Source organism: Promicromonospora sp. NPDC019610 (assembly GCF_044389365.1).
Classification (GTDB): domain Bacteria; phylum Actinomycetota; class Actinomycetes; order Actinomycetales; family Cellulomonadaceae; genus Promicromonospora.
The window spans coordinates 1,136,803-1,193,924 of sequence record NZ_JBIRXX010000002.1 but is presented as its reverse complement, the minus strand read 5'-3'; the positions used below and the strand labels follow the sequence as shown (position 1 = coordinate 1,193,924).

The 57,122-nt window shown below is 71.5% G+C and carries 50 protein-coding genes, 1 tRNA gene and 1 pseudogene (1 of these 52 running past the window's edge); 30 read left to right on the top strand and 22 right to left on the bottom strand.

Going from position 1 to position 57,122, the window contains the following annotated elements; all coding sequences use genetic code 11:
• Positions 1-136 precede the first annotated feature (136 nt).
• From ACH45N_RS16980 to ACH45N_RS16965, 4 genes are read left to right on the top strand one after another with little or no spacing between them, the layout of a single operon-like run.
• Complete coding sequence (locus tag ACH45N_RS16980; RefSeq protein ID WP_397395905.1) at positions 137-1,267, top strand: hypothetical protein; 1,131 nt, start codon at positions 137-139, stop codon at positions 1,265-1,267.
• The gene (locus tag ACH45N_RS16975) at positions 1,264-2,268 is read left to right on the top strand and encodes a hypothetical protein (protein ID WP_397395903.1); all 1,005 of its coding nucleotides are present in this window, start codon (positions 1,264-1,266) and stop codon (positions 2,266-2,268) included. Before ACH45N_RS16980 ends, ACH45N_RS16975 begins: the two co-directional genes overlap by 4 nt.
• Positions 2,265-2,714, top strand: coding sequence for a hypothetical protein (locus ACH45N_RS16970; RefSeq protein WP_397395901.1), 450 nt, complete (start codon positions 2,265-2,267; stop codon positions 2,712-2,714). Before ACH45N_RS16975 ends, ACH45N_RS16970 begins: the two co-directional genes overlap by 4 nt.
• On the top strand, positions 2,711-3,985 hold the full coding sequence (locus ACH45N_RS16965; protein WP_397395899.1) for a hypothetical protein: 1,275 nt from the start codon (positions 2,711-2,713) through the stop codon (positions 3,983-3,985). Before ACH45N_RS16970 ends, ACH45N_RS16965 begins: the two co-directional genes overlap by 4 nt.
• Before the next feature lie 113 nt (positions 3,986-4,098).
• Here ACH45N_RS16965 and ACH45N_RS16960 read toward each other — a convergent pair whose 3' ends face one another.
• Positions 4,099-4,491, bottom strand: coding sequence for a winged helix-turn-helix transcriptional regulator (locus ACH45N_RS16960; RefSeq protein ID WP_397395897.1), 393 nt, complete (start codon positions 4,489-4,491; stop codon positions 4,099-4,101).
• Between the two features lie 118 nt (positions 4,492-4,609).
• Between ACH45N_RS16960 and ACH45N_RS16955 the strand changes: the two genes are divergently transcribed.
• Both ACH45N_RS16955 and ACH45N_RS16950 read left to right on the top strand, forming a co-directional pair.
• On the top strand, positions 4,610-5,422 hold the full coding sequence (locus ACH45N_RS16955; protein WP_397395895.1) for an LLM class flavin-dependent oxidoreductase: 813 nt from the start codon (positions 4,610-4,612) through the stop codon (positions 5,420-5,422).
• A 53-nt stretch (positions 5,423-5,475) separates the two neighbouring features.
• Positions 5,476-6,390, top strand: a complete 915-nt coding sequence (locus tag ACH45N_RS16950; RefSeq protein ID WP_397395893.1) for a TIGR03619 family F420-dependent LLM class oxidoreductase — start codon at positions 5,476-5,478, stop codon at positions 6,388-6,390.
• Between the two features lie 253 nt (positions 6,391-6,643).
• Here the strand turns inward: ACH45N_RS16950 and ACH45N_RS16945 are convergent, their stop codons facing one another.
• The 5 genes from ACH45N_RS16945 to ACH45N_RS16925 form a co-directional block, all read right to left on the bottom strand.
• Positions 6,644-7,588 (bottom strand): SDR family oxidoreductase, encoded by a 945-nt coding sequence (locus ACH45N_RS16945; RefSeq protein WP_397395891.1) that lies wholly within the window; start codon positions 7,586-7,588, stop codon positions 6,644-6,646.
• Positions 7,589-7,771: 183 nt separating this feature from the next.
• Positions 7,772-10,033: a xanthine dehydrogenase family protein molybdopterin-binding subunit gene (locus ACH45N_RS16940; protein ID WP_397395889.1), complete on the bottom strand. Its 2,262-nt coding sequence runs from the start codon at positions 10,031-10,033 to the stop codon at positions 7,772-7,774.
• 10 nt (positions 10,034-10,043) lie between these two features.
• Positions 10,044-11,213: an XdhC family protein gene (locus ACH45N_RS16935; RefSeq protein ID WP_397395887.1), complete on the bottom strand. Its 1,170-nt coding sequence runs from the start codon at positions 11,211-11,213 to the stop codon at positions 10,044-10,046.
• A gap of 66 nt (positions 11,214-11,279) precedes the next feature.
• On the bottom strand, positions 11,280-12,257 hold the full coding sequence (locus ACH45N_RS16930; protein WP_397395885.1) for an FAD binding domain-containing protein: 978 nt from the start codon (positions 12,255-12,257) through the stop codon (positions 11,280-11,282).
• Positions 12,257-12,889, bottom strand: coding sequence for a (2Fe-2S)-binding protein (locus tag ACH45N_RS16925; RefSeq protein ID WP_397395883.1), 633 nt, complete (start codon positions 12,887-12,889; stop codon positions 12,257-12,259). Before ACH45N_RS16925 ends, ACH45N_RS16930 begins: the two co-directional genes overlap by 1 nt.
• 229 nt (positions 12,890-13,118) lie before the next feature.
• Between ACH45N_RS16925 and ACH45N_RS16920 the strand changes: the two genes are divergently transcribed.
• Entirely contained in the window at positions 13,119-14,300 is a 1,182-nt protein-coding gene (locus tag ACH45N_RS16920) for an oxygenase MpaB family protein (RefSeq protein WP_397395881.1), read from the top strand.
• Positions 14,301-14,314: 14 nt separating this feature from the next.
• On the opposite strand, the gene ACH45N_RS16915 is transcribed toward ACH45N_RS16920, so the two are convergent.
• On the bottom strand, positions 14,315-14,911 hold the full coding sequence (locus tag ACH45N_RS16915; protein ID WP_397395879.1) for a TetR/AcrR family transcriptional regulator: 597 nt from the start codon (positions 14,909-14,911) through the stop codon (positions 14,315-14,317).
• A gap of 63 nt (positions 14,912-14,974) precedes the next feature.
• Between ACH45N_RS16915 and ACH45N_RS16910 the strand changes: the two genes are divergently transcribed.
• From ACH45N_RS16910 to ACH45N_RS16890, 5 genes are all read left to right on the top strand, one after another.
• Positions 14,975-15,832 carry an SDR family NAD(P)-dependent oxidoreductase gene (locus ACH45N_RS16910; RefSeq protein ID WP_397395877.1) on the top strand — a complete coding sequence of 286 codons (858 nt, stop codon included), beginning with the start codon at positions 14,975-14,977 and terminating at the stop codon, positions 15,830-15,832.
• 93 nt (positions 15,833-15,925) lie between these two features.
• On the top strand, positions 15,926-16,462 hold the full coding sequence (locus ACH45N_RS16905) for a hypothetical protein (protein WP_397395875.1): 537 nt from the start codon (positions 15,926-15,928) through the stop codon (positions 16,460-16,462).
• Between the two features lie 3 nt (positions 16,463-16,465).
• Positions 16,466-17,578, top strand: a complete 1,113-nt coding sequence (locus ACH45N_RS16900) for an amidoligase family protein (RefSeq protein ID WP_397395873.1) — start codon at positions 16,466-16,468, stop codon at positions 17,576-17,578.
• Positions 17,575-18,171 (top strand): RNA polymerase sigma factor, encoded by a 597-nt coding sequence (locus tag ACH45N_RS16895; protein ID WP_397395871.1) that lies wholly within the window; start codon positions 17,575-17,577, stop codon positions 18,169-18,171. Before ACH45N_RS16900 ends, ACH45N_RS16895 begins: the two co-directional genes overlap by 4 nt.
• Positions 18,168-18,869: a hypothetical protein gene (locus tag ACH45N_RS16890; protein ID WP_397395869.1), complete on the top strand. Its 702-nt coding sequence runs from the start codon at positions 18,168-18,170 to the stop codon at positions 18,867-18,869. The genes ACH45N_RS16895 and ACH45N_RS16890 overlap by 4 nt, the downstream gene beginning before the upstream one ends.
• A 1-nt stretch (position 18,870) precedes the next feature.
• On the opposite strand, the gene ACH45N_RS16885 is transcribed toward ACH45N_RS16890, so the two are convergent.
• Positions 18,871-19,728 carry a helix-turn-helix transcriptional regulator gene (locus tag ACH45N_RS16885; RefSeq protein ID WP_397395867.1) on the bottom strand — a complete coding sequence of 286 codons (858 nt, stop codon included), beginning with the start codon at positions 19,726-19,728 and terminating at the stop codon, positions 18,871-18,873.
• 111 nt (positions 19,729-19,839) lie between these two features.
• On the opposite strand from ACH45N_RS16885, the gene ACH45N_RS16880 reads away from it, so the two are divergent.
• The 4 genes from ACH45N_RS16880 (at position 19,840) to ACH45N_RS16865 (ending at position 29,083) form a co-directional block, all read left to right on the top strand.
• Positions 19,840-20,913 carry a Kelch repeat-containing protein gene (locus ACH45N_RS16880; RefSeq protein WP_397395865.1) on the top strand — a complete coding sequence of 358 codons (1,074 nt, stop codon included), beginning with the start codon at positions 19,840-19,842 and terminating at the stop codon, positions 20,911-20,913.
• Between the two features lie 162 nt (positions 20,914-21,075).
• Positions 21,076-21,462, top strand: a complete 387-nt coding sequence (locus ACH45N_RS16875; RefSeq protein WP_397395863.1) for a hypothetical protein — start codon at positions 21,076-21,078, stop codon at positions 21,460-21,462.
• A gap of 509 nt (positions 21,463-21,971) precedes the next feature.
• Entirely contained in the window at positions 21,972-25,244 is a 3,273-nt protein-coding gene (locus ACH45N_RS16870) for a S1 family peptidase (RefSeq protein WP_397395861.1), read from the top strand.
• Positions 25,245-25,258: 14 nt separating this feature from the next.
• Positions 25,259-29,083, top strand: coding sequence for a hypothetical protein (locus ACH45N_RS16865; protein WP_397395859.1), 3,825 nt, complete (start codon positions 25,259-25,261; stop codon positions 29,081-29,083).
• Between the two features lie 216 nt (positions 29,084-29,299).
• Here ACH45N_RS16865 and ACH45N_RS16860 read toward each other — a convergent pair whose 3' ends face one another.
• The 3 genes from ACH45N_RS16860 to ACH45N_RS16850 form a co-directional block, all read right to left on the bottom strand.
• On the bottom strand, positions 29,300-29,728 hold the full coding sequence (locus ACH45N_RS16860; RefSeq protein ID WP_397395857.1) for a pyridoxamine 5'-phosphate oxidase family protein: 429 nt from the start codon (positions 29,726-29,728) through the stop codon (positions 29,300-29,302).
• The gene (locus ACH45N_RS16855; protein WP_397395855.1) at positions 29,725-30,141 is read right to left on the bottom strand and encodes a CoA-binding protein; all 417 of its coding nucleotides are present in this window, start codon (positions 30,139-30,141) and stop codon (positions 29,725-29,727) included. Before ACH45N_RS16855 ends, ACH45N_RS16860 begins: the two co-directional genes overlap by 4 nt.
• Positions 30,142-30,561: 420 nt before the next feature.
• Positions 30,562-32,085, bottom strand: a complete 1,524-nt coding sequence (locus ACH45N_RS16850) for a GMC family oxidoreductase (protein WP_397395853.1) — start codon at positions 32,083-32,085, stop codon at positions 30,562-30,564.
• 161 nt (positions 32,086-32,246) lie between these two features.
• Here ACH45N_RS16850 and ACH45N_RS16845 point away from each other — a divergent pair, with 161 nt between their 5' ends.
• A complete protein-coding gene (locus ACH45N_RS16845) occupies positions 32,247-33,143 on the top strand; it encodes a helix-turn-helix domain-containing protein (RefSeq protein ID WP_397395851.1) in 897 nt (298 codons plus the stop codon).
• A gap of 597 nt (positions 33,144-33,740) precedes the next feature.
• On the opposite strand, the gene ACH45N_RS16840 is transcribed toward ACH45N_RS16845, so the two are convergent.
• Positions 33,741-33,814: transfer RNA gene (locus ACH45N_RS16840), tRNA-Pro, on the bottom strand.
• Between the two features lie 103 nt (positions 33,815-33,917).
• A complete protein-coding gene (locus ACH45N_RS16835) occupies positions 33,918-34,790 on the bottom strand; it encodes a hypothetical protein (protein WP_397395849.1) in 873 nt (290 codons plus the stop codon).
• A gap of 124 nt (positions 34,791-34,914) precedes the next feature.
• On the opposite strand from ACH45N_RS16835, the gene ACH45N_RS16830 reads away from it, so the two are divergent.
• Positions 34,915-35,154 (top strand): hypothetical protein, encoded by a 240-nt coding sequence (locus ACH45N_RS16830; RefSeq protein WP_397395847.1) that lies wholly within the window; start codon positions 34,915-34,917, stop codon positions 35,152-35,154.
• Positions 35,155-35,186: 32 nt separating this feature from the next.
• Here the strand turns inward: ACH45N_RS16830 and ACH45N_RS16825 are convergent, their stop codons facing one another.
• Positions 35,187-36,092, bottom strand: coding sequence for an alpha/beta fold hydrolase (locus ACH45N_RS16825; protein WP_397395845.1), 906 nt, complete (start codon positions 36,090-36,092; stop codon positions 35,187-35,189).
• A gap of 39 nt (positions 36,093-36,131) precedes the next feature.
• Complete coding sequence (locus tag ACH45N_RS16820) at positions 36,132-37,145, bottom strand: LacI family DNA-binding transcriptional regulator (protein ID WP_397395843.1); 1,014 nt, start codon at positions 37,143-37,145, stop codon at positions 36,132-36,134.
• Positions 37,146-37,278: 133 nt separating this feature from the next.
• Between ACH45N_RS16820 and ACH45N_RS16815 the strand changes: the two genes are divergently transcribed.
• Both ACH45N_RS16815 and ACH45N_RS16810 read left to right on the top strand, forming a co-directional pair.
• Positions 37,279-37,989 carry a ThuA domain-containing protein gene (locus tag ACH45N_RS16815; protein WP_397395841.1) on the top strand — a complete coding sequence of 237 codons (711 nt, stop codon included), beginning with the start codon at positions 37,279-37,281 and terminating at the stop codon, positions 37,987-37,989.
• A complete protein-coding gene (locus ACH45N_RS16810) occupies positions 37,974-39,059 on the top strand; it encodes a Gfo/Idh/MocA family protein (protein WP_397395839.1) in 1,086 nt (361 codons plus the stop codon). Before ACH45N_RS16815 ends, ACH45N_RS16810 begins: the two co-directional genes overlap by 16 nt.
• Positions 39,060-39,068: 9 nt before the next feature.
• On the opposite strand, the gene ACH45N_RS16805 is transcribed toward ACH45N_RS16810, so the two are convergent.
• A complete protein-coding gene (locus tag ACH45N_RS16805) occupies positions 39,069-40,109 on the bottom strand; it encodes a LacI family DNA-binding transcriptional regulator (RefSeq protein WP_397395837.1) in 1,041 nt (346 codons plus the stop codon).
• A gap of 194 nt (positions 40,110-40,303) precedes the next feature.
• On the opposite strand from ACH45N_RS16805, the gene ACH45N_RS16800 reads away from it, so the two are divergent.
• From ACH45N_RS16800 to ACH45N_RS16785, 4 genes are read left to right on the top strand one after another with little or no spacing between them, the layout of a single operon-like run.
• A complete protein-coding gene (locus ACH45N_RS16800) occupies positions 40,304-41,836 on the top strand; it encodes a sulfatase-like hydrolase/transferase (RefSeq protein ID WP_397395835.1) in 1,533 nt (510 codons plus the stop codon).
• A complete protein-coding gene (locus ACH45N_RS16795; protein WP_397395833.1) occupies positions 41,833-43,128 on the top strand; it encodes an ABC transporter substrate-binding protein in 1,296 nt (431 codons plus the stop codon). The genes ACH45N_RS16800 and ACH45N_RS16795 overlap by 4 nt, the downstream gene beginning before the upstream one ends.
• Entirely contained in the window at positions 43,125-44,066 is a 942-nt protein-coding gene (locus ACH45N_RS16790; RefSeq protein WP_397395831.1) for a carbohydrate ABC transporter permease, read from the top strand. The genes ACH45N_RS16795 and ACH45N_RS16790 overlap by 4 nt, the downstream gene beginning before the upstream one ends.
• Entirely contained in the window at positions 44,056-44,889 is an 834-nt protein-coding gene (locus ACH45N_RS16785) for a carbohydrate ABC transporter permease (RefSeq protein ID WP_397395829.1), read from the top strand. The genes ACH45N_RS16790 and ACH45N_RS16785 overlap by 11 nt, the downstream gene beginning before the upstream one ends.
• A 108-nt stretch (positions 44,890-44,997) precedes the next feature.
• Here the strand turns inward: ACH45N_RS16785 and ACH45N_RS16780 are convergent, their stop codons facing one another.
• Positions 44,998-47,922, bottom strand: a complete 2,925-nt coding sequence (locus ACH45N_RS16780) for a CBM35 domain-containing protein (RefSeq protein ID WP_397395827.1) — start codon at positions 47,920-47,922, stop codon at positions 44,998-45,000.
• Positions 47,923-48,076: 154 nt separating this feature from the next.
• Between ACH45N_RS16780 and ACH45N_RS16775 the strand changes: the two genes are divergently transcribed.
• From ACH45N_RS16775 to ACH45N_RS16765, 3 genes are all read left to right on the top strand, one after another.
• Positions 48,077-49,132, top strand: coding sequence for a LacI family DNA-binding transcriptional regulator (locus tag ACH45N_RS16775; protein ID WP_397395825.1), 1,056 nt, complete (start codon positions 48,077-48,079; stop codon positions 49,130-49,132).
• A 496-nt stretch (positions 49,133-49,628) separates the two neighbouring features.
• Positions 49,629-50,141, top strand: coding sequence for an SRPBCC family protein (locus ACH45N_RS16770; RefSeq protein ID WP_397395823.1), 513 nt, complete (start codon positions 49,629-49,631; stop codon positions 50,139-50,141).
• Positions 50,128-51,207: a protein kinase family protein gene (locus ACH45N_RS16765; RefSeq protein ID WP_397395821.1), complete on the top strand. Its 1,080-nt coding sequence runs from the start codon at positions 50,128-50,130 to the stop codon at positions 51,205-51,207. Before ACH45N_RS16770 ends, ACH45N_RS16765 begins: the two co-directional genes overlap by 14 nt.
• A 7-nt stretch (positions 51,208-51,214) precedes the next feature.
• On the opposite strand, the gene ACH45N_RS16760 is transcribed toward ACH45N_RS16765, so the two are convergent.
• Entirely contained in the window at positions 51,215-51,664 is a 450-nt protein-coding gene (locus tag ACH45N_RS16760) for an SRPBCC domain-containing protein (protein WP_397395819.1), read from the bottom strand.
• A gap of 119 nt (positions 51,665-51,783) precedes the next feature.
• A complete protein-coding gene (locus ACH45N_RS16755) occupies positions 51,784-52,410 on the bottom strand; it encodes a hypothetical protein (protein ID WP_397395817.1) in 627 nt (208 codons plus the stop codon).
• Between the two features lie 59 nt (positions 52,411-52,469).
• Here ACH45N_RS16755 and ACH45N_RS16750 point away from each other — a divergent pair, with 59 nt between their 5' ends.
• Positions 52,470-53,093: a hypothetical protein gene (locus tag ACH45N_RS16750; RefSeq protein ID WP_397395815.1), complete on the top strand. Its 624-nt coding sequence runs from the start codon at positions 52,470-52,472 to the stop codon at positions 53,091-53,093.
• 66 nt (positions 53,094-53,159) lie between these two features.
• Here the strand turns inward: ACH45N_RS16750 and ACH45N_RS16745 are convergent, their stop codons facing one another.
• On the bottom strand, positions 53,160-54,257 hold the full coding sequence (locus tag ACH45N_RS16745) for a hypothetical protein (RefSeq protein WP_397395813.1): 1,098 nt from the start codon (positions 54,255-54,257) through the stop codon (positions 53,160-53,162).
• A gap of 164 nt (positions 54,258-54,421) precedes the next feature.
• Between ACH45N_RS16745 and ACH45N_RS16740 the strand changes: the two genes are divergently transcribed.
• Positions 54,422-54,934 (top strand): histidine phosphatase family protein, encoded by a 513-nt coding sequence (locus tag ACH45N_RS16740; RefSeq protein WP_397395811.1) that lies wholly within the window; start codon positions 54,422-54,424, stop codon positions 54,932-54,934.
• A gap of 25 nt (positions 54,935-54,959) precedes the next feature.
• On the opposite strand, the gene ACH45N_RS16735 is transcribed toward ACH45N_RS16740, so the two are convergent.
• Both ACH45N_RS16735 and ACH45N_RS16730 read right to left on the bottom strand, forming a co-directional pair.
• The gene (locus ACH45N_RS16735; RefSeq protein ID WP_397395809.1) at positions 54,960-55,187 is read right to left on the bottom strand and encodes a TIGR02452 family protein; all 228 of its coding nucleotides are present in this window, start codon (positions 55,185-55,187) and stop codon (positions 54,960-54,962) included.
• Between the two features lie 103 nt (positions 55,188-55,290).
• Positions 55,291-55,737: pseudogene (locus tag ACH45N_RS16730) on the bottom strand (TIGR02452 family protein); the annotation flags it as partial.
• A gap of 478 nt (positions 55,738-56,215) precedes the next feature.
• Here ACH45N_RS16730 and ACH45N_RS16725 point away from each other — a divergent pair.
• Positions 56,216-57,122, top strand: partial view of an ABC transporter substrate-binding protein gene (locus ACH45N_RS16725; RefSeq protein ID WP_397395807.1) — the 5' portion only. 755 nt of this gene lie beyond the right edge of the window; 907 of the gene's 1,662 nt are visible here — the first part of the coding sequence; it begins with the start codon at positions 56,216-56,218; its stop codon lies off the right edge, out of view.

Below are 57,122 nucleotides of genomic sequence, written 5' to 3'. Positions count from 1 at the left end.
CGAACCCTGAGCTCAAGATGGTCCTCAGGTAGGGGCCTGATCGCTCCGGCGGGTGATGCCCGTGCAGCACCCCCTTTCCTACGTTTCTGGTGATCACCCACCGACCACCAGAACACCCGGAGACGGAGCCACCTCGATGTCCACCACCCGCGACGCCGCACCACAGCCGAGCCCCGACGCCACGGCGACCGACAGCCCTGAGACGTCACGATTCACCGCCCGCGAACGCCGGACTCTCCTGGCCGCGAGCCTCTGGCTCGTCGTCGGGCTGCAGCTCGACGCCTTCGCCCACGCCACCATCCCCGACCTGGAGACGTTCTGGACCCCGTGGCACGCCGTCATGTACTCCGGCATCGCCGCCTGCGGCCTCACACTGCTCTGGCTGCTCCGTTCGCGGCTGCCCGCGGTCGTGACCTACCGCAGCCTGCTACGCGAGACTCCGAGCGCCCTGCGGTTGCCAGGCATCGGGATGGGCCTGCTGTTGGTCGGTGGCGGCATCGACACGTTGTGGCACAACCTGTTCGGCATCGAGCGGGGTCTGGAGATCTTCTTCAGCCCCAGTCACTACTTCATCATCGCCGGGATGGTGCTGGTGGCCGCAGGCCCGGCGCTGATGCTCGCCGCCTCCATGCCGTCCTCGGCCCGGAGCGTGCGTGGAGGCGACGCGGCCACCGTGGTCGCCTCGGCAGTACTGGCCTCGATCCCCGTGCACATCTACACCCTGCACGCCTCCGCCCTGCCGACCCCGCACCTCGGTACCGGCGAGATCGAACCGAGCACGTTCTCCATGGATGCCCAGATGTTCCACGGCTACGTGGGCAGCACCGTGGTCCTGCTGATCCCGCTGCTCGTGCTCGCGCGGCGGTGGCAGCTCCCGATCGGCGCACCCACGGTACTGGTGGCAGTCCCGGCCTTCGTCATGAACCTCGTCTTCGGTGACGGCGTCGGTCTCTGGCTGCCGATCACCCTCACCGTCGCCACCGCCATCACCGAACTCGCCGCTCGCGCGCTGGCGCCGAGGCTCCGGCCGCTCACACCCGACACACGGTGGATCGTGCTCGGGCTCCTCGCGCCGATCGTGGTGTGGTCAGCCGTGCTCGCCATCAGCCCCGTCGTGGGCGACGGCGTCTCGTGGAACCTCCACATGATCAGCGGCCTGGTAGCCCTGGTGGGCTTCACCGGCGCCGGAACCGCGTACGTCGTGCGCCGCATCGGACCGCGGTCGACTGAACCGTCCGTCCCGGACACGGTCGTGACCGCCCCGTGAGCCTGCTCCGCCGGGGCACCACCGTTCTGGTCCTGACTGTGGCCATCGTCCTGGGCACCATCTCCCCGGCCTCTGCGCACGCCGGAGGCCTGAGCCCGACAGCCGCACGCGGCGAGGTCGTGTCCGTGTCTCCGGCGGTCCCCGGGCTGGTGGTCACCACCATCGAGGACGGCGCACGGCTGCTGGTACACAACGACACCGGGTCAACCGTCAACGTCCCGGCGGGCGCAGGACAGGCCGCCGCCGTATCCGTGCCAGACGGTCGGTCGTTCAGCTGGATCGACGCCCGGGCCACCACCCTGGAACGAGACCTGGACCAGACCCGAACCGTGCGGTGGACCGTCCCCATGACGGTCGGCGCCACGGCGGTCACCGTCACCGGCAGGTTCGTCGCCGGGCCACCACCCGCCGCCCTGGCCTGGTGGGTGGTCGCGGCCGGCGTCGCGACGGCACTGACCGTCGTCGCACGGCGCGCCCGGCGACCCGACCTGATCCTCGCGGTCGCCGGGCTCGTCACGGTCGTCGCCTCGCTGGCACACGTCATCGGCGCGACCCTCGCGGTCCAGTCCGCCCCGCTGTGGGGAACGTTCATCGACGCGACGGGCATCGGCCTGCTCGTCTGGCCCATGGTCGCGGCGGCCGCGATCGCCGCGCTTCGTGGCAGCACCAGGGGAGTGCTCGGAGTGTGCGCCGGGGCGGGGCTCAGCGTCGTCTTCATCCTCCCCGACGTCACCGTCTTCCACTACGCCGTCCTCCCAGTCGCAGGCCCGGCGACCCTGGAACGACTCCTCGTCGCCGTGGTGCTCGGTGCGGGCACCGCGACAGCCGTAGCAGGAGCCGGAGCACTGCGCTCGCTCGCGAACCCAGGCCCCGAGCGAACCAGCACCCTGCCCGACACCGCAGGCCCCGACACCGCAGGCCCCGACCCTGTTCGACCCGACCGCACCCGACCGGACCGTGCCCGACGCGAACCCGTCCCACCTGAGAGCGAGAACCGATGACCCGCACCACCGCCCACATCGCGCTGGCCGCGGTACTGGCAGCGGCCCTCGCCGGCTGCACCACAGCCCAGCCGGCAACCCGACCCCCAGCCGTGCCGGACGACCCGACCACAGCGTCCAGCCCCCTCACCGAGCAACCGACCCCACCGGCCCAGGGCTGCCGCGGCGAGCTTCCCACCGACGTCCCACCCCTCACGGTCGACGTGCGACTCGAGGACGGCGTCGTCCAACCCTCCCCGGACCGGATCGAGGTGCCCGCGGGCACCACCGTCGTGCTCCGCGCCCAGACCGACACGCCCACCGAGATCCACGTGCACGGCTACGACCTCACCGCACAGGCCGAGCCCGACCGACCCGCCTGCCTCGAGGTCCTCACCGACGCCCCCGGCGTGTTCGACGTCGAAGCCCACCCCGAGACACTCCTCCTCCAGCTCGCCGTCCGGTGAACCCGCAGCACACCCCCCTCACGACCCACGGCGTCGGCACGTCCCAAGACCTCCCGCTGCCCTTCGACCTCGTCCTCCAGGCAGGCGCCCTCGCCGTCGTCCTGTCCTTCCTCGCCGTCTCCACACTCTGGCGAACGCCCCGCGGCGCCAGCACCCGACGCCTCCCCGCGACCTGGGACACCGCCCTGCGCTCCCACCTCTGGCGCACCCCGCTACGACTGATCGTCCTGGCGCTCGCGGTCTACGTGGTCGGCAACGCGCTGCTCGGCCCCCACGACGAGACCAACCCCGCGGCTCACGTGCTCTTCGTCTGGCTCTGGGTCGGACTCGTCCCGCTGAGCGTCCTGCTCGGGCTGGTGTGGCGCGCACTCAACCCGCTGCGCACCCTGCATGCCGGCCTGTGCCGGCTGCTCCGGATCCCGACCGGAGGTCTGCGACCGGCCGCAGGGGACGGGCGGACCGGATACTGGCCCGCCGCGGCGGCGTTGCTCGCCTTCGTCTGGCTGGAGCTGATCGCTCCCGACCGCACCGACCCGCGCCTTGTCGGCGGCTGGCTCCTGGCGTACACCGTGGTCCAGCTCGGCTTCGCCGTCGTGCGCGGAGAGCGTTGGTTCGCGCGTGGCGACGGGTTCGAGATGTACTCCGAGCTCGCCGGCAGGTTGAGTGTTCTGGGCAGGGACGACGCCGGCCGGTACGTGCTGCGTTCGCCCCTGGCCGGTCTGACCACGAAGGCACCCGGGCGCGGCACGGTGGCGTTCCTGGCTGTCTGGTGGGGTTCGACCATCTTCGACAGCGCCTCGGGCTCGCCTCTGTGGACCGGGTTCGTGCAGTCCACGCCGGTGCCGGAGCTGGTCTCCACCGCGGGCCTGGCCGCCGTCTGCCTGCTGATGGCCGGCAGCCTGCGGTGGGCAGCCCGGGGTGCGGACGTCGCGCTTCCCCTCGTCCCGATCGCCGCGGGCTACACCCTCGCGCACTACGCCTCGCTGCTCGTCGTGGAAGGTCCTCGCGGCCTGGAGCTCCTGGTGCGGCAGTGGGCACCGGACGGCAACTTCCCCGCGACGATGGACGCACCTGATCCTGGGGCAGTGGCCCTGTTCCAGGTCGCGTGCATCATCATGGGCCATCTCGCGGGCGTGCTTGCCGCGCACGGCCGAGCGCTGCGGGCCGCCCCGGGGCGACAACTCACCCTGGTGCTGGCCGACGAGCTGCCGAGCGTCCTGCTGATGGTCGGCTACACCTGGGCCGGGCTGTTCCTGCTCTTCGCCGCCTGATCGCCGGCCCCGAGCACCAGACGAACGTGTGATCGCCGTACTCAGACGATGGAGATCCTCGCGGCCGGCGTGCCCGGAGCCTGACTGCGCACCGAAGCGGTCGACTGAGCTGATCAGGCCGGAGGGAGGGCAGTGGCCCCGGTTTCGGGCTCGTCGACTTTCCACCGCTGCACGTAGCCGGCGACGGAGTGCAGCGCGTCCATCAGGTCCTGTCCCTGGGCTGTGAGCCGGTAGCGGATCGTGACCGGAGTGGTGGGGATCACGATGCGCTCGACCAGCTGTGCGGCCTCCAGCTGCTTGAGGCGCAGGGTGAGCATCCGCGCGGACAGGCCCGTGGTCATCGCGGTGATCTCCCCGAATCGTTCGACGCCGCGTCCCAGTGCAAGCAGGATGCTCGGCGACCAGCGCTGTCCGACGACCTCGAGGAGCTTGCTGGCGTGCCGGCACTCCGCTTCGTCAGTGTCGTGCCAGGCGGTGTGCGCGGGAGAAGCGGCAGGTGTAGTCACTTACGAATCGTAACTCGGTTACCCGAGCGTTGCGGATCGGGTGGGTTGTCACGAGGCTGAGTGCATGCCTGATTACGGACATCCGCTGCGGTTCGGCAGCTTCATCTCCCCGGTCGCCGTGCCCGCGCAGCGAGCGGTCGATCTGGCGGTGCTCAGCGAGGACATCGGTCTGGATCTGGTGACGTTCCAGGACCATCCCTATCAGGCGGTGTTCCACGACACGTGGACGCTGTTGTCGTGGGTCGCGGCGCGCACCGAGCGCATCCATGTCGCAGGGAACGTGCTGAATCTCCCGCTGCGGCAGCCCGCCGTCCTCGCGCGTGCCGCAGCGAGCCTGGACCTGCTCAGTGGTGGCCGGTTCGAGATGGGGATCGGGGCAGGCGGCTTCTACGATGCGATCGCCGGGATGGGCGGTCCGCTGCTCACCCCGCCCGAAGCCGTCTCGGGCGTGGACGAGGCGCTGGACATCGTCCGCGGCATCTGGGACGTCGATGATCCCTCGCCGTTGCAGGTCGGTGGTCACATGCACCACGTCGACAGCCCGCGCCGCGGCCCCCGGCCCGCGCACGACATCCCGATCTGGGTCGGCGCGGTCAAACCCCGCATGCAGCGGATCATCGGACGTAAGGCCGACGGCTGGCTGCCGAGCCTGCCGTGGCTCAAACCCGGTGACCTCGCCCGGGGCAACCGGACGATCGACGAGGCCGCCCGGCAGGCGGGACGCGCGCCCGAGCGGATCGTGCGGCTGCTCAACATCAGCGCACGAGACCGCGCCGACAAGCTCGCCCAGCTCGCGATCGAGGACGGTACGAGCGTGTTCATCATCGCCAGCGACGACCCCGACGAGCTGCGCCGATTCGCCGAGGTCACCGCGAAAGAGATCCGGGAACGGGTCGCCGGAGCCCGCGACGCCGCCGGCGCCCCGGCCTGAACCGCCCCTGACACGTTGCTCTCGAACGTGAGCAGCAGAAAGAGAGGAATCTCGTGAAGCTGGGAACCATGCTCCCCGTCTCGGGGCCGCACGCGACGCCGGCCAACATCACCACGATGGCGCAGGCCGCCGAGCGGCTCGACTACGACTCCTTGTGGACGTACGAACGCGTGCTACGGCCGATGGCGCCCGTCTGGCCCGGTCCGGACGGCACTCTCCAGCGAGCTCCCGAGCTGTACCACACTACCTACGAGCCGCTGCAGACCCTGAGCCATGTCGCTGCGCTCACCAGCCGCATCAGCCTCGGTACCAGCATCATCAGCGCGCTGCTTCACACGCCCGTCGTCCTGGCCCGCCGCCTGGCGACACTCGACCAGTTCAGCGGCGGTCGCGTCATCGCCGGCTTCGGGCAGGGCTCCATCCCTCAGGAGTTCGCCACGGCCAACGTGCCCTGGAACCGCCGTGGGGCAGGCCTGGACGACATGGTCGCGGCAGTGCGAGCCGTCTGGGGCCCGGACCCCGTCGAGTACGACGGCCGCTTTTACTCGGTCGAGGCATCGGAGATCAACCCGAAGCCGGTACGCGGCACGATCCCCATCATCATCGGTGCCTCCACCGACGCCGGGATCGACCGAGCGGCCCGGATCGCGGACGGCATCACGCCGGTCACCTTCTCGCTGGAAGCGGTGACAGCGCAGGCAGCCAGATTCCGGGAGGGGGCCGCGCGTCTGGACCGCGATCCTTCCGCTCTCATGGTGATCGCGCAGTCGAACACCCCCATGACAGCCGCGCCGATGGGCAGCGACCGCCCGTTCCTCGGTGGTGCGCCGAACCAGCTCGCCGAGGACATCGAGAAGCTCCAGGGCCGGGGGATCGACGGGGTCACGTTCGCGTACCCGTCGTCGGAGCCGGTGAACGTGCAGATCGAGATGCTGGACGAGCTCCGCGCGCTTGTGCCGAGGGCCTGACGAGGTCCTCCCGATCCCCGGTTCGGAGGTCAGGGCTCCGCCCCGTCAAGGGGATCGTCAACATGTCGGCGGACTACCACTCCCCGCCGGGAGCGGGAGCGCGGCCCGCAGCCGTCGCCGCAGATGCTGGCCTCGATCGCGCAGACGCTGCGCTGAGCCGGCGGGGCGCTCGGCGAGCCCGGGGCTCCGCCGGCCGGTGGGCAGGCCTCCGCACCCGCCTGCCCACCGCGCGGCGTGACGCCGGGCCCCTCGCTCAGACGGCGCTGATGGTGGTCCTCGTCAGCTGTTCGGAGACGTCCCAGACGCGTGCGGCCTCGTCCGTGCTGCGCAGTCGCGAGTAGAGCTTCTGCTCGGCGGGCGGCCCCCCGACGCGTCCGGGCCAGCTCGGGCCGTAGAAGCCCCCGGGCTTGGCGTCGGGGTCGGTGGCGGCCATGAGCGCGGGCAGCTTGGCCGTCTCGACCGTACCGAGCAGGATGCCCCTCTCGGACAGGAAACGGATCATCCTCCGGGACGGTACCTCCTCGCCACGGCCGAGCTCGGGACGCGCCGCGAGCAGGTTCGTCGGGGCGACCCCAGGATGCGAGAGGTTGCTGGTGATGCCCCAGCCGCCCGCCCGGCTGCGCCGGTCGAGCTCCAGGCCGAACAGGCCGACCGCGATCTTCGACTGGCTGTAGGCATGTGTCCCGTCGTAGCTGTTCTCCCAGTTCAGGTCGTCCCAGTTGATCGACCCGCGGTTGGCCGCGATGCTCACCTGCGACGTCACCCGCGCACGGCCGGCCCGCAGGAGGGGCATCAGGTGCGCGACCAGCGAGAAATGACCCAGATGGTTCGTGCCGAGCTGGAGCTCGAACCCGTCGGCCGTGGTCTGTCGGTCCGGTGGGGTCATGACGCCCGCGTTGTTGATCAGCAGGTGAATCGGACGGCCCTCCTCGCGCAAGGTGTCACCGAGTGCGGCGACGGACGTGAGCGAGGACAGATCGAGATCCCGCAGCGAGACGTTCGCCGTGGGCACCGACTCCCTGATCGTCGTGATCGCGGTCTCTCCCTTGCGCCGGTTGCGCACGGGCATGATCACCTCGGCGCCTGCCGCCGCGAGGCGCGCGGCCATACCCAGGCCCATTCCGTCGCTGGCACCGGTGACGACGGCAAGCTTTCCCGACAGGTCAGGGATAGTGATGTCGATTGGTCTGCGTGACATGTGGTCCACTCCTAGACGTCAAGTTGTCAGCTCTACTGTCGCGGAAGTCGACTGCCTTATTCAGGGCCTGACGATCCGCCTTTATGGGGTACCTGTCCCCACCTCAGCCGCCCAGCTGCTGCGTCCACCTGGGCGGTCAGCGCGGCGCGGACCTGGTCGCGGGTGACGACGTCACCGAAGTGGCTAGAGGTGCTCGATCAGCTTGTCGGGCGTGATGGGCGTGTTGCGGACGCGGACACCGGTGGCGTTGTAGACGGCGTTGGCGATCGCGGCCGCGGAGCCGACGGTGCCGATCTCCCCGAGGCCCCGGGCACCGAGGCTGCGGGTCCCGACGTCCTCGCCGCCGTCACCGAGTGGTCCGGTGAGGACGGGGTCGGGCCGGTCGAGCATGACCACGTCGATGTCGGGGACGTCCGCGTTGACGGGCACCAGGTAGTCGGCGAGCGTGCTGTTCGCCAGGCGTCCGGTGGCGAGCTCCAGGTGGTTCTCCTCCAGCAGGGCGTGGCCGATGCCGAAGATGACGCCGCCGACGAGCTGGCTCCGGGCGGCCTTGGCATTGATCACACGGCCGACGTCGGCGACCGTCGTGAACCGGGTGACCCGGGTCTCGCCGGTGAAGCGGTTGACGCGCACCTCGCTGAAGTGGGCACCGAAGCTGTGGTGCACGTACCCCGGGTCGGCGTCCCCGGGCGACTCGGCGAGCGTGGTGATGCCCGGCGAGCCCAGGACCCGGAGCAGGCGGCCGAAGGTCATCGAGCGGCCGAGGCCGTGCAGGATCCCGCGTTCGTAGCGCAGGTCGTCCGCGCTCGCGCCGTGCCACGGTGACCCCTCGTCCGTGACGGCGAGCCGCTTGAGCTCGTCGATCGCGTCGCGGGCGGCGTTCACGACCAGGGGTACGGTGGCGTGCGTGGCGCTGGAGCCGACGGCGGGTGCGCCCTGGGGCAGCAGGCTGTCGCCGATCTCGGGCGTCACCCGGTCCAGGGGCAACCCCAGGGCGTCGGCGCCGGAGACCGCGAGCATGGTCGCGCCGCCGGTGCCGAAGTCGGAGATCGCCGTCGAGACCACGGCCGTGTCGTCGTCGAGCAACCGGATCCGCACGCTCGCGGGGCGGCGGTGTGCCGGGTAGACGGCGGCGGCCATCCCGGTGCCGTACAGCCAGTGTCCGTCCGTGCGGGAGCGGGGCGTGGCGCTGCGGGCGGACCAACCGAACCGCCGCGCCCCGACGCGGTAGCACTCCTCGAGGTGCTTGCTCGACCAGGGCAGCCCGGAGACGGGGTGGACGGTGGCGTGGTTGCGTAGCCGCAGCTCGACCGGGTCGATACCGGTGGCGACGGCCAGCTCGTCCATGGCCGTCTCCAGGGCGAAGGATCCGGGGGCCTCGTTGGGGCCGCGCATGGCTCGGCTCCCGGGGATGTCCAGGACGGCCAGCTCCGCGTGGACGTGCAGGTTGCGCGTGCGGTAGAGCGCGTCCGTGGTGTTGTGGGCCGGCGTCATGGGGAAGGCGACGGTCGTCGGGCGCTCGGAGACGCTCCGATGGCTGACGGCGTTCAGGACGCCGTCCCGGGAGGCGCCCAGCCGGACGGTCTGGGTGATCTCGGGACGGTGGCCGGTGAGGGTGAACATCTGTTCGCGGGTGAGGACGAGCCGGACCGGGCGGCCGAGCTCCCGGGCAGCGGCGGCGGGCAGCGGGGTGTCGCTCCACAGGATGACGCGGGCCCCGAACGCGCCGCCCACGTACTTGGAGTTCAGCCGGACGTTCTGGGGCAGGACGCCGAGCCGCTGGGACATCCCGAGCGCGAAGGCGGCGGGGATCTGCGCGCCGGCGTGGATCGTGACCCGGTCGCCGTCCCAGACGGCGAGGATCGCATGGGGTTCCATGGCCACGTGGTGCTGCGGGTTCTGGTGGTACTCGGCCTCCACGACGACGTCGCTGGCGGCGAGCGCTTCGTCGATCGAGCCCACACCGGGGGCCAGGACCTCGAGGCTGCTGGGTGTCCCGCTGAGGGTGGGTCCGGCCGGGACGTGCGGCTCGTCCGCGAGGGACGTCCGCGGTGGCCGGGCGTCGTAGGTCGTGGTGACCAGTGCGGCGGCGTCGCGTGCTTGTTCGGGGGTCTCGGCGACGACCATCGCGATGGCCTGTCCGTGGAACCGGACCTCCGTGTCCTTCAGCGGGAGGTAGTTCTCGACGAAGCCGGCGAGCGGGCCGGTGATCGGGTACAGGTTGAGGCGAGGTTCCGGCGCGGCATACACGCGCAGGACACCGGGCGCCGCGAGCGCGGCGGCCGTGTCGATCCCGGTGATCGTGCCTCGTGCGATGGTGCTGGTCACGAGGTGGGCGTGGGCGAGGTCGGTGGCGCGATAGTCACCGGAGTACTCGGCAGCACCGGTGACCTTCAGTCTGCCGTCGACACGGTCGGTCTCGCGTCCGACTGGGGTACGGGGCATCGCTACTCCTTCAGCTACTGAGTGCGAGCGCGCCGGTCGACGGCGCACCGTGGTGGATGGGGACCCCCGTGCTCAGGGACACCCCGGAGCCGCCGTGCCGGTGGGCGACGATCTCCGCGGCGATCGACAGCGCGGTCTCCTGCGGGGTACGGGCCCCGAGGTCGAGGCCGATGGGCGAGTGGAGGCGGCTCAGCTCGGCACTGGTCAGGCCGGCGTCGCGGAGCCGGGCGAGACGTTCCTCGTGGGTGCGGCGCGAGCCCATGGCTCCGACGTACGCCAGGGGCATCCGGAGGGCGGCCGTCAGCAGCGGGAGGTCGAACCGGGGGTCGTGGGTGAGCACGCAGGCGACGGTGCGGCCGTCGAGAAGCCCGGCGTCGGCCTGCGCCCGGAGGTAGCGGTGCGGCCAGTCGACGACCACCTCCGCACCGGGGAACCGCTCGGGCGTCGCGAACGTGGCCCGGGCGTCGCACACGGTCGCCCGGTAGCCGAGGAACGAGCCCAGGCGGGCGAGCGCGGCGGCGTGGTCGATGGCCCCGAAGACGAGCAGCCGCGGGGCCGGGGTGCTGGACTCCACCAGGAGGGTCATGGGCTCGCGGCAGTAGCTGTCGGCGACCCCGAGCTCGACGGTGCCGCTCTGCCCGGCGTGCAGCAGGTCGGCCGTCCGGGCGCCGGCCACCCGGTCCAGGACGGCGTCCCCGAGACTTCCCGCGACGGGCACACCGGGCCGTACGACGACGGTCCGACCGAGGCGCCCGCTCGGCCCGCGCACGACCGTGGCCACGGCCACCGCCCTGCCGCTGGTCGGGGTCCCGGCCTGGTCGCCCGCGGCGGCGGCGAGCGCCGCTTCGAGCTCCGGCTCGGCGGCCGGGTCGTGGTGGCGCAGGAGCAGCTCGATCGTGCCGCCGCACGTCAGGCCGACGCCGATCGCGTCGGCGTCGGAGTAGCCGAACCGGAGCACCTGGGGCTCGTGGTCGCCGGCGAGCATCGTCTGGCAGGCCTCGTGCACGGCCGCGTCGACGCAACCGCCGGACACGTTGCCCAGCACCGCGCCGTCCGCATCGACGACCAGGGTGGCGCCGGGCTGCCGGGGAGCGCTTCCGGCCACGCCGGTGACGGTGGCGGTCACGAACGGGATCCCGCGCCGGACACGTTCGAGCAGCTCGTCGGCGAGCTCAAGCATGGCCGCCGTCCGATCCGGCGGTGCCCGGCTCGACGCTCCCTGGTCGGACCGGCTCGCGTGGGCCGCTCATCGGCTCTCCACGAGCTCGGTCAGCGCTCGCACGAGGGTCCGGCGCAGCAGGGCGGGCTTGAACGCGTTGTGCTCGCGCGGCTCCGCACCGTCCGCGGCCGGCCTGACGGCGGCTTCGAACGTGGCGGGGGTGGCGGGCCTGCCCTTCAGGGCACGCTCGACCGCCGGCAGCCGCCACGGCCGGGTGCCCACGCCGCCGGCGGCGATCCGTGCGTCGGCGATGGTGCGTCCGCGCAGCTCGAGGGCGACGGCGGCGGAGGTGAGCGCGAACTCGTACGACTGACGGTCGCGGACCTTCACGTAGCGGGAGTGCGCGGCCCAGGGGGAGCGGGGCACCGTGATCCCGGTGATCAGTTCGCCCGGTCGCAGCACGTTCTCGACCTCGGGTGTGCTGCCGGGCAGGGCGTAGAACTCGTCCAGCGGCACATTGCGTTCGCCGCGCGCCGAGCCCAGGTGCACCACGGTGCCCAACGCCACGAGCGGGACGGCGAGGTCGCTGGGGTGGGTCGCGATGCAGTGATCGCTGGTGCCGAGGACCGCGTGGCCGCGGTTGATGCCCTCCAGCGCGGAGCAGCCGGAGCCCGGTTCGCGCTTGTTGCACGGGGTGGTGACGTCGCGGAAGTAACCGCACCGGGTACGTTGCAGCAGGTTGCCCCCGATGCTCGCCATGTTCCGCAGCTGCGCGGAGGCGCTCAGCTCCAGCGCCTGCGCGATCATCGGGTAGTGCTCCCGGACGACGGGGTGGGCGGCGACGTCGCTCATACGTTCCAGGGCGCCGATGTGCAGGCCCTTGCGGTTCAGGGTGACCCCGCCCAGGGGGAGCCGGTTGATGTCCACCACGTGCTCGGGCGTCATCACCTCGAGCTTCATCAGGTCGACCAGGGTGGTGCCGCCCGCCAGGAACGCGGTGTCCGGCCCGGCGCCCCGCACGGCCTCGCGGACCGAGCGCGCCTGGGCGAAGGAGTAGGGCCGCATCAGCGCATCACCTGCTGCGCGTCCCGGATCGCGTCGACGATGCGCGGATAGGCGCTGCAGCGGCAGATGTTGCCCGACATGCGTTCCCGGATCTCGTCGTCAGAGCGCGCTCCGCCCTCGTCGTCGACCAGGGCGACGGCGGACATGATCTGGCCGGGGGTGCAGAAGCCGCACTGCAGGCCGTCGTGGTCGACGAAGGCCTGCTGCATGGGGTGGAGCCGGTCGCCGTCGGCCAGGCCCTCGATCGTCGTGATCTCGTGCCCGGCGGCGGTCGCGGCCAGGGTGAGGCAGGACAGCACACGCCGGCCGTCGACATGCACGGTGCACGCGCCGCACTGCCCGCGGTCGCAGCCCTTCTTGGTGCCCTTGAGGTCCAGCCGCTCGCGCAGCGTGTCCAGGAGGGTGGCCCGCGGGTCCACCCGGACCGTGACGGGGTTGCCGTTGACGGCGGCGCGCACCGTGACCTGGTGCGCGCCGCCCGCGGAGGCTGCCGCGGCGCCTTCCGTGGCCTCGGCGGCGTCCGCCTGGCCGGTCAGCAGCGGCGTCACGGCGGCGGCGACCAGGCCGCCGCCCAGAAAGTTCCGCCGGGACACACCCGAGCGGGCGCCTCTCGCATCGCTTGCATCGTTCATCACGTTTCTCCTGGCTGGTCGCAGGGCCGGCAGGGGACAGGGCAGCGCCGTGACCCTTCGGGTGGCTTCCCGGGTCGAGCGCTGCGCCCAGGCTGGCTACCGCGAGCAGAAACATCCAGGACCTGTCGATCCCAGGCTGAGGGGCCGTGGTGACCCGGCGGGACTCGCCTGCCTTGAGGGGGATCGACAGGCCGTGGCTGCCTGCCTGGGGGATGGCTTCAATGGCGCCATGACCTCTTCGAACAACGACCTGGTGGTGCCCGAACGCGTTGTCGGCCTGGACGCTGCCCGGGGCAGGCACGGCGCGCGCGCCGACCTCATGGTGCGCATGCTGCAGGTGGGGGACCCGCTCGCGGACGATGTGATCGTCGAGTTCGACGAGCTCGGCCGACCCGCCCGTGCTGCGCTCCAGCGCGGTCTCACGAAGGGGCGGGCGAGCGTGCCGGGCGCTCCGCCGGCCGTCGCCGCGTTGCTCGCGCACACCGAGACCGTGCCTGGCTGGGTCTCCCCGGAACTGCTGGACGACGGGGACCGCACCTCGCTCGCCGTACCGCCCCACTGGCGCAGCCTCGCCTTCTCCGGCGGCTCCCTCGCACACACCTACAGCTCCCCGGCCATCGCGCGACTGCTCGTGGGCACGGGCCGGCTGACCTCGACGGCGCCGCGCCGGCTCGCCGAGACCGGGCTCTGGAACGCCTCGACGATCCTTCCCGGCGGGCTGCGGCGCGGCGCTCCCGGCTATGTGCAGACCGTGCAGGTCCGGCTGCTGCACGCGCGGGTGCGAGCCTCGGCCGCTGCGCACGGCTGGGACGCCGGCCGGTGGGGAGTGCCGATCAACCAGGCCGACATCGCACGCACCTGGCTCGACTTCACCGTCGTGCCGTTCGCGTTCCTGGAGGGTGTCGGCTACCGGCTCACTCCTGACGAGCAGTCCCGGCTGTACCGCTACTGGTGGTACGTCGGCCACCTGCTGGGCCTCGACGAGGTGTTCTTCCTCGACATCGAGGGCCACGCACGGGCCGACGACCTGCTCGACCTGCTCGACTCGACCACCGCCCCGCCCGACGAGAACAGCCGCGCCCTGGTCGAGGCCCTGTTCGACGCCGCGACGGCGACGCTCGCCGCAGCGCCGGGGTCGCCGATGGGCACGTCAGGCTGGCGTGACCTGCTGAACGCCCTGGCGGGCCGCTACCACGGCGAGGACGCCGCAGCCCTGGGCATCCCGGAGTCCCCGCTCACGGCGGTGCTGCCGCTGCTGGCGGCCGGGGAGGCGACGGCGCGGCGCTACCAGGCGCAGGTCCCCGGCGGCGTGCAGCAGGCGGTGGAGGACGGCACGCTCGCCGTCCGTGGGCTGATCACCGCCCTCACCGACGGCGGCACCGCCTATCAGGACCATGTCGCGGCCCCGTGAGGGGGCACCTCGGGTCAGGCTCGGACGGCTGCCACGGCCTGGTCGAACAGGGCCACGGGGTCGCTGGTGCCGCCCGACTGGCGCCAGGCCTCCACCGCCACGTCGAGACAGGCGAGGGCCGCGGCGATCAGGGCGCGCGCTCGCGGGTCGGCCGTGGCGCCGGGCGCGATGCCCAGACGCCGCTCGACGTCCGGGGCGAGCAGCTCCTGCCAGCGCAGGTGCTTCTCGAGGTGTCGTGCGCGCAGCGACGGCGCCTCGGCGTACATGTCGGCGATCTGCAGCGGCGTCGCGGCGTCGGTGGCCTGCTCCTGCAGGCCGATGAACGTCTCGCGGAGCGCTTCCCATGCCGTCTCCGTCGCCGGGCGCGCCTCGAGGGTCTCGCGCACCCGCAGCCCGAGTGCCTCCAGGTCGCCCAGGACGACGTCCTCCTTGCTCCCGAAGTAGTGGAAGAACGACCGCCGGGAGATCCCTGCGGCGGCCGCGATCTGATCGACGGTCGTCGCTTCGTAGCCCTGCTCCACGAACAGGCGCAGCGCCGTGCTGGTGATCTCGGCGTGGACGGCGCGGCGCGTCCGTTCGCGCAGCGTCGGGGTGTCGGACGGTGAGGCCATGGGCCGACCTTACTCCGAGTACGTTCCTTGCATCGAGTGCAACAAACTGCCTACAGTGCACCTATGACTTCCGTCGACTTCACGTCCCAGACCACCGTCGTCACCGGCGCCAGCTCGGGCATCGGCGCCGCCTTCGCCCGCGCTCTCGCGCGGCGCGGCTCCGACGTGATCCTGGTCGCCCGCCGCCTCGACCGCCTCGAGGAGCTCGCGAGCGAGCTCGAACGCGATCACGGCGTGCGTGCCACCCCGATCGCGCTCGACCTCAGCAGGCGCGGAGCCGGACAGGCTCTCGCCGGTGAGGTGGCCGACCGCGGTCTCACCGTGACGAGCCTCGTCAACAACGCCGGCTTCGGTACCGACGGGCCGTTCCACGAGGAGGACCCCGATCGCCTGCAGGCCGAGATCGCCGTCGACGTCGCGAATCTCGTGGACATCTCACGCGCCTTCATCGAGCCGCTCCGTCAGTCGGGGCGCGGCGTCCTGGTCAACGTCGCGAGCATGGCCGCCTACCTGCCCGGGCCTGACATGGCGGTCTACGGGGCCTGCAAGGCCTTCGTCCTGAGCTTCACCGAGGCGCTCTGGTACGAGTCGCGCTCGAGCGGCCTGCGCGTGCTGTCCCTCGCCCCCGGGCTGACGCGCACCGAGTTCTTCGACGACCTGGCCGGCGGCTCCTACAACGGCAGCTACCAGACGCCCGAACAGGTCGTCGAGGCGGGCCTGCGCTCGCTGGACCGCGGCAACCGCCGCCCCAGCGTCGTCTCGGGCCGGGTCAACGGCATCGCGGCGGAGGCCGGCCGTTTCCTCACCCGCCGTCGTGCCGTGATCCTCTCCGGATATTTCGGGGCCCGCTCACGCAACAGCCCGGCGACAGCGCCCGCCCTCACCGCACACCGGCGGGCGGAGCCCGGGACCCACGGCTGAGAACCGCCGAACTCGTGACCGCCGCGACTCCACATCTCGGCACCGAGCGGCGTCTTAAGGGGGCAAGCACGTTCCGCTCACCTGGAGGTCCATGTGACCAGCATTCTCCGTTCGAAGACCCTTCGGTTCACCGGGATCGGCGTCGCGGCGACGACCCTGTGCGTCACCGGCGCCGGCCTGGCGGCCGCGGCGGCCCCGGCCTCGGCCTTCGGTCAGGCGGTCGGTACCGCGGTGCACGCGGCCGGCGTCGACTGGTCCCACCTGCCCGACGGCTACACGCAGGCGCAGTACGAGGCGTTCTGGGGCGCCCAGTACAGCGGCGAGGACCTCGCCGCGCTGCAGGAGCTCTGGTCGCTCGACGAGACGGAGGCCAAGTCCCGCGCCGGTCAGGCCATCCTCGACGGCGAGCAGCTCCCGTTCGCGCCCGGTACCTACACGACTCCGGAGCTGCCGGCGGACGAGCAGGCGGCGACCGCCGCGTTCCTCGACGCGGGCTACACGGCGGAGGACGTCGAGGAGCTGAGCGCCCTGTGGGACACCGAGTACGTGGAGACCAAGGCCCGCGCCGGCCAGATGGTGCTCGACGGCGAGGAGCTGCCCCTGGACGCCGCCACGACGTCCGGTAGCTGACCGGTGCGCCCGGTACCGCTGACGACTCGCCAGGAGGCGACCATCGACACCCTCACGCTGCGCGTCGGCTTCGAGATCGAGCTGCTCGCACCCGCCGGCTCCGACCGGCAGGTGCTCGCGGAGGCTCTCGCCGCCCGCCGCGCCGGCGGGGTGCGCCGGTCGTTCCACACCGACAGCGAGCCGTCGGCGGTGCCGGGCGTCGGGGTGTTCCGTCACCTCTCTCCGGCGTTCGACGTGGTCGACGGCGACGGCGACGGCGCCCCCGTCGCCCGGCTCGTGGACGACATCACCCTCGTGTCCGACCTGGCCGGCACGACCACCCGGCCCGGACACCGCGGGTGGTACCGGGTGCTGTGCGACGAGCCGCGTCTGCTGCGCCTGATCGAGCGGTCCACCGATCCGGGCGCCGCCCTGCCCGACGTGCTGGCACCGGTGGCCGACCTGTTCGGCACGCGGGTGGAGGTGGTGGGCGGAGCAGCGCGGGTGAACGACACCGCGGGGGCCACGGTCGCCGTCGCCATGCCGCTTCCCGCGGGGCGTGAGCGACCCTGCGAGATCGTCACCCCGCCGATCGCCGAGGACCACGGCCGGGTGCTGGACGACCTGCTCAACCCCGCGCGTGCCCTCGGCTTCACCGTGCCCACCGAGGCCGCCGTCCACCTGCACCTGGACGGCCGGCCCTTCCGGCGGCCCGCGGCGTTCGCCAACCTGGTCCGGCTCTTCGGGCACTGGCGCGAGCCGCTGTGGGCGGCGCTGGGCACCAACCCGGCCTGCCGCCGCCTGGCTCCGCTGCCCCCGGAGCTGCTCCGGCTCGTGGAGCGGGACGACCAGTCGTGGGACGAGGTGGCCGCTGCCGCACGCGGGATCGGCCTGACCAAGTACGCCGACGTGAACCTCACCCAGCTCGTCGCCCCGCATCCGGTCCGGGACACGGTCGAGGTACGGATCCTGCCCGGGGCGCTGGAGGCCTCGGACATCCTCCGGCGGGCCGCGCTCGTCGAACGCCTGGTGCGCAGGTGCCTCGACGACGCGCCTGTCCCGCGACCTGACGCCGGCGCGGTGCCCGACCCGGCCGGTGCGCTCCTGGCCATGGCGGCGGAAGGGGCCCGTCGATGACGACCTGGATGCAGCCGCCCGCGCCGAGGAGCGCTCCCACCCCGCGGGTGGCGGCCCCGGGCCCCGTGCACGACGCTGACGGCCCCGGCACGGCCGGGACGCTGGGCGACCTGGTGCGGAAGCACCTCCCCGGCCTGATCCGGTACGCGACGGTGCTCGTGGGCGACCAGCACACCGCCGCCGACCTGGTTCAGGACGTGCTGCTGCGAGCGCACCAGCGATGGCACCGCATCGCCCTGACCGAGCGCCCCGACCTGTACCTGCGGCGCATGGTCACCAACGAGCACCTGTCGTGGCGCCGGCGCTGGCACGTACGCATGATCCGCCCGATCGCCGACGACGTCCTGGCCGGTCACGCCGGCGTCGGCAGCGACCCCGCGGAGAACCTCGCCCAGCAGGACGCCATGTGGCACCGCCTCGCGCAGCTCCCCGCCCGCCAGCGCGCGGTGCTCGTGCTGCGCTACTACGAAGGGCTGGTCGACGCCGAGATCGCTACCGTGCTCGACACGTCGCCGGCCACCGTCCGCTCCCACGCCTCGCGCGCCCTGGCCACGCTCCGCAACACCGATCCGACCCTCACGGAGGCACCATGACCCAGGACCGTACCGCCGGTACGCCGGCCCCGGGACCCCGACCGGGCGAGGACGAGAGCGACGACCTCACCGAACGCATCACAGCGGCCCTCCGGTCACGCGCCCCCGGTGACGACGACACCGCGGCCACGGTCCGGAGGATCGCCGACCGGCTCGCGGCGGCCGGCGACCGGAACGGAGCCGGGACGCGGCACCGGCGCGTGGGCGCCGTCGCGGTCACGGGCGTGGTCGCGTCCGCCCTGGGAGTGGTCGGCGCGGGGGCGGCCGCCGCGGCCGATCCCTACACCCCGTTCGCGGTCGTCGTGGACGGTATCGCCCAGGCTGTGGGTGTCGAGTGGTCCTCCATGCCCGACGGCTACACCCGCGAGCAGCACGACGCGTTCTGGGGCGCCGCATACACGGCGGCGGATCTCCAGGAGCTTCGTGAGCTGTGGCACGTCGACGCGTTCGAGGCCAAGGCCCGCGCGGGCCAGATGATCCTCGACGGCGAGTCCCTCCCGGTGGTGCCGGACGGCACCGGTGCGGCCGACACGTCCGCGCCGTACCTGGACCAGGCGGAGGAGAGGGCCTATCGGGAGGCCGGGTACACGTTCGAGGACGCCGAACGGCTCGCCGAGCTGTGGCACGTCGACGCCTACGAGGCGAAGGCGCGCGCCGCCGAGATGCTGCTCGACGGCGAGACGCCTCCGCTGCCCTGACTCAGGACGGCTCGGTGAGTGCCTGCGTGCCGATCACGGCGAGCAGGTCGAGCAGCTCGGCGCTGTCGGTGCCGGGGGTGGGGGTGAACCAGAGCAGTCGTTGCCGGCCGTCCTCGCTGAAGAGGTTGAGGCAGTGGACGTCGAGCAGGCCGAGCTCGGGATGGTTGATGCGTTTGCGGTCCCGGCGGCGGAACGCCACGTCGTGGCGGTCCCAGAGCTCGGCGAACTCGGCGGAGCCCTCCTGCAGCGCGGTGATCATGCTCCGTGCCTCGGTGTCCCCGTTGCCTCTCCGGGCGGCGCTCGCGCGCAGGTCGGCGACGAAGGCCTGCGACTGGGCGTCGTGGTCGTCCTCGGGGTAGATGGCGCGGGACATCGGGTCCATGAACCAGCGGTAGGCGAAGCTGGCGTGCCGGCCGGTGAAGCGCGAGTGGTCGCCCACGAGGGCGACGGCGAGCGGGTTCTGGGCCAGGGTCACGTGCAGGTCGGTGATCACCTTGGCGGGCGTGGAGGTCAGGCGGGTGAGCAGGTCGAGCATCCCGGGCTGCACGTGGGAGGTTGCCCTGCCTGCGGGCGGCACGGGTCGCTCGGCCAGGTGGTAGAGGTGGTTCCACTCGTCGTCGGTCAGGCGCAACGCCCGGCCCAGAGCGGCCAGCATCTGCTCGGACGGCTGGGAGCCGGCACCGCGTTCGAGCTCGTTGTAGTAGTCGACCGAGGCCCCCGCGAGCTGGGCGACCTCGTCACGGCGCAGGCCGGGCACACGGCGCCGTGGACCTGGCACCAGGCCGACCTCCTCGGGACGGATCCGTTCGCGGCGGGAGCGCAGGAAGGCGCCCAGCTCGGCGTACCCGGCGGCTCTCATGCCTTGAGTATCCCGTGGGCGGTGGCGCGGTCACAGGGGATGACATCCCCTGGTTCACGTCTGCGAGGTCCTGGAGCGTGGGGTTCCCGACGAACAGACGGAGGAAACACCATGACCGGACAGCACCCTCGCCCCCGAACCCGCGCGACCGTCGCCGCGCTCGCCGTCGGCGCGCTGCTGACCACGGCGTGCACCACCGTCCCCGCTTCGTCCTCCGAGACGTCGTCCGATCGAACGGGTGGCTGGCAGGAGCGTGCGCCCATGGCGCTGGAGCGCCAGGAGCTCTACCCCGAGGTCGTCGACGACCTGATCTACGTCGCCGGGGGCCTGCTCAGTCCCAACACCGGTGTGTCAGCGCACTTCGACGCCTACGACCCGGCTGCCGACGCCTGGCACCGGCTGGCGACCCTGCCGCAGGCCAGGCATCACATCGGCCTGGCCGAGGCCGACGGCTCCCTGTATGCGGTCGGCGGGTTCAGCGGGGGGTTCCCGCGGTGGCGGGCGGAGTCGGACTCCTTCGTCTACTCACCGCGGGACGACACCTGGTCCGCCGGCGTCGACCTGCCGGAACCGCGCGCGGAGTTCGTGATCGAGAGCGTGCGCGACCAGGTGTTCGTGATCGGCGGCCGGGTCCGGGAGACGCCCGACGCCACGACGTTCACGACCCACGTCGACAGCGACAGGAACGAGATGTTCGACCCGGCCACCGGCTTGTGGACGCGGCTCGCTCCGGCCCCGACCCTGCGCAACAGTGCTGCCTCGGCCGTCGTCGACGACCGGATCTACGTGATCGGTGGGCGGGAGTTCTCGCTCGCCGAGGACGGCTCCGCCGTCCAGGAGAACGTGGCGACGGTCGAGGTGTACGACCCGGCCACCGACGAGTGGGAGACGGTCGCCCCGCTCCCCGAGGCCCGCGGCGGGCTGGCCGCGGCCGTGCACGACGGCTCGATCTACGTGTTCGGTGGCGAGCAGCACGACCCGGCCCCGGTGGTCTACGACGACGTGTGGCGATACGACCCGGAGACCGACGAGTGGACCACCGCGGGTGAGCTGCCCACGCCGCGGCACGGCCTCGGCGCCGCCACGGTGGGTGATGTCATCCACACCTTCGGCGGCGGCACCGAGGTGGGCGGCAACTTCGCCAGCGCGCGCCACGAGGCGTTCGCGCCGGAGCGAGAGTCGTGACGCCTGCGGCCGTCCGGACGGCCGCGGCAGGTCGGGGTGAGCCGGCGATCCTGTGACCGGCGGGGCCTGGATAGGTCGCGGCAGACCGCCGAGGATCGTTGTCGGCGCCCACCTCCTTTGGACCGCCGTCTGCCGTGACCTGTCTGCCGAAAGGAATCCCTTGTGGCCGAGGACATCTCCCCGACCGATCCGGAAGTCCTGCACGACCTGCTGCGCGCCGCGGCCAAGGACCCGCGACGACGCGAGGCGCTGACCGGTTCCCTCGTCGACCAGGCCCGGCACGAGCCGGCGGTCGCCCGCGCGTTGGCCATCGCCACGAACGCGGCACTCCGTCCGGCACCACGGGTCGGACGCACGGGGCCCAGCACCCTGTCGCTGCCCGGCTTCGACGAGCAGCTGCGCGACGCCCTGGACGAGGCGATCCGCGCGAGGACGGTCACCGACACGGAGGCGGACACGTATCTGTGGCTCCTTCAGGCGAACCCTGGCCGGTACGACACCTTCGACCGGCTCATCGAGGTCGTCCGGCAGGCGATGGCCAGCACCTGAGAACGACGGACAGGCCTGTCACGCGCCCGTGCCCGCCCTCGGCGTCGCCGGCAGGTCGAGGTGCGCGGCGAAGCGCGCGTCATCGCTGACCAGGCCCTGGACGAGCTGGTAGGGGAGACCAGTCGGCAAGGGAGCGCAGGTGCCGGGCGGCCGGGCGGGAATCCCCCACCGGGCAAGCGGTCCTTCGCCAGATCAGAGCGTCTTGCCGTGGACCCCGCCGCGGTTCGGGACTCCGATCATGCACAGGATGCGGGAACCATGGCGTCCCGCTTGCTGCGACCGTCCTCGCAGGCCACTACGAGCACCGAGTGGTGTCAGTCACTGGTACGGCACCACAGGCCTGGCAGTGTCTACCACTTTGTCTCTTGTGGGTCCAGGCTCCGGCGCTGGATTCGACCGTGCTCGAATGAGGTAGCAGACACGGTCGCGGCGTGCTCTGATCCTCGTCATTCAGGCCGGGACGGCGGACGAGCTGGTCGTCGCTGCAGAGGGCCGTGGAGGAGGATCCTGTGCTGCGAAGAGTGCTGGCGGCCGGTGCGGTCGTCTTGTTCAGCGTGGGCCTGGGCGTGGTTCCGGCGTACGGGATCGTCGGCGGGGCACCGGTCGAGGGTGATGCCGGGCGCGGGAGCGTGCGGATCACGATCGGGGGAGACGCACCTCGCGCCTGCTCGGGCGCCGTGGTGCATGCCGGCTGGGTGCTGACGGTCGCGAGCTGCCTGACTGGTCAGGACGAGTCGTTGCGCGAGGGTCTGCCGTCCGAGGCGATGAGTGTCAACCTCGCGTCGGGCGACGATACGCCCGGCGCGACACGACAGGCCGACCGGGTGGTGCCGCACCCGGACCGGGATCTGGCTCTGCTGCGCGTCATCGGGATGACGAGCCAGGACTGGCTGCTGCCGCCGGCTTCGTCGCCGGTGTCCGCCGGTCAGGAGGTGACGGCGAACGGAATGGGCCGCACCGCAGACACCTGGGTCCCCGAGCGTGTGCAGGCGGGCGCCACAACGGTGGGGGCCGTCACGGAGACAACGTTCGCCCTGACTGCCCAGGGATCGTCGTTCGCCGCCTGCGAGGGCGACGCGGGAGGTGCGGTGGTGAGTGACCGTGAGCTCGTCGGTGTGCTCGCGACCTCGGGGCAAGGCGGTTGTCTCGGCGGTCCGACCGCGGACGGCGGGGCCAGCGTCATCAGGACTGATGGGCTGGAGCCGTGGGTCCGTGCTGCGGCCGCGAAGTACCCCAGTGGACTCCAGCCGGGCTTCGAAGCGTCGTACGCCAGCACACCTCCGGCCACGAGCGGTCTGGGTGGTTTCGACTTCATGGGGGCTGGTGACCGGGTGGTGGCGTTCGACTTCGAGCACTCGGGCAAGCAGGACCACCTGTTGATGTACAGGCCGGCGTCCAACATGGTGGTCGTCGCGAAGCTGGACCGTGGCGATGTGGTGGATCCGGACGACGACGTGTACCGGCAGGTCTTTCGCAGCACCAGCGGACTCGGTGGGTATCAGCTGACGGCGAGCGACCAGATCGTCGCGATGGACTTCGACCACGACGGTCAGCAGGACGACCTGGTGATCTACCGCGCCGGTACCGGGGGCAGCTACACCGTGGTCACTCATGGTGAAGGCGACCGGTTCACCATGCTGCAGACGCTCGCATGGTCCTGGCTCAACACCGCTGACGCGCGGCTGGTGCCGTTCGACTTCGACCGGGACGGGAAGGTTGATGAGCTGTTGGCCTACCGCCCGAGCCACGACCAGCTCGCGGTGGTGTCCCGCAGCGGCGAGAGCAACGGGTTCTCCGAGGTGGTGCCCTGGTCGGCCGGGGATCTGCCCGACTACCCCCTCGGTGCGGCGGACAAGATCCTGGCGTACGACCGGGAGGGCACCGGCACCCTGGACGACTTGTGGGTCTACCGGTCCGAGGACGGTGGCAACGGCCGGTACGCCACCTTCACCGGGTCCGGTAGTGGCTTCACCCGCACCTACAGCTCCACGTCGGTGTTCTTCCGCGACTCACGGACGCGGTCCACGGCGTTGGACTACGACCATGACGGCTTCGCCGACGATGTCCTGACCTACACACCGGGAACCGGGAACTACGTCATCTCCATCGGGGAGGCGGGTCGGGCTCCGATCGTGGCTGAACGAGGAGGCTTCTCCGGGCTGGACCTGTCGAACGCCAACGACCGGATCATCGCCTTCGACGCCACCAGCGGCCAGAGCCCGACCAGCCTCCTGCTCTACCGACCCGGGGCCGGCAAGGCTGTCGTCGCCGACCGCGTGAACGCGCCCCACCTGATCGAGTCGTACGCCAGCACGCCCCCGACCACCAATGGTCTGGGTGGTTTCGACTTCATGGGCGCCGGCGACCAGGCAGTGGCGTTCGACTTCGAGCACTCGGGCAAGCAGGACCACCTGCTCATGTACCGGCCAGGCTCGAACACCGTGATCGTCGCCAAACTCGACCGCGGCGACGGGATCGATCCGGACGATGACGTCTACCGACAGGTCTACCGCAGCACAACCGGTATCGGCGGGTACCAGCTGACCGCGGCCGACCAGATCGTCGCGCTGGACTTCGACCACGACGGGCAGCAGGACGAGCTGGTGATCTACCGGCCCGGAACGGCGGGCACGTACACCGTGGTCACGCACAACGCCGACGGGCAGTTCACCATGCTGCAGACCTTCACCTGGTCCTGGCTGAAGGCGGCTGACGCCCGCATGGTGCCGTTTGACTTCGACCGGGACGGGAAGGTCGACGAGCTGCTGGCCTACCGCCCGAGCCACGACCAGCTCGCGGTGGTGTCCCGCAGCGGGGACAGCAACGGGTTCTCCGAGGTGGTGCCCTGGTCGACCGGGGATCTGCCCGACTACCCGCTCGCGTCGGCGGACAAGATCCTGGCGTACGACCGGGAAGGCACCGGCACCCTGGACGATCTATGGGTCTACCGGTCCGACACCTCGGGCAACGGGCGCTACGCCACCTTCACCTCGTCAGGCACAGGATTTGCCCGCACGTACAGCTCCACGTCGGTGTTCTTCCGCGACTCACGGACCCTGTCCACCGCGTTGGACTACGACCACGACGGCTTCGCCGACGACGTCCTGACCTACACACCCGGCACCGGCAACTACCTGATCTCCATCGGTGAGGCAGGCGCCGCGCCGGTCTGGGTCAGCGGCGGTGGCCTGCCGAACCTGGACCTGCTCGACGACACGGACCGCATCACCGCCTTCGACGCCGAAAGTGAAGGTGGCCCCGCGAGCCTGCTGGCCTTCCGGCCGGGTACCGGCAAGGTCGCCGTCGCCAGCGCCGCCGACGCCAGCGACCTGGTGTCGGTCGACAGGCCGGCACCGCCGGGCAACCTGATCGAGACGTTCGCCTACCCGGACGCGGAGCGGCTGAACGCCCTGCTCGGCATCGAGCTGATTTCTGGCGACGGGCACATCGTGATCGACGAAGGCTGTGTCCGAACACCCGACGAGAGTGGTGTCGGGTCGATGAGGGTGCTGTACACCCTCGAGTCCGGCGGGCGGCAGGTCGTCTGTCTCGCGGTGCTCGGTGAGGCCGGACGCATCGACCTGATGATTCCGAACGTGTACTCGATCCGCGGTGACGGCTACGAGACGGGTGCAGGGCATGAGTTCGTAGCCCGGGTGGACACCAGGTCGGGACCTGTCGTGGAGATCGATGGTGATCCCGACAGCTACAACCCCGTGGGTATCGGCGCGGACCCCGCGTCGGAGCCCACGACCCTCCTGCAGATCCGGGTGCCGTCATGACCACAGGAGCGCACATGACTGCTCTTGAACCGCGCGGAAGAAGGTTGCGTGCCGCGGTCGCGTCAACCGTGATCGGTGCCTTGACCGTATCGGTCCTCGTCACCGCCGAGCTGCCCGCTGCTGCGGTCGAGGCACCGCAGGACGGGCCCAGAGAATGTGTCCGGGCGGCGCTGGTGATGGCCTGGGACTCGGGTGGGCCCCAGGTGAGGGCGGCAGCGCAAGAAGCCCTGCTGGGTGACGACGCCGCTGTCTGCTCGTTCGTGAACGAGCAGTGGGCGGAGCTGGAAGAGGCAGACCAGAGCATTCTGGCCACTCAGATGCACGCTGACGGTGGGCCGTCGGTCAAGGCAGCGGCGACCCGTGCACTGGATGCGTCGGACCCGGCGGCCCTTCGGGAGTTCCTCGACACCGGCTGGCAGGAGCCGTCGCACGCTGACCTGGACATTAGCATCAACCAGATGGTCGAGACGGGTGGTGCCCAGCTGCGGGCAGCGGCGACTCGGGCCCTGGACACGGGAACGATGCAGGCCGCGCAGGCCTTTCTCGAGTCCGGCTGGGAAGCGCCGCACCATGCCGACCTGGAAGTCCGGGTCAGTCAGATCTACAGCTCCGGTGGTCCACTGGTGCGGCAAGCCGCCCAACGCGCGATGGACAACGGGAGCGTCCGGGCGCTGACCCGCTTCCTGGAGGTCGAGTGGGGTGTGGCTGCCGCGCGCGATCATGAGCGCGACATACTGACTGACCTGCTCAGCGCCGCACAGAGTTCGGGTATGGAGGCCGAGGCCCAGACCCTGTCGGCGACCGAGCAGGCCGAGCGTGCGATCGCCGAGGCACAGGCAGCCCAGCAGGCGGCGGTGACAGCCCGTGAAGCGGCGAACGCCGCCGCGGGCGACCGGCGCAAGGCGGAAGCCGCAGCGGCGCGTGCGGCCCGCGCCGCCCAGCAGGCCGCTGCCGCCGCGCAACAGGCGGTGGGAGCAGCGAACGACGCCGCCGTCGCGGCACAAGTGGCATCCAGCGCCGCTGTCCGGGTGGCGCTGGCGGCCTCGCTCGCCCAGAAGAAAGCTGCTGAAGCGTCGAAGGCGGCCGCAGCAGCGCGGGTCGACCGGAACGCTGCCGACACCGCACGCGCGGCTGCGCGTGCCGCCCGCGTGGCTGCGCAAGGGGCCGACAGTGCAGGGGAAGCGATCCAGAAGGCTGTGGCCGCACTGAACCAGGTCAAGGTCGCTGGTGATGCGGCGATCTCAGCGGGAGTGAACGCGGCCGCTGCCGAGGCGGCCGCGCGAGAGGCCGCAGCGGTCGCTACAGCGGCGGGTGCAGACGCCTCAGCGGTCTATGCCGCCGCCGAGCGTGCGCGTGCTGCCCACCTGCGTGCCGCCAGGGCCGCCGACGCTGCGATCAGGTACGCCAACATCGCGACGTCTGAGGCGATTCGGGCACGCGATGCTGCCCAGTCGGCTGCGGCCAACGCGCTTCGCGCCGCGGCAGCAGCCGAAGACGCCGCCGACCACGCCGGCGAGGCGGCCGATGCGGCGCGACTCGCCAGGCAGCACGCACAGGCGGCGGAGGCAGCGGCGTCCGCCTCCCTTGCTGCGGCCGAGCAAGCCGGAGCGGTGTATGACGCTGCTCGCGAGGCGGACCGCATCCGTCTGGGGATCGAGCACGAGCAGGGACTTGTGGCCGCACGGGAAGCGGCGCGGCTCGCCGCACGCGACGACGTGGCCGCGGGACCGACCTACGACCAACCGCGTTCGGACTGGCGAACGCCTGCGATCAATGCAGCGTTGGCCGTGGCCAACGACCCCGACAGCACGCGCGAGGTGGCTGTCGCCAAGGCGCGCGAGGCCGCGCTCGCAGTGGCTGAGTCCTCGGGGACCTGGACCCGCGAGGCGGCACGCAGTGCTTTGGCCGGGGACGACGAGCAGGTCTTGATCTTCGCGAGTGAAGGCCTCGCCGAGGCGGAAGGCATGGACGACCGCACAACGCTGGCCGGTCTGGGCAGCACAGGAACGCCCGCGATGCAGGCAGCGATCGAAGCCGTCGCTGAGGGCACCGACGCGGAGGTGGCGGCGTTCCTGAGGAACCCTGACTACCCCGAGCGCATCGACGAGGACACGATCACAGTGAACCGCATCCTCGCGCAGGCGCGGGACGTCGGTGATCAGCACACGATCGACGCAGCAACGCATGTCCTGGACGACGGGTCCGCCGGGGCGCTGCGCCGGTTCATCGACCAAGGCCAGTACGCGGCGCGCGAGGCGGACGAGGAGATCAAGGTTCAGCAGATCTTCGCCACGGCCTTGGAGGGTAGCCAGCTGCGATCAGCCGCAGAGATCGCGCTGGAGGGTCCACGCGCGTTCCGCACCACATTTCTCGAGCAGGGCCGCTTCGAGGCGGACTTGCGTGACCACGACACCGCAGCCCACGAAAGAACCGTCGCATCCCTGGTCGCACAGGCCGAGGAAGCAGCTTCACGTGCCCTGGAGAACGCCCAGCGAGCGTGGGAGGTCGCAGCGCGCGCAGCTGGAGCTGCAGACGAGGCTGCCGCACACGCCGCAGCGGCGGCGGGTGCAGCGCAGGATGCTGCAGAGGATGCTCAGGCCGCGAGCCTGGCGGCGGAACGCGCCCACCAGTCCGCGACCCTGGCTGCGGCTTCGGCGCAGACGGCGATCAACGCCGCAAAGTCGGCCGAGCGTTCCGCGGAGTCAGCGGCACGGTCGGCAGTCTGGGCACGGATTTCGCTGGCCAAGGCGCACAAGTACGCGAACGAGGCGATCGACAGCGCGAATGACGCATGGCGCCAGGCCGAAGAGGCTGGGAAGAGCGCGATCGAGGCAGCCAGGGAGTATGACGAGGCGCTCGGCGCGGCCTATCAGCTCATGACGGACAACCTCATCCATGAGGGAGACCAGGCGGCGATCAAGTGCATCAATCCGCTCCTGCCAGGGGAGTTCACTCCTGAGGGCTACAACCTGGCTTGCCTCCAGGAGATTGAGGACAACACGACGGAGCTGGTCGAGGACGGATTCGATCCCCATCGACTGGCCTACAAGCAGGGCCTGTTCTGCGAGACCCTGTTCGGCCGGGGAGGTCCGCAGTTCGAGAGCTGTATCGCCCACGTGCTCAGTCCGACCTTCACCTCGGATGTCGTGACCGACTCGATCGTGGACCTCCTCGATGCGCTCCATGCCATGGCAGCCGGTGTGCTGACTGTTCTGGAGGAGGTGGCCGTCTGGCGCCTCTGCAAGGGAGCGTGCAAGAAGTTGTACAAGAAGCTGACCGGGGACGTGCTCCAGTACGACACGGTCTCCGAGTTCATCTATTGGCGCCAGGTCACCGCAAGGGAAGAGAGGCGCAAGGTGACGAACTGGCAGAGCGTCGCCGCAACGAACTGGAACATGTTCCAGTCGTACTTCGAGAACAACTGCTTCGTACCATCGTCCGGTTTGCGACTGACCAGCGCACCGAAGTATCACCACTGCGCCACGGCGATGGCGCGGTCTGCCCTCACTCAGGCCGGCTGGACGCCCCGGGTCTACGACATCGGTGGGGGCTTCACCGCCAGCCTGTCGACGGGAGGGATGGTGCACGTCATGACACGCCACATGTGGAGGTACTTCGGCACGCCTCCCACCGCGACGCAGACTTACTTCGCGCCCACGGACACGATCGCCACCGTGACCGGGTACCTGGATCGTGTCGTGCGCCATCACGCCGTCGGCATCCGCGAGTACCTGGCTGGGAACGGGTCCAGGTCGCAGTTCACACTCGAGATCGATGGTCATACCTACGTGCTCGGTCTGCGTCGCGACGGTTCGATCGGGCAGTTCTACCGCACGTAGGATAACGAGCTGACCGGGTGTCGCCCGGCGTACGCCTCGACAAGGAACAGCGCACCCAGCACCAGTCGGGCACCGCGGCTCTAGGTCGAGGCCCACTGCGCCGGCGGTGGTTGTGGGCCGGGTCGTGCTGGTCGCGGATATCGTCGCACTCGGCGGGGCTAACGGTGCCGGACGTCCGCCCGCCGAGTGGCAACAGGAGACATGAGCGTCCTGGCGTCAGTAGGCGAATCGGCTCACGGAGTCCGGGTGGATGACCAGACGCACCTGTTCCTCGGCGAGTATCTCGGCCAGCTGCGCTGCCCTGACCGGGTCGGTGAGGTCCCAGTAGCGTGAGGCCAGGCGGCGAGCTAAGTCGTGCGCTCCTTCGTGCTCCACCGTGACGCGGCCGGCGACCGACACCCACCGCTCACGCTCGCCGACGGGTGCCGCGACGACGAGCGAGGCTCGCGGATCGCTGGACAACCGCCGCACCTTGAGCGTGTTCGGTCCGGTGAACAGTTCGATCGTGCCGTCGGCCGTCGCCTCGAACCACACGGGGCGGGGCTGCGCCGGGACGGGCCCTGCCGCCACGGACAAGTATCCGTACAACGGTCGACGCAGGAGCTCGAGGTCGTCGGCGGTCAGTGAAGCTTTGTGGTTGCTCATGCGTCTCGTGCCGTGTTCCCGAGTCGGAGCGTCGTCTCTCCGATGCAGGTGTCCTCGACGAAGCGGAGTCCTGCGTTCTGGGCCGTCGTACGAGCCTCGTCGGACGTGATGCCGAGCTGCAGCCACAGGGTACCCGCGCCGATCTCGGCCGCCTGGTGGGCGATGCCGGGCGCTTCGTGTGCCGGGCGGAACACGTCGACGATGTCGACCGGGACGGGTATGTCCGCCAGGGTCGGGTAGGCCCTTCTTCCGAGTATCTCGGCGGCTGTCGGATGTACCGGGATCACGTCGTAGCCGGCGTCGAGCAGCACCTGCGCCACCGCGACCGAGGGCTTGTCGGGTTGGGTGGACAGTCCGACGACGGCGACCGTCTGCGCCGTGTTCAGCAAGGACTTGAGGTTCTCGTCTTCCATCGTGTTCCTCCTGGTCCTGGATGCCCGCCGCATGGCGGCACGTGGTGCGGTAGCGCACGGTCGATGGCCGCTCAGTGCGCCGACCCTCGATCTTCAGGCGACAACCATCGTCCCTGCGCTTTGCATCCCGGCCCTGGAGCGCTCAGAGCTGAGCCAGGGCCATCTCCCTCGGCTCCGTGCCTCGTTCCGAGACGGAATGCCCGGCTCCAGCGGCCGGACGCGTCCCTGGGGACTGCTGCACGGATAGGTGACGGCGGACGGGTGGGCCGAGTGTGTCGTTGATGGTGGCGTGCTTCTGTCCGTGGCGATCGCGTGTGAGCGCGAGCTTGCGATCTTGCCGGTTCGGCCCTGGCCCCGGTGTCAAGGACAAGCCTTGGCCCCGGCGCGAACCGGCAACATCGCGCCCTCGACGGCCGACGGCTACCTCGCCAGCGTGTTCTTGTAGATGTGCTCCGCGAGCATGATCGTCGTCAGGTTCGTCGCCGTCGACGGCACGAGCGGCATGATCGATGCGTCGATCACCCGGATACCGGCGAGGCCGCGTACCGCACCTCCCGCGTCCACCACGGCCCGTGCGTCGTCGGCGCCACCCATCGGCACGGTGGAGGTGGGGTGGGCGTAGGACGCGATCTGCTCGTCGATCACCTGCTCCAGGTCCTCGTCGGACTGCACCTGCTCGCCCGGCATGATCTCGGACGCGACCACCTCGGCGAAGGCCGTGGTGCGGGCGATCCGACGGCTGAGCTTCACGCCCTCGAGCATGCGCGCCCGGTCACGCGGGGTCGCCAGGAAGTTGAGGTCGATGACCGGCGCGACCCGGGGGTCCCGGCTCCGCAGGCGGAGAGTGCCGGTGGACTCCGGCTGCACGACGGCGATCGCGAGCACGATCGCCCCGCCGGTGGGGCTGTAGACGGGATCGATGAGGTGGGTGGCGGAGATCTGCAGGTCGAGCTCGTCCCCGACAGCCTCGGCCGACCTGGTCCACACGAGCGCTCCGGCGGCGGGCGTCATCGCGAGCGCCCCCTCCTTCAGCGCGTACGCGTTGTAGTAGAACGGGTGGTCCTGGAGGTGCTCGCCGACCGGCAGGTCCGCGAGGACCTCGATCCCGAGGCCTTCGAGCTCTGCCTTCGGTCCGACCCCGGAACGCAGCAAGATGGAGGCGCTGCCGTACGTGCCCGCCGAGAGGATGACCTCCGCGGCGCGGTACTCGTCGCCGTCCGCGGCGACGACACCGACGGCGGTGGCGCCGTCGAAGAGGACCCGGTCGACCTCGACGCCACCGACGATCGTCAGGTTCGCGCGCGAGCGCACGTCATCGGTCAGGTAGGTCAGCGCGGTGCTCTGCCGCACACCGTCCACGGTGTTCAGGGGGTTCGGCGCGACGCCGTCCTGCTCCGCCCCGTTCGGGTCCTCGATCCGCTTGAGACCCTGCGCGACGCTCGCGTCGACGAAGGCGCGCATGGACGGAGTAAGCTCCGTGTAGGCGCGCTGGCGGATCGGGAACGGGCCGGTCCGGCCCCGCAGCCGGTCGTCCCCGTCGGGTGTCGACTCGAGCGCGCGGTAGGTCTCCAGCACCTCGGCGAACGACCAGCCCGTCAGCCCGTGTGCGGCCCACTTGTCGAAGTCGTCCCTCCGCGCCCGCAGCGCCACGGTCGCGTTCACGGCCGAGCTCCCGCCCAGCACCTTTCCGCGCGGGACGGGCACGGCGCCGTTGCGGTCGGTCCCGCGGGCGGTGTAGCCCCAGTCGTGCGCGGTGTCGCCGCCGACGATCGAGGGGTTCAGGGTGACCTCCGGGTTGCCGTCGGTAGGGTAGGCGGTGCCCGCCTCCAGCAACAGGACCGACCGTCCGGGGTCCGCGCTCAGCCGGTTGGCCAGCACGGCGCCGGCAGATCCACCGCCAACGACGACGACGTCGTAACCGCTCGCATTCTGGGTCGTGCTCATGAGGTTTCCTTCCACGAGTTCGGCCGCACCGAACGGCGGCCTCGATCAGTACAACCAGCCGGGCGGCCCTGCGGAGCGCCTGAGCACGCACCGTTCTGCCTAGGTCTGGCTGTGCGACCTTCCCCGGACCGGGCACGCGCGGGGGAGAGCACACTTGACCTATGGACAGCGGTGATGAGCTCAAGGACTTCCTCCGCGCGAGCCGGGCCAAGCTGCGCCCGTCGGACGTCGGCCTGCCGCAGGCCGTGCTGCACGGCTCCGGTCTTGCGCGGCGCGTGCCCGGGCTGCGCCGCGAGGAGGTGGCACAGCTGGCGGGCGTCAGCGTGGACTACTACGCGCGCCTCGAACAGGGACGCACCCGGCAGGTGTCCGACGCCGTGCTCTCCTCCGTCGCCGACGCCCTGCGCCTCAACCCGACCGAGCGCGAGTACCTGTTCGCGCTCGTGTCCCTGCAGGTCCAGCCCCTCTCCCGGCGCACAGCCGGGTCAGTCGCCGAGCGGGTACGCCCGAGCGTGCGCCGGACTCTGGCGGCGTTCACCGCCTCGCCCGCGCTCGTCATGGGTCTGGGCATGCAGGTCCTGGCGATGAACTCGCTGGCCCGCGCCGTCTTCTTCGACCTCAGCGCGGTCCCCCGCCGCGAGCGCAACATGGCACGCTGGACGTTCCTCGCACCCGAGGCGCGAGACCTGTACGACGAGTGGGAGACCATCGCGGCCGAGGCCGCCGCCGTGCTGCGGGCCGATGCCGGTGCCCACCCCGACGACCCGGCGCTCAACGAGCTGGTCGGCGAGCTCACCGTCAAGAGTGCGGAATTCCGCCGGCTCTGGGCCGACCACGACGTCTACCGGTGCGGCTTCGGCACGATCCGACTGACCCATCCCGTCGCCGGTCCCCTCTCGGTCGACTACGAGGCCCTCGACGTGCCAGGAGCCGCCGACCAGAAGATCGTCGTCTACATGGCGCCGGAAGGATCTCGGTCGGAGGACGCGCTGAAGATGCTGGCGAGCTGGACTGCGGTGGTGCCCGATGGAGTCGCCGAGATACGGAGCGCACCTTGAAATGAGCGGCTGCGCGGACCAGGCGCGGTCCTTGTGCAGGCCCGGACCGGCCCCTCGCGCGGCTCCGGGAACCATGCCCGGAAACCTTACGGAGCCAGCTCATCGGCCTCGAGGTAGCGCACGCAACCTGTCCGCCCGACAGGACGACCACGTCCGGTCCGGCGCCGTGGACGCCTATATGGAGCCTCGTACCGTCAGGGGTCGTTATCGCCGTCGAGTCCATCGCGTGATGCTATCGATCGTCTTAAGTTCCCTCGAGGAGCCCGGTCTCGGAGCCGGTGCTGGTGGCCTCCACGGGACGCAGGACCCCGTCCGGGTCACGGAATCTCGTCCGCGCGGTCCAGGACCGCGGACCGTTCTTGGTCGTGTTGATGCTGCCGAACGTCCCAATCGTGATCCGTGACCTGGCCATGGCGAATCACCGGCCCCGCAGACGCGAAGAGGCGAGGCTGCGGGGCCTCACACACGAGCGCTGCGGTGGTGTTCGGGAGGGTCCACCTGCGTCGGAGCGCTCAAAGTGGAGAGCAAATGGAGAGTGGATCAAGTCTCAGAGACTCTTCAGGCCCGGGATTCGTTGGAATCCCGGGCCTGATGCGGTCGGGCTGACAGGATTTGAACCTGCGACCCCTTGACCCCCAGTCAAGTGCGCTACCAAGCTGCGCCACAGCCCGCGGTGTTCTTGAGCATGCTCAAGGCTACCGGTTTGGCCCCTTGGGGCCGACGGAAATACTACCCCACCTCGGGGGCTGTGCCCGACCAGACGCGCGACGGCCCCTACTCGCTCGGCGCATACCGCTCCGGCGGCTCGAACGACACGTCCCCGTCGCCGTCGAGCTCGACGTGGACGGCGCCGCGCAGGTCGGTGAGCACCACCACCCTGCTGCCGTCCTTCGGCACGCGGTCCGGCGAGGTCCGCATCCAGCCCGCCACCTCGTGGCTGCCGGCGGGGGAGCGGTAGGTGATGGTGACGGCGAGCTCGGGGTCGTTGTGCAGCCAGATGCGGACGTCGCCGAGCCGCACCCGGCCGGTGTAGCGCTGCCCGTCCCGCCGGAGCCGCGCGATCGTCTCCTGCCGGCGCCGGGCGTGCCGCAGGGCGCCCGGCAGCCGCACCAGGACGACGACACCCCACAGGGCGGCGAGCACCGCGACGACCGCCGACACGAGGGCGGCCTCGGTGCCGGGGACGCCGTCGAGCACCTGGCTCACGCGCTGGTCCGCGCCCAGCGCGAGGTCCGCCCCGACCGCCGCGCCCACGGTGACGCCGGTCAGCAGCGGCGCCAGGTAGAACATCGACGCGGCCCGCCGTTGGCCGAGGTGGTCCTGCGCCCGCTCGCCCAGGTCGACCGTGGCCAGGACGGCCAGATACCCCAGAACGAGCGCCGCGCCGATCAGCCAGCCCTGGCCGGCAGCGACCGTGCACTCGGTCGACGTCGCGCCGCACAGGACCGACGAGCCGGCCGCCGTCGCGACGGCCCAGGCCACGAGGCACAGCGGCGCCGTCGCCCACAGGCGCGGGGTGACACGTGCGGGGGAGCGGCCCGGGGCCAGCCAGGTGATCCGAGACCCCTTGTCGGTCGCGGAGAACATCGGCCGGTGCTCCCACGCTTCCGTCGGGGTCGCGTCCCGTGGTGCCACGGCGTCCGTCATGACTGCCTCCCGCTCGGCACGTCGCTCGGCGACGACAGGGCGGGGCTGCCCTGACCCTTGGTCCGCGAACCGTGCGGCCCCATCCTTGCGGGTCAGGGCGGATGCTGACCAGGACCCTCGGCCCATGCCCGCCGCGAGTGCCGACAGCTCCGTCGTCAGGACCCCCCGGCACGCCGGTGCTCGAGGCGGGCGCGAGGCGAGCTGGATCTTCCTCTGGCACGGCCCGATGGGCCTGGTCGTGCCCGACGTCGCGGTCCTGTGGGCGGTGCCGTCGTCCGAGGTGCCGAGTCCTGAGCACGGGCACACGCCGTGGACCGGTTGCGTCGAGCACTCGGGTGACGACAGCGCCTGTCCGGGCGGCTGATCCGCCCGGACAGGTCCGTCGTCCGCGTCCGATCAGCTCACGAGGCCCCCGTCGCCCACCGTGGCGAGAAATCCGGTCACCGCCGCGGTCAGCTGGCCGGGGCTCTCGATGTGGCCCAGGTGCCCGGTCCGCTCCAGGACCGCCAGCCGGGAGCCGGGCACCGCCTCCTGGATCATCCGGGCCCAGCGCGGACCGCAGATGAAGTCGTCGTCGCCCACCAGCACCGGCGTGGGCGCCGTGATCGCGGGCAGCTCCTCCCGCACGTCGAAGGCCGGGCCCTCGCCCCACGCCGGGGCGGCGTACATGCGCAGGGCGTCGCGCCCGGCGGCGAAGTCGGACTCGTGGCCCCAGTAGTCGTGGAAGTAGGTCGGCGAGATCCTGCGCAGCACCTCCGTCGCGCCCTCGTCGTCGGACGGTTCGGGCCGGCCGGTCAGGGCGGCGACGTAGCCGGCCACCTCGGGGTGCTCGGCGAGGTGGCGGTCCGCGAACCGCTCCATGTTGCCGACCGCCGTCTGCCAGAAGTCGTCACCGGTCACGGGGGAGGTGTCGTACAGGACCAGCGACGCCACGCGGTCGGGGTGGTCGAGCGCGTACCGCTGGGCCACGAACCCGCCGTGGGAGTGCCCGAGCACCATGACCCGCGGCAGGCGCAGGTGCTCCACCACCGCGTGCAGGAAGTGGGTGTACGTGGCCAGGTTGTAGCCGCGCGGATCATCGAGGCGGCCCGAGGCCCCGGTGCCGACGGGCTCGACGTACACCAGGGTCATGGTCCGTTCCAGCTCGGGCATGCGCAGGTAGTCCCAGCCGATCCCGGGCCCGCCCGGGTGGACGACGCACACGGGGCCGCTGCCCGCGACGTGGTAGCGCTGGTCGATCAAGGAGGTTTCGTGCTGGACGGGAATCGTGTGGGTGCCGGGGGCGAGGCTGTTCGAGGTCACGCCACCATGACCGCATACCGTCCGGAACTGTGACAAGGTTCAGCCAGTCGCCGCTGCCGTCGACCCCCGGACCACGAGCCGCGTCGCGAGCTCCTCCCGGGGCGCCTCCCGTGGCACGTCGCCGCTGATGCGCAGCAGCATGCGCAGCGCCGCCCCGCCCATCTCGGCGATGGGCTGGTGCACCGTGGTCAGCGCGGGGCTGAGCCAGCGCGCCTCGGGCAGGTCGTCGAAGCCGACCACGCTGACGTCCTCCGGGATGCGCAGCCCGAGCGCGGCGGCGGCGTCGTACGCCCCGAGCGCGATGGCGTCCGAGCACGCGAAGACCGCCGTCGGCGTCGTCCCACCCCGCAGGAGGTCGAGGGCCTGCTCCGTGGCACGGTCGCGCCGCCAGTCGGTGTGCACCACCCGGTCGTCGGGCAGGTCGAGGCCCGCCTGCGTGACGGCGGAGCGGAACCCGTCGATGCGGGCCTGGCTGTAGAGGTGGGTGCGCTGCCCGGCCAGGATCGCGAACCGCCGGTGCCCCAGGGCCAGCAGGTGCTCGGCGGCCGCCCGCCCACCGGCCCAGTTGGCCGCGCCCACGCTCGCGACGGACGACGGCGGCTGCCGCACCGGGTCCAGCAGCACGATCGGCACCCGCGCGGCGGCGAGCGTCGCGAGCTGCTCGGCGCTGGTGTCGACCAGGGCGAGCACGGCGCCGCGCGGACGCCGCGCGAGCAGGCGGGTGAGCCAGGCGTCGTCGGGCGGCCGGGCCACGGAGACGACGACGTCGAGGCCCGCCGCCTCGGCGGCCTGCTCCACACCGCTCAGTGCCCGGTTGGCCCACGTGCCCTCGATCCCGCTCAGCACGAGGTCGACGAACGAGCTCTCACCGCGCGGCGCGGCGTCCCGGCCCGACCTGCCGCGGTACCCGAGCTCCGCGACGATGCGCATGACCCGGCCGCGGGTGCCCGCGGAGACGTCCGAGCGGCCGCTGAGCACCTTGGAGACCGTGGGCACCGTCGTCCCGGCCGCCTGCGCGACGTCGGCGAGCGTGGTCCGGCGAGGGTTCGGCATCCCGTGACCGTAGCGACGTCGGCAAAAGTTGCGCAACTTATTGGGGGTTGATCCGGCAAAAGTCCTCGTGTATCAAAGGTTGGCTGGCACCCATCGGGCCGCGATTTGCGCAACTTTCCGGAGCGGAGCATCTATGACGACGACGTCGAGCACGAAACGCGCACTGGTCGTGCGCGGAGGGTGGACCGGGCACCAGCCCGTCGAGACCACCGACTCTTTCCTCCCGTTCCTGGCCGAGCATGGCTACGAGGTCCGGGTCGAGGACTCGACCGCCGTGTACGCCGACGCCGACTACCTGGCCGGCGTCGACGTCATCGTGCAGACCGTGACCATGAGCACCATCGAGAACGCCGAGCTGAGCGGCCTGATCGCAGCGGTCGCGGCGGGCACGGGGCTGGCGGGGTGGCACGGCGGCATCGCCGACTCCTACCGCAACAGCTCCGACTACCTGCAGCTCATCGGCGGCCAGTTCGCCACCCACCCGCCCAAGGCGCCGCGCGCGGAGCTGGCGGGGGAGGCTGCCGACAACTTCGTGCGGCACACCATCGACATCGTGCCGGAGCGCGCCGACCACCCGATCGTCGCCGGGCTCGCCGACTTCGAGCTGACGACCGAGCAGTACTGGGTGCTGTCCGACGAGTACAACGACGTGCTGGCCACCACGACGCTCGCCGCGCGCGACTTCGACCCGTGGCACCGGCCCGTCACCTGCCCCGCGATCTGGACCCGGCAGTGGGGCGCGGGCCGCATCTTCGTCTCGACGCCGGGCCACGAGCTCGCCGTCGTCGACCACCCGAACGTCCGCACCGTCATCGAGAGGGGAATCCTGTGGGCCAGCCGCTGAAGGTAGGGATCGTCGGGGTCGGGGCGATCGCCGGCCAGTACCTGTCCACGTTCGAGCGGCTGGACGCCGTCCGCCTGGTCGCCGTGGCCGACCTCGACGCCGACCGCGCGAAGGCGGTGGCCGCCGAGCAGGGTGTCCGCGCCCTGACCGTCGCGGAGCTGACGACGGACCCCGAGGTGGACCTCGTCCTCAACCTCACGATCCCCGCCGCCCACGCCGAGATCGCCCTGCAGGCCATCGCCGGCGGCAAGCACGTGTACGGCGAGAAGCCGCTCGCGGTCACGCCGGCGGAGGCCCGCACGGTGCTGGACGCCGCCCGGGCCGCCGGGGTGCGGGTGGGCTGCGCCCCGGACACCGTGCTCGGGACGGGCCTGCAGACGGCGCGCAAGGCCATCGACGACGGCGCGATCGGCCTTCCGGTCGCCGCGACCGCCACCATGACGACGCCGGGCCACGAGCGCTGGCACCCCAACCCCGACTTCTACTACCAGCCCGGCGGCGGCCCGCTGCTGGACATGGGCCCGTACTACGTGACCGCGCTGGTCACGCTGCTCGGCCCGGTCGAGTCGGTGGTCGGTGCGGCCAGCCACACCCGCGCGACGCGCACCATCGGGTCCGGACCCCGGGCGGGGGAGACGGTGCCGGTGGACGTCGACACGCACGTGACCGGGGTGCTCCGGCACGTCTCGGGCGCGCTCTCGACCCTGGTGATGAGCTTCGACTCCGTCGCCACACGCGCCTCGAACATCGAGGTCCACGGCCAGGCCGGCTCGCTCGTGGTCCCCGACCCCAACCAGTTCGACGGCGACGTCGAGCTGCACGAGCTCGGCGGCTCCTGGCAGACCCTGCCGCCCAGCGCCGGCTACCGGGACGCGGGCCGCGGCTACGGCGTCGCGGACCTGGCGACGACGCCGGCCGGCGTGCCCGCGCGGGCCGACGGCGAGCTCGCCTACCACGTGCTGGAGATCATGACCGCGCTGCTCGCGGCCGCCGACAGCGGCACGACCGTCGCCGTCGAGAGCCGGTGCGAGCGGCCGGCAGCCGTCCCGCTGTCGGACGCGCCGCGCTGACCTGAGGCGTCACGCGCCGTCGGTCGGGCCCTGACCGACCGGGCGTGACGAGCCGGCGACCGCGGAGCTCTCCCGCTCGACCAGCCGGTGCGGCGCGAGCACCCGCGCCGCACCGCTCTCGTCGCCGTCGATCCGCCGCACCAGGGCGTCCATGGCGGCCTGTGCGATGGCGGCCTTGTCGGGCGAGATCGTCGTGAGGCTGGGGGTGCCGTACCGGCCGTCCTCGATGTCGTCGAACCCGACGACTGCCACCTGTTCGGGCACGGCGATCCCCGCCTCGTGCAGGGCGCGCAGCGCGCCGAGGGCGAGCAGGTCGGAGAAGCAGAACAGGGCGTCCGGCAGGGTGCTGCCGCGCAGGAGCGCCCGGGTCGCGTCCGCTCCGCCGCGCCGCGTGAACGTGTCGACGTAGGCGACCTGCGCCGTGGCGTGGGGCGCGGCGCCCATCGCCGCCTCGAACCCGCTCAGCCGGAGCGAGCTCGACGACTTCTTGTCGCGCTGGGCGCCGACCGCGACGACGTGCTGCCGCCCGGCGGACAGCAGGTGCTCGACCGCCTCGCGGGCAGCCACGAAGTTGTCGATGTGCACGTGGTCGAACCCGGGGTGCGGCTCCTCGCCGAGCAGCACGACGGGCCGCTGGGTGCGCGAGGACCGGCTCAGGTCGTCGTCGGTCAGGCTGAGCGGGCTGACGATGAGGCCGTCGAAGACCGCCTTGGTCTCGGCGCGGGCGAGCAGCTCGCGCTCGCGGTCCCGGACCCCGTCGGTCTGCTCGATCATGAGGGTGTACCCGTGGCCCCGGGCGGCCTCGATGAGCTTGCGGGCCAGCTCCGCGAAGTACGGGTTGTCGAGGTCGGGGACCACGAGCCCGGCCATGCCCGTGCGGCCGGAGCGCAGCATCCGGCCGATCTCGCTCGGGCGGTAGTCGAGCTCCTCGATGGCGGCGAGCACGCGCTCCCGCGTCCCGGCCGCGACGTTGACCGTGCCGCTGACCACGTTGGACACGGTGCGGGCCGAGACGCCCGCGAGACGTGCGACGTCCTCGCGTCGACCCACGTCGGCCTCCTCGCGTCCGCACCGAACCGCCGCGCCCGCAGCTGCCGTGTCCGGCCTGCTCAGCGGCGCTGCTATTGCATCGCGGCAAGCCTACTGGATAGTGTGCGGGCCGATCGGCTTGCATCGTGGCAAGGTTCGACCCGTGTCCACGATGTCGGGCCGCTCCGCCAGGAGAGCCACCGCGAGGGGAAGACATGGAAGCGCCGGCCAACGCGCCGCACATCGTCCTGATCATGACCGACCAGCACCGGGCCGACCTGTCCGCCCGGTCGGGGTTCCCGCTGGACACCACCCCGTTCCTCGACGAGCTCGCCGCCCGCGGCACCGACTTCCAGCGGGGCTACACCAGCTCGCCGCTGTGCGTACCGGCCCGCGTGAGCCTGCTGACGGGCCGCTTCCCGTCGGCGCACGGCGTGACCCAGAACAGCACCCCCGGCGCGGCCCGGTTCGACCGGGACCTGCTCGACGTGCTGGGGGAGGCGGGCTACCACCGCATCTTCGCGGGCAAGCCGCACATGCACCGCGGCCCCGACGACTTCGACGCCTACCGGGGCCCGTACTGGCACACCGGGGGGCCTCAGCACACCCCTGGCCACGAGGCGTTCGACCGCTGGCTCGACGAGCTCGACCACGGCGTCGCGCCCGAGCCGACGCCGTTCCCCCTGGAGGACTCCCTCCCGTACCGCATCGTCTCCGACGCGGTCGAGGCAGTCACCGAGGCCGCCCGGCGGTCTGCCGCCCACGGGCCTGACGCCGCCGCACAGCCCACCTTCCTGTGGGTCTCCTTCCCCGAGCCCCACAACCCGTACCAGGTGCCCGAGCCGTACTTCAGCATGTGGGACACCCGCGACATCCCCGAGCGGCTGCACGGCCCGGACGTCGCCACCGCCAAGGGCGGGCACTGGGCCTGGCTCCGGGACCTCGTCGAGACCAAGCGCCCCGGGTACGACGACGAGCGCGCCCGCTACCGCGCCAACTACTGCGGCCAGCTCCGCCTGCTCGACGACCAGGTGCGCCGCCTCATGGAGCACGTCTGGGCCACGCTCGGCGACGACGTGCTGGTCGTGATGGTCAGCGACCACGGTGACTACGTGGCCGAGTACGGGCTCCAGCGCAAGGGCGCCGGCCTGCCCGAGGTGCTGATGCGCATCCCGTTCTTCCTCAGCGGCGGCCCGGTCGCCGCCCGCACCCGACCCGAGCTCGTCTCGATCGTGGACCTCCTGCCCACGCTCGCCGAGCTGGTCGGCGCCCCGATCCCCGACGGCGTCACCGGCCGCAGCCTCGCCCCGCTCCTGCTCGACGGCGAGCGCACCTCGCCGGAGTTCGACGACGTCTACGCCGAGCGCGGCTTCGGCGGCCTCACCTACGGCGCCCACGAACGCCCGCCGCTGCACTTCCCGTACGAGGGCCGCACGTTCGACGAGCTCAACACCGTCACCCAGAGCGGGCGCTCGCGGATGCTGCGTCACGGCGACCTCAAGCTGATCGTGCACAGCGACGGCACCGGCGAGCTGTACGACCTGGCCGCGGACCCGACCGAGGTGCACGACCTCTTCGACGACCCCGCCCATGCCGCCGCCCGGGCCGACCTGCTCTGGCGGATGACGCAGTGGATGCTGCGCGCGCAGGACGAGCTGCCCACGGGCGCCTACACGGCCAAGCGCGCGCCCCACAACTGGGTCTTCGACGCCGTCGCAGGCGACGCAGAGCAGGGAGCCCCCGCATGACCCCCGACCTCACCCGCCGCCAGCTCCTGGGCGTGACGCTCGCGGGCCTCGCGGCGGCGTCCCTCGCGGCGTGCGGCCCGCAGGGCTCCCCGCCCGGCAAGCCCGGCCTGAGCTGGTACGGGGGCGACCCGGTCCACGAGGCCATGCAGGAGCTGGTCCGGCTCTACGGCGCCAAGCACCCCGACGTCGACGTGGTGGCGCAGTTCTCGGCGTTCGACGACTACTGGGACCGGCTCGCCACGCAGACGGCGGGGCGGTCCGCCCCGGACGTGATGCGCATGTCCATGAGCTACCTCGCCGACTACGCCGACCGCGGCGCGCTGACCGACCTGTCGGCCTACCTCGGCAAGGCCGGCACGTCCGGCACCAAGATCCGCATCGACGACATGGCCCCCGACATCGCCGACAGCGCCCGCATCGACGGGACGTACTACGGCATCAGCCAGAGCTCCATCGCCAACGCCGCGTTCGTCAACCGCGACCTGGTGACCGCGCTCGGCGTGCCCGCCGTCGACGAGTCGTGGACCTGGGCCGACTTCGGCACCTGGGCCAAGGAGGTCGGCGCCGCGCGCGACGACGTCTACGGGTCCATGGACCAGGGCGGCAGCCTCCAGCTCTTCGAGTCGTACGTGCGCGAGCACGGCACGGAGATGTTCACTCCGGACGGCTCGAACCTCGCGTTCGACCAGGGCGTGCTCGAGGAGTGGTGGGCCTACTGGGACGACCTGCGCGCCCACCGCGGCGCGCCCCCGGCGGCCGTGTCGGCCGAGGTCGCGGGCTTCGACACCTGGCCGCTCGCCAAGGGCACCACGCCCGTGGGGTTCGGCTGGGTGCAGCAGGTCGCATTCGTGCAGCCGTTCCTCGACGGCCCGCTCGACATCCTGACGCCGCCGACCGCCGGCACGGGCACCTCGGGCCTGTTCGTCAAGTGCCTCGACTTCTGGTCCATCGCCTCGACGAGCTCCCAGCCCGACGAGGCCGCCCGGATCATCGACTTCCTCGTGAACGACGACGACGCGATCCGGACCCTCGGCATCGTGCTCGGGGTGCCGCCGTCGCAGCGCGCGATCGGCCTGCTGGACCTGGACGCCGGGTCCGCGGAGCAGCGCGCCGTCGACTACGTGGGCCGCATCGCCGACGTCGTCCCGCCCGCGCCCCCGGCGTGGCCGCTCGGCTACAACGAGCTGCTCACCCTGTTCACCAAGCTCGGGCAAGACGTCGGCTTCGGCGAGGCGGGCGTGTCCGAGGCCGCCACGGAGTTCTTCGAGCAGTCCGCGCGGGTGCTGCGATGAACGCGCTCGGCGAGCTGCGCACCCTGCGCACGCAGGAGAAGTCCCAGGTGCTGAGCGAGGCAGCACGCAAGGAGGAGCGCGCCGCCTACCTCTTCCTGGTGCCGTGGCTCGCGGGCCTCGTGCTCATCACGGCCGGGCCCATGGTGGCATCGCTCTACGTCTCGCTCACGGACTACAACCTGCTCCAGCCACCCGAGTTCCTCGGCCTGGCCAACTACGTGCAGATGCTCGACGACGAACGGCTGCTCAACTCGCTGGGCGTCACGTTCGTCTACGTGTTCGTCTCCGTGCCGCTGCAGCTCGCCGCCGCCCTGGGCATCGCGGTGGTGCTCAACCAGGGGATGCGCGGCCTGGCCTTCTACCGGTCCGTGTACTACCTGCCCTCGCTGCTGGGCGGGTCGGTCGCCGTCGCCGTGCTGTGGCGACGGCTGTTCGGCGCGGACGGCCTGGTCAACCAGGGGCTCGCGCTGCTCGGCGTGCACGACGCCCCCGCCTGGGTGGCCGACCCCGACACCGCGCTCGGCACGCTCGTGGTGCTCAACGTCTGGACCTTCGGCGCCCCGATGGTCATCTTCCTGGCCGGCCTGCGACAGGTGCCCGTCTCGCTCTACGAGGCGGCGGCCGTGGACGGCGCCGGGCGCTGGGCGCGGTTCGCCCGGATCACGCTGCCGATGATCACGCCGATCATCTTCTTCAACGTGGTGCTGCAGATCATCCACGCGTTCCAGGCGTTCACGCAGGCCTTCATCGTGTCCGGCGGCACCGGTGGCCCCTCCGACGCGACCATGTTCTTCACGCTGTACCTCTACCAGACGGGCTTCGGCAACTTCCAGATGGGGTACGCGTCCGCCATGGCCTGGGTGCTGCTGGTGATCGTCGCCGCCTTCACCGCCATCAACTTCCTCGCCTCACGATTCTGGGTGTTCTATGACGACTGACGCGCTCAAGACCGCGAGCAAGCACCTCGTCGTCATCCTGATCGGGCTGGCGATGACCTACCCGCTGGCCTGGATGCTGGTCAGCGCGGTCCGCGACGAGCCGGACATCTTCACGTCGCCCGGCCTGTGGCCGGCGGGCGACGACTTCGCCAACTTCGTCGAGGGCTGGGACAGCGCCGGGCTGCCGTTCAGCCGGTACCTGGTCAACTCCAGCCTCATCGCCCTGGGCGCCATCGTCGGCAACCTGGTCTCCTGCTCGATGGCGGCCTACGCGTTCGCCCGCCTGCGGTTCCGCGGACGGCGCGTGTTCTTCGGCGTCATGCTGCTCACGATCATGCTGCCGATCCACGTCGTGATCGTGCCGCAGTACGTGATCTTCTCCCAGCTCGGCTGGGTCAACACGTTCTGGCCGCTCATCGTGCCCAAGCTGCTGGCCACGGACGCGTTCTTCGTGTTCCTCATGGTGCAGTTCATCCGCGGCATCCCGCGCGAGCTCGACGAGGCCGCGCGGATCGACGGCGCCGGGTTCTTCCGGATCTACGCCCAGATCCTGCTGCCGCTCATGCGCCCGGCGCTGGTGACCACCACGATCTTCACGTTCATCTGGACCTGGAACGACTTCTTCACCCAGCTGATCTACCTCACCGACCCGGCGATGTTCAGCACGTCGGTCGCGCTGCGCTCGCTGGTCGACTCGACGAGCGCCAGCAGCTGGGGGCCGCTGTTCGCGATGTCGGTCGTGAGCCTGGTCCCGGTGTTCGTGGTGTTCCTCGTGGGGCAGAGGTACATCGTCCAGGGGATCGCGACGACCGGCGGCAAGTAGTCCGACGGCGTCCGGGCGAGCCGCCTTCCGGACGGGCCGCCTTCCGGACGAGCGGAGCGGCCCGGGCCCACAGGACGTGGGCCCGGGCCGCCCCGGCGGTCAAACGGGTCAGAACCCGGAGTTGCCCCCGAGCCGGTTGAGCACGAAGCCCATGTCGTTCAGCAGCCCCGCCGTCCCGGAGCCGGACACGGTCGTGTTCGCGAACGTGGCGCTGCCCGCGGCGTGCAGCTCGATGCCGTAGGTGCCCGAGCCGGTGACGCTCACCCGGTCGAGGCTGACCTGCTGGATCGACTTCTGCCACGACATCAGCACCCCCGCGTAGGTGCTGTCCTGGATGGTCAGGTCGCGGATCACGATCGGCGCGTCGATGGCGTGCACGTCGGCGTAGACCCACAGCGCGCCCAGCTCGGCCGGCCAGTTGGGCTCCCGGCTGCCCGTGCGGGTCAGCGTGTTGCGGGCCACCGTCGTCGTGCCCGTGAACGGGACGCCGAACCGGGTGCTGACCGCGATGCCCGCGGCCGCGTTGACGGTGTCGGCCACGAGGTTGTCCTCGACGCGGTTGCCGCCCCCGCCGCCGTACACGGCCAGGCCGTTGGCCAGCGCCGGGGCCTGCACGGTGTTGAAGGAGAACACGCTGCCGCTGACGGCGGCGCCGTCCGACCACGTGGCCAGCGAGTCGTCGCCGGTGTTGCGGAACGTCGACTGGGTCACCTGCGCGTTGGTCACGCCCGAGCGCAGGTTCACACCGTCGGCGTACGTGTCGCGCACCCGCAGCCCGACCGCCAGCAGGTCCCGGGAACCGGGCCGCACCCACAGCCCCACCTTGGTGTGCTGCACCCAGATGTTCTGCAGCAGGGAGTCCCCCGTGAAGTCGCCCTCGATCGCGGCCTGCCCCTCGGCGTCCTCGCGCACGGTGGCGGAGCCGAAGATCGCGACGTCCGCGATGGTCACCCCGCCGCCCGTCGCGTAGAAGCCGCCCGCCCGGCCCGTGCCCACGATCACCGAGTGCCACGGGCCGGCGCCGAGCACGGTCACGCCCGCGACCCGGATCGCGTCGTTCACGTGGAAGGTCCCGGCCGGGATCCAGACCGGCACGCCCGCGGCCTTGGCCGCGGCCACGGCCGCCGTGATCGCCGCGGTGTCGTCGCCCCCGCCCGACGTCGCGCCGTGCGCCGTGATCGGGACGGCGCCCGACGGCGCGGTGAGCGCCGGGGCGACGCGCTCGGCCTCGACGAGGTCGAGGTCGATGTGCGCGACCGCGCCCGAGTCCTTCTGGAGCCGGAGCACCGTGCCGGCCGGCTGCTCCGGGATCTCGAACCGCAGCTCGTCATAGAACCGGTGCGCGCCGCCCAGCGCCGGGTCGTTGTGGAACGGGTACTCGCCGTACTGCCAGGAGTGCGCCGAGGTGAGCGTCACGTCCTTGAGCTTGGTCCCGTTCGCGTACACCGCCAGGGGCGACGTCTGCCCGGTGCCGGCCGCGTCGTCGGGGATCGAGTAGCGCAGCACCAGGCCGCTCGCCGGGGCGGTCAGGGTCAGGTCCACCTGCTCGCCGACGGCGTCCAGCCGGACGGCGCTGCGGCCGCTCGACTCCGCCTGCACCGTGCCGTAGGTGCGCGACGGCGTGAGCCTGGTGCCCGTCGTCGTCCCCGCCTCGGCCTCGTACTGCGTGTACGACGTCGAAGCGCCGCGCGCCGCGAGGTCCGTCTCGCCGGACACCGCGAGGCTGTCGACCAGCACGTCGGCCCCCGACCCCGCCGCCCGCAGGCCCACCGTGTTGACGCCCGCCCGCACCGGGACGCTCGCCGTCACGGTGCGCCAGCCGCTGCCCGCGGCGAAGGCCACCTGGCCGGTGACCCGGCCGTTGACCAGCAGGTCGAGGGTGCGCGCGCCCGCGGGGGTCGCGAACCGGATCGTCGCCGTCGCCGTGCCCGCCGAACCGGCCTGGACCGTGCGCAGCACGCGCGCGCCCGCCGCCGTGAAGCCGCCCACGTAGCCCGCGCCCGTGAAGCCGGCCGTGGCGCTCGCGACGGCGGCGTTCCCGGAGCGGTAGGCGTTCTCGGCCTCGCCCGGTCCCGCGGGCTGCGGCGGCACGTTCGTACCGACGTCGAGCTTGTCGAGGTTCGCGTTGCCGTTGTCGCCCGAGGCGTAGGCCAGCCGCAGGTCGTGGTTGCCCGCGCTCAGCGTCGCGGTGTGGGTCACGGTGCCCCAGGTGTCCCAGCTCGCGGTCGCGGGCAGGGAGAGCTGCGTGAGCCTCGTGCCGCCGTCGTAGAGGGACAGCGTGCGCCCCGAGCCGGTGCCGTTGGCGTACCGGATCGTCAGGTCCTTGGCGCCGGCCGTCGCGACCTGCACCTTGAACGTGACCGACGCCGAGCCGGCGTTGCCGTCCGTGAACCCGCCCACGAACCCGGTGCCGGAGAAGCCGGTGTGGTCCGTGGCGGTCACGGCGCCGCCGGCGAGGGTCGCCGCCTCCGCCTCGAACGTCGGACCGGGGCCGTAGTCGGCGCCGGTGGAGCCACCCGAGTCGCTGACGTCGAGGGCGTCGAGGTTCACGTTGCCGGAGTCGGCGGAGCCGAACCGGTAGGCGACCGAGTGACTGCCCGCGTTCAGCGTGACGACGGTGCTCTGCGTGGCCCAGGTGGACCAGCCCGCCGTGGCCGGGAGCGTGACCTGCTGGGCGGCGCCGTCCACCAGGAGCGTGAGGGTCTTGGCCGCGCCCGTGCCGTTGGCGTAGCGCAGGGCCAGCGTGTGCGGGCCGGACGCCGCCGCGGTGACCGCGAACGTCGTCGTCGCGGCGCCCTTGTTGCCGTCGGTGTAGCCGCCCACGAACCCGGAGCCGGTGTACCCGGCGTGCTCCGCGGCGACGGCGGCGCCGCCGGTCAGGGCGGCCTGCTCCGCTTGGTAGCGGGTGGTCGCGGCGCCCGCCGGGACCGCGGTCGCGGTCACGAGGGCGGAGCCGGCGACCGCGAGGGCTGCCAGCAGGGCCAGGCGTCTGCGCCAGGCGGGGGACGTGCGGGTGTCAGTTCTGCGCGGCATGAGATCTCCTTCGACCGGGATGCGCACGTGCTGTGTCGTCCATGAACAGCAAGGTTTAGCGGTAAACTTCGTGAGACGGTACGGGCATGCCGACCGTCCGGTCAAGAGCGACCTAGGATGCGGCTGGAGCCGGAGGCCGACGGGGGAGGTGCGCGTGACCACGCGACTGAGCGACATCGCCGACGAGGCCGGCGTCAGCGTCATGACCGTCTCGAACGTGATGAACGGCAAGCGCGCCCGCGTCTCGCCCGCCACCATCGAGCGGGTCCTCGGCATCGCCGCCCGGCTCGGCTACGTGCCCAACATCCCGGCCCGCAGCCTCGCGGCGAACAGCTCGCACATCGTGGCGGCGCTCGTGCCGGTGGGGGAGAACAACAGCCTGCTGGTCAGTCCGCACACGGTGGCCGTCGTCGGCGGCATGGAGACCCACCTGCGCCATCGCGGCTACCACGTGCTGCTGCGCGGCATCGAGCACGAGGACCAGGTGGCCCAGACCGTGCGCGGCTGGTCGCTCGACGGTGTGGTGCTGGTCGAGTTCCCGGACGAGCAGATCGACCGGCTCCGGGTCGACGCCGTGCCGGTCGTCGCCATCGACAGCTACTCCGCGAACCCGCGCACCATCGGCGTGCGCAGCGACGACCACGCGGGCGGCCGCCTGGCCGGCGCGCGCCTGGCCGACGCCGGGCACCGGCACGTGCTGTTCGCCGGGCCGCCCTACCAGGGCCTCGGCGTGGTCGGCCAGCGGTGGGCGGGCTTCCGCGAGGCCTGCCTGGCGGCGGGCCTCGACCCGCGGCACGTCCACGCCGTGGAGGTGCTCACCTCGTTCGAGGACGGCCGCCGCCTCGGCCTCCGGCTGCGCCGCGACCACCCCGGGGTGACAGCGGTGTTCGCCACGGCTGACCATCTCGCGGTCGGCATCATGGCGGGCATCGTCGAGGCGGGCGGGTCGGTGCCCGGGGACGTGTCGGTGATCGGGTTCGACGACCTCGACTTCGCCCGGTACACGACCCCGGGCCTCACCACGGTCGCGCAGGACATGGCGGCCAAGGTCGCCGAGGCCTCCCGCATCATCCTGGAGGAGATCGAGCCCGGGAAGGTCGAGCGCGGGGTCGAACCCGCGAAGACCGGCCAGAGCCGGGGCCCCCGCGAGCCCGTCTCGCTCGACGTGCACCTGGTCGAGCGGGGTTCGGTCGGGCCGCCCCGGGGGTGACGCCGCCGTCGTCCGACGACGTTCCCCGGGGAGATCGTCGAGCTCGTCCTCCCGGGGCCTGATGCGGTGGGCGTCGAGGCCTTCGCCGAGGGGCGGGGATGCGGTGGTCGACGTGCGGCTGGCCGAGGTCGTTCCTGCGGGCTCGAGCGACTGAGGCCTTCTGGCAACGCCTACTCCGCCGAGGGGGTAACGCTGAGCAAACATTGCTAGCTCAGCGTTACCCCCTCAGGGGCGTAAGCGTTGCCCCGAGGGGCCGGTCCCATGCAGCGCCGCGCGCTCCGGGCCGCTCGAGAAGTGGTAACCCACCGGTTACCGTCGGCGGGTGGACGTCTTCGGGGCGCGAGCGGCGCTACGCCCTCGATCCCGCACCGCTCGCCGAGGTGAGGGAGCTGCTGGCGGCGCTCGCCGCGAGCCCGGCGCGGGCGCCGATCACGGCCGGCCACCTCGACGCGCTGGACACCGAGGTGCCGGATACGAGCGCGAAGGAGCAGAGCGCATGAACCTGACCGGAACCCTGGAGGACGGCGGCCGGACCCTGGTGCTGGTGCGCCGGTTCGGCGTGCCGATCGACGACGTGTGGGCCGGCGTCACCGAGTCGGAGCGACTGGCCCGGTGGTTCGGCACCTGGACCGGCGACCCGTCGTCGGGCCGCGTGCTGGTGACCATGAACGCGGGGGCCGAGCCCGGGGCTCCGGCCGAGTTCCGCGTCGACGCGTGCGAGCCCCCGCGCCTGCTGGCGGTGAGCGCGGAGGACGAGTTCGGGAACTGGCGGCTCAGTGCCGAGCTCGCGGAGGTCGACGGCGGAACCACGCTGACCCTGCGGCAGCGAGAGCTCGACCCGAAGATGCTGCCCGAGACGGGGCCGGGCTGGGAGTGGTACCTGGACCGGCTGGTCGCCGCCGTCGAGGGCGGCGAGCCGCCGACGCTCGCCGGCTTCGACGCCGACTACCTGCCGATGGGCCCGGGATATGCCGCGCTCGTGCAGGGCGGCGCGGTTGACGACTCCTGACCTGTCCCGCCGCGCCCGTCTGGCCGCCCACGGCGTCGTGTCCGGGGCCTTGTCGGGGTGCAGCGACCGCGCGCTGCGCGAGCTCGTGGACGCCGGCACACCGATTGGTTCTGGCATCGGCGGCGCGACGGTGCTGCTGGACGTCGGGGACACCCCGGTCTTCGTCAAGCAGGTGCGACTCACCGACCTCGAGCGGCGTCCGGAGAACGTCGGCTCGACGGCGAACCTGTTCGAGCTGCCGGACTTCTGCCACTACGGCGTCGGCATCATCGGCAGCCCGGGGTTCGGCGCCTGGCGGGAGCTGGCCGCGCAGGTCATGACGACGGACTGGGTGCTCGCCGGGGAGTACGAGAGCTTCCCCCTGATGTACCACTGGCGGGAGCTGCCCGACGCCGGCCACCCGCTCCCCGAGGAGCTCGCCGACGTCGACCACGCCGTCGCCTACTGGGGCGGCGGGCCCGAGATCCGGCGCCGGATCGAGGCCGTGCAACAGTCCTCGGCGAGCCTCGTGCTGTTCCTGGAGTACATCCCGCAGAACCTGCACGACTGGCTCGACGTCCAGGTCAGGGCCGGGGACGAGGCCGCCGAGCGGGCCTGCGCCCTGGTGGAGGGCGAGCTGGCGGCCGGCATCTCGTTCATGAACGCCCGCGGGCTGCTGCACTTCGACGCCCACTTCCAGAACATCCTGACCGACGGCGACCGGCTCTACTTCGCCGACTACGGCCTCGCGATCTCCGACTGCTTCGAGCTCACCCCGGACGAGTCGGCCTTCTTCGACGAGCACCAGGACTACGACCGGTACTACGCCGCCACGCACCTGGTGAACTGGCTCGCCGTCGCGCTGTACGGGTTCGGACCGGAGGAGCGCAGGGCGTTCGTCCGTGCGTGCGCCGAGGGGGTGCCGCCGGAGGGAGCCCCGGCGGCGCTCGCGGCGGCGCTGCTCCGGCACGGGCCGGTCGCCGCGGTGGTCGGGGACTTCTACCGTGCGTTCCAGCGGGAGAGCCGGGAGACGCCGTACCCGCTGGAGGCGGTCCGCCGGATCGGGCGCCGCGGGCGGGCGGGGTAGGCCCGACTCACCAGTGGGTCGGACCGGACCCGTCGTCGCGGTGGGCGAGTGTGGCGAGCGCGTCCTTCCAGTGCCCCTCGGAGGCGGTCGCGTGCTGCGCGGTGTCGATGTTCTCCTGGGTCACGGTGACGCGCGTGCCGCCGTCGTCGGGCGTGAGCTCGATCCGGATCTCGTGGTAGTTCTCGGGGACGTCCGGGAGGCCGCTCAATGGCGCGAAGTGCGTGAAGTGCAGCAGGCGTGGGCGGTCGACGGCGATGACGGTGCCCTTGTCGGCGAAGACCCGCCCGAAGAAGTGACCCTCGAAGACGATCGGGCTGCCCGGCCGGTAGTCCGTCTCGACGTTGGCGCCCAGCATCCACCGCGCCCCGGGATGGGTGAGCTCGGCCCAGACCCGCTCAGGTGGCTCGGCGATGTGGGTGGTCGCCGTGGCGGTGTGACGCGGGGTCTCGATGCTCATCGCTGTCCTCCGTGGTGGTTCTCGGATCTGACCGTAGCGTGTCGGCCGGCATCCCTATCGTGCCCGGTAATCGGCGGGGCGCATGACGACGGCGGGCTGCGTGTGGCACGGGCTTCCGTTCACCGCGTGTGCGGGGACATCCCGCTGTAGCGCTCGAACTCCGCGACGACCTCGTCGGAGGGTGCGTCGAGGTCATCGGCACCGACCCTGATCGGTGTGCCGAACCGCTTGCCCTGGCCGAAGGTGTCGTTCTCGTACTCGCTACGCACCTCCGGCGCGAGGCGGCGCAGCATCGCCTCGGGGTGCTCGACGTGGACGAGGATCAAGAGCTCGTCGACCCGGGACGGGCCGATGTAGTCGGGATGGTCCTCCGGGACGTCGTCGTCGTAGACCTCGTCGTGGTGGAAGACCTCCCAGGAGGTGACGTCGTCCCATCTGACCCGCAGGTCGCCCCATGTGGTGAACCCCTGGTCGTCGAGTACGAGCGCGGGAGCCCCTTCCGCCGGCCTTCGCCGTTGCCGCCAAGAGGCCACCGGTGCGGCGATGCTGATCGTGATGAGAAGGGCGGCCACGACATACGCCATGACGCGCTGGACCGGCAACAGCGACATGGGGCCCGAGGTATCGAGCGAGGCCCAGATCGCGACCCCGACGCCGATTACGAGGAAGGCCGAGCAGATGGCGGCAGCGCGCGCCGGGTGGGGCGGTACGGGACGGGCCAGGTGGAACTCGCGGGGTGACGGCACAGGCCGAAGATAGCGCTCTGGTGTGGGCGTCACCTAGATGCGAGAAGTAGTCTCGCGCGGTGAACCAGAGCGAGGCCGATACGCGGCTCGACGCGATCATGACGGCCGCGGCCCGGCAGGTTTTGGAACCGGGCAGCGACGCCTACGAGATCGGTGTCGAGGCGTGCGGGCTGATCCTCGACGAGGTGATCGATACGGCTGAACACGGCGGAGTCGCGTACGCCGTGTGGGCGGAACTGACCGACGTCGCCTCGTCGCCCTGGACGGGCGCGCACGCGTGGTGCGTCGCGCTGACCGAGCTTGCGTCCGGGGAATGGCTGAGCGTCGACACGGCCGACGGCGTGGCCGTGGCGCGTTACTTCGAGGGCTGGCAGGACCCGATGCTGCTGACCACTCGGCTCTTCGAGGACGATGTGTCCGGAGGTTGGCGGACCGAGTACTTCTCGTACCTGGAGCGGGTGCTCGGGGACACGCTCCGCGACCTTGCTGGCCGGATCAGGCCCGTGGACCACGAGACCTCGGCGAGCTACGTGGAGCACGCGGAGTACGGCTTGGCGGTGGAGCACCTTGCTTACGCGGTGAGCGAGTTCGAGGTCTTGGTCACGGACGAGCAGCGGCACCGGCTGACGCGCTTGGCCCGATTGGTGGGCAGCGACACAGCGTTGCGCGACCTTTCCCGGTAGCCGAAGTAGGGGGAGGGCGGCAACACCCCGGCCGATTCAGGCGCATCCATTACGCCGGTCACGCTGTTAGTTGTTGAGCGCTTGCGGGTCTTGCGCTGATCCGTCCCGGTTCTTCTCGACCGCCCCGCTGTTGCGGAGGAAGACGATGATCCAGCTGAAGATGAGGATGGCCGCGACCAGCTCGACGGCGGTCAGGTTGTAGTAGCCGGTGATGAAGAAGACCGCCAGGACCACGATGACCGCGACGTACGTGTAGCCGAGCAGGACGAACACCCGGGGCATCGACGGGAGCAGGCGGCGAAGGCTCACGACGAGCGTGATGTACACGACGACCATTCCGGTGGCGGCCGTGTTGTGCACGGCCAGGAACTCGTCGACGGGGAAGATCCCCACGCAGGCCAGGAGAATGCCGATCAGCACGAGCGCCGTCCGGACCCGGCTGCGACCCCGCGCCTCGGCGGGCGTCGAGTGCGGGAGGTACGCGGTCGCGTAGTGCGCGATGGTCGTGACCATGACGCCGGCGACGATGAGGGTCAGGTTGAACGCCATGGCGGAGATGTCGTCGGTCATCCCGAGGGCGCTGAGATTCTCCTGCCACCACAACGGGTCGGTGGCGCTGAGCATGCTGGCGAAGGCGCCCACGGTGAGGAAGACCGCCAGGACGAGCGAGAGCGTCATCGGGGTGAGGTTCACGGCGGACAGGAACGTCAGGTAGGTCGTCACGGCCAGGGCCACACCCGCGAGCACGGCGGCCGACGTCGGATAGGCGGTCGCTCCGACGAAGCTCCTGCTCACGATCGACGCGAGCCCGATCCACCCCAGCAGCGCGATGACGGCGTGCGCCAGTGCCAGGGCCGCGACGTCGAACCAGCGCAGGCGTGGACGCTCCCTGTCGTCGGCTGCTTCGCGCCGGACCTGGCCGCGCCGTGAGACACATCCGAACAGGACGGCGGCGATCGCGACGAGCGCTCCGCCGACGGCGGCGAAGTCGCCGATCGAGCCGCGTCCGGAGATCGGCACGTCGCGACCCTGGAACACGATGAACCCGACGAGCACCCCCAGCACGAAGGCGACCGCGCCCGCGAGCAGCGCCGACGACTCGCGCGACTCCGTGGTGTCGGCGGGGCGGCGGAAGATGCGGTTGATCGGTGTCGGTTCACTCATGGTGGTTCTCCTGCCTCGTCGCCGCTGGGCCCGGGACCAACATGCTTGAGGGGCGCCGCATCGCTATCACCCGAACAGGATGATCCGTCGGCATCGATTGCACCTGACCAGCCGACGAGGGAAGACCATGGAAGGCCCTGGGGAGAGCGGCATAACCTTGCGCGGTGGTTCTCTACCTGGTCCGGCACGGCCGCCCGATCCTCGACCCGACCGTCCCGGCGTCGACATGGGTCCTGGACCCAGAACACGAGCACCAGGTGGCGGACCTGGCGACGCAGGCGCCGTGGCCGGATGATGCCGTCTGGTTCACGTCGCCCGAGCCGAAGGCGGCGCGCACGGCGTTCCTGCTGACCGGCCGGGACGTGCCTGTTGTGGAGGACCTGCGGGAGCACGACCGCTCAGGCACGGGATGGGTACCGGACTTCGTGGACGTCATTCGTGAGGCCTTCGCGACCCCGTACTCCGAGGTGCGTCCGGGCTGGGAGCCGATCAGCCGGACGCGGTCACGGGTGGCCGACGCCGTGCGGCAGATCGTCGCGGAGCATCCTGGGCGCGACGTCGTGCTGGTCGGTCACGGGACGGCGTGGACGCTGCTGGCCGCCGAGCTCACCGGGACCGAGCCAGACCTGGACAGGTGGCGGACCCTGGCGATGCCGGACGTGATCACCGTGGAATAGCCGGTGCGGCGCAGGACCGCAGGGCTCACGGCCGGGCCACCGAGGTCTGCAGGCGCGACTCGAAAGCACCGAGCACCGGCTGGCCCGGGCGCGCGTCGAGGATCGCGAACGTGACGTGCTCGAACCTCGGTCGCTCGGCCAGCGCCTCGGCGAAGGCGGAGGCGACGTCGGCCGGGTCGTTGCCGAACACCCCGCAGCCCCACGCGCCGAGGACAAGACGGCGGCTGCCGTGGGCGGCGGCGACGTCGAGCACCCGTGCGGCTCGGCGGGCCAGCGTCGCCCGGACATCGCCCCACCGCGGTCGGCTGGTTGCGCTCGATCGCGGAACGGTTCGGCGCCGCCGCCGTCAGGAACGTGACCGGGTACGACTCGGTGAGCAGGGCGCCGACGTCGTCCCGGATGACCGGAACGTCGGGGGAGAGGATGACCCGGTCGCTGTAGAGCAGGGACCTCTCGCGGCGGTGGTGCTCGTAGAACTCCGGCACGGTGGTCTGGGTCGCGTACAGCGCCGAGCTGCGAGCGATCGCCTCCTCCTGGGCCTGGGCGCCGTTGAGGAACCCGCCGCCCGGGTTGCGCGCGGAGGCGAAGACCAGGCAGGCGGTGCCCGGGCCGAGACGCCGGGCCGCCGCGAGGCTGGACTCGTCGCGCACCTCGATCGTCGTGGGGCCGGACCACGCGACGCCGTCGGGCAGCGGTGCGTCGGGGAGGATCAGGCGCGTCCCGGCGACGGCGGCGGCGACCTGGTCGGCGATGTCGACGCGCCGGCCGTGTGCGTTGTAGCTTCCGGTGCGGACGGCGTCCATGGTCTCGGCCGCGAGGGCGCGGAACCGGTCCCGGCTCCTGTTCGACGAGCTCACGGCCGCCATCCTGGCCGCTGGAAACGTGGCCGGTCAACGCGTCTGCGAGCTGCTGGTGATGAGGTGCGCTTCTACCCCGTCATTGGGCCCGAAATCACGCTGATTCCGGGCCCAATGACGGGGTAGAAGCGCACCTTGCCGGTGCCGGCGCTGTCACCGGCACCGTCACCGGCACCGTCACCGGTTCCGGTCCCGGCACCGTCACCGGCGCGCGCGGCACGCCCCGGCGGCCGGCTCTCTGCGCGAGCTCCCCCGAATCTGTCTCGACGAGGGTGTTGACACCCCGCCCGACCCGCCCCTAATGTCCTCGCTCATACGTAAGAGCAACCCTCCGCACCGTCGCGAGTCGATGCTCATACGTATGAGCAGAATTCGCGCAGAGAGTGCGCGGTGATCCACCTCGACGAAGCGGAAGGGATCTGGCATGGGACACGCACGATCGTTCGGGCGGCGCGTTTCAGCGCTGGTCGTCTCACTCGTCCTGCTCACCTCGGCCTGTGCGGGCGGCTCGTCGTCCGGCGACGGGACCGCGGGCGGGCGTGACGACACGATGATCTACGGCAAGACGGACGGCGGCACCACGTTCGTCCACAACTACAACGTGGTGGGCCCCGCCGTCGACAAGGCGCCCAACATGGAGCTCGTCTACGAGCCGCTCATGCGGGTCGACTACAGCAACGGCGCCGTGGTCGAGCCGTGGCTCGCGGAGAGCTGGGAGTTCGACGACGCCGGCACCACCCTCACGGTCCACCTGCGTGACGGCGTCACGTTCTCGGACGGCGAGCCCTTCACGGCGGACGACGCCGTCTTCTCGCTGAACCTGCCGATCGAGCAGCCGGAGTTCTCGATCGCGGGCGTCACCTACGAGCGGGCCGAGAAGGTGGACGACCTGACGTTCACCGTCACGTTCGCGGAGCCGTCGTTCGCCACGGTCAAGCAGTTCGCCAACATCCTGCTGCCCATGGTGCCGGAGCACATCTGGCGCGACCAGGACCTCAACACCTGGACTAACCCGGAGCCCGTCGGCACCGGGCCGTTCACCCTCGGGGAGTTCAAGCCGCAGCAGGTCACGCTGACGGCGCGGGACGACTACTGGGGCGGCGAGCTGCCCATGTCGACGTACAAGATCATCCCCACCAGCGCGGACGCCGCCAAGGCGCAGCTCCTGCGCGGCGACATCGACATCGCGCAGGGCTCCTGGGCCAACGGCGAGCAGGAGTACACGGCCAAGGACCCGGAGCACAACCTCTACCAGCTCTACCCCAACGGCGGCGCGATGTCGGCCATGTTCAACGCCGGCAAGCCCCCGTTCGACGACGTCCACGTGCGTC

Bases quoted from the DNA above. Each gene is read 5' to 3' on its own strand.
- ACH45N_RS16855 (WP_397395855.1), bottom strand. From the start codon at position 30,141: ATGGAAGACGAGAACCTCAAGTCCTTGCTGAACACGGCGCAGACGGTC.
- ACH45N_RS16940 (WP_397395889.1), bottom strand. From the start codon at position 10,033: ATGCCCCGTACCCCAGTCGGACGCGAGACCGACCGTGTCGACGGCAGA.
- ACH45N_RS16820 (WP_397395843.1), bottom strand. From the start codon at position 37,145: ATGCCGAACCCTCGCCGGACCACGCTCGCCGACGTCGCGCAGGCGGCC.
- ACH45N_RS16980 (WP_397395905.1), top strand. From the start codon at position 137: ATGTCCACCACCCGCGACGCCGCACCACAGCCGAGCCCCGACGCCACG.
- ACH45N_RS16830 (WP_397395847.1), top strand. From the start codon at position 34,915: ATGCCCGCCGCGAGTGCCGACAGCTCCGTCGTCAGGACCCCCCGGCAC.
- ACH45N_RS16780 (WP_397395827.1), bottom strand. From the start codon at position 47,922: ATGCCGCGCAGAACTGACACCCGCACGTCCCCCGCCTGGCGCAGACGC.
- ACH45N_RS16790 (WP_397395831.1), top strand. From the start codon at position 43,125: ATGAACGCGCTCGGCGAGCTGCGCACCCTGCGCACGCAGGAGAAGTCC.
- ACH45N_RS16770 (WP_397395823.1), top strand. From the start codon at position 49,629: ATGAACCTGACCGGAACCCTGGAGGACGGCGGCCGGACCCTGGTGCTG.
- ACH45N_RS16890 (WP_397395869.1), top strand. From the start codon at position 18,168: ATGACCCAGGACCGTACCGCCGGTACGCCGGCCCCGGGACCCCGACCG.
- ACH45N_RS16865 (WP_397395859.1), top strand. From the start codon at position 25,259: ATGACTGCTCTTGAACCGCGCGGAAGAAGGTTGCGTGCCGCGGTCGCG.
- ACH45N_RS16845 (WP_397395851.1), top strand. From the start codon at position 32,247: ATGGACAGCGGTGATGAGCTCAAGGACTTCCTCCGCGCGAGCCGGGCC.
- ACH45N_RS16925 (WP_397395883.1), bottom strand. From the start codon at position 12,889: ATGAACGATGCAAGCGATGCGAGAGGCGCCCGCTCGGGTGTGTCCCGG.
- ACH45N_RS16800 (WP_397395835.1), top strand. From the start codon at position 40,304: ATGGAAGCGCCGGCCAACGCGCCGCACATCGTCCTGATCATGACCGAC.
- ACH45N_RS16895 (WP_397395871.1), top strand. From the start codon at position 17,575: ATGACGACCTGGATGCAGCCGCCCGCGCCGAGGAGCGCTCCCACCCCG.
- ACH45N_RS16920 (WP_397395881.1), top strand. From the start codon at position 13,119: ATGACCTCTTCGAACAACGACCTGGTGGTGCCCGAACGCGTTGTCGGC.
- ACH45N_RS16970 (WP_397395901.1), top strand. From the start codon at position 2,265: ATGACCCGCACCACCGCCCACATCGCGCTGGCCGCGGTACTGGCAGCG.
- ACH45N_RS16935 (WP_397395887.1), bottom strand. From the start codon at position 11,213: ATGCTTGAGCTCGCCGACGAGCTGCTCGAACGTGTCCGGCGCGGGATC.
- ACH45N_RS16915 (WP_397395879.1), bottom strand. From the start codon at position 14,911: ATGGCCTCACCGTCCGACACCCCGACGCTGCGCGAACGGACGCGCCGC.
- ACH45N_RS16930 (WP_397395885.1), bottom strand. From the start codon at position 12,257: ATGCGGCCCTACTCCTTCGCCCAGGCGCGCTCGGTCCGCGAGGCCGTG.
- ACH45N_RS16795 (WP_397395833.1), top strand. From the start codon at position 41,833: ATGACCCCCGACCTCACCCGCCGCCAGCTCCTGGGCGTGACGCTCGCG.
- ACH45N_RS16850 (WP_397395853.1), bottom strand. From the start codon at position 32,085: ATGAGCACGACCCAGAATGCGAGCGGTTACGACGTCGTCGTCGTTGGC.
- ACH45N_RS16815 (WP_397395841.1), top strand. From the start codon at position 37,279: ATGACGACGACGTCGAGCACGAAACGCGCACTGGTCGTGCGCGGAGGG.
- ACH45N_RS16945 (WP_397395891.1), bottom strand. From the start codon at position 7,588: ATGTCACGCAGACCAATCGACATCACTATCCCTGACCTGTCGGGAAAG.
- ACH45N_RS16835 (WP_397395849.1), bottom strand. From the start codon at position 34,790: ATGACGGACGCCGTGGCACCACGGGACGCGACCCCGACGGAAGCGTGG.
- ACH45N_RS16785 (WP_397395829.1), top strand. From the start codon at position 44,056: ATGACGACTGACGCGCTCAAGACCGCGAGCAAGCACCTCGTCGTCATC.
- ACH45N_RS16860 (WP_397395857.1), bottom strand. From the start codon at position 29,728: ATGAGCAACCACAAAGCTTCACTGACCGCCGACGACCTCGAGCTCCTG.
- ACH45N_RS16885 (WP_397395867.1), bottom strand. From the start codon at position 19,728: ATGAGAGCCGCCGGGTACGCCGAGCTGGGCGCCTTCCTGCGCTCCCGC.
- ACH45N_RS16910 (WP_397395877.1), top strand. From the start codon at position 14,975: ATGACTTCCGTCGACTTCACGTCCCAGACCACCGTCGTCACCGGCGCC.
- ACH45N_RS16760 (WP_397395819.1), bottom strand. From the start codon at position 51,664: ATGAGCATCGAGACCCCGCGTCACACCGCCACGGCGACCACCCACATC.
- ACH45N_RS16880 (WP_397395865.1), top strand. From the start codon at position 19,840: ATGACCGGACAGCACCCTCGCCCCCGAACCCGCGCGACCGTCGCCGCG.
- ACH45N_RS16745 (WP_397395813.1), bottom strand. From the start codon at position 54,257: ATGAGTGAACCGACACCGATCAACCGCATCTTCCGCCGCCCCGCCGAC.